Annotated in this window: 48 protein-coding genes; 41 read left to right on the top strand and 7 right to left on the bottom strand. The window is 40.4% G+C overall.

Features of this window, described 5'->3' with window-relative positions; genetic code table 11:
• Nucleotides 1-391 precede the first annotated feature (391 nt).
• The 7 genes from rlmN to spoVM all read left to right on the top strand — a co-directional run bounded on the left by rlmN (nt 392) and on the right by spoVM (nt 6,515).
• Entirely contained in the window at nt 392-1,444 is a 1,053-nt protein-coding gene (gene rlmN / locus BUB71_RS04640; protein WP_175552285.1) for a dual-specificity RNA methyltransferase RlmN, read from the top strand.
• 42 nt (nt 1,445-1,486) lie between these two features.
• Nucleotides 1,487-2,239, top strand: coding sequence for a Stp1/IreP family PP2C-type Ser/Thr phosphatase (locus tag BUB71_RS04635; protein WP_073153047.1), 753 nt, complete (start codon nt 1,487-1,489; stop codon nt 2,237-2,239).
• A 33-nt stretch (nt 2,240-2,272) separates the two neighbouring features.
• A complete protein-coding gene (pknB, locus tag BUB71_RS04630; protein ID WP_245815538.1) occupies nt 2,273-4,015 on the top strand; it encodes a Stk1 family PASTA domain-containing Ser/Thr kinase in 1,743 nt (580 codons plus the stop codon).
• 122 nt (nt 4,016-4,137) lie between these two features.
• Nucleotides 4,138-5,019, top strand: coding sequence for a ribosome small subunit-dependent GTPase A (gene rsgA, locus BUB71_RS04625; protein ID WP_073153039.1), 882 nt, complete (start codon nt 4,138-4,140; stop codon nt 5,017-5,019).
• Nucleotides 5,020-5,021: 2 nt separating this feature from the next.
• Nucleotides 5,022-5,672, top strand: coding sequence for a ribulose-phosphate 3-epimerase (gene rpe, locus BUB71_RS04620; RefSeq protein ID WP_073153036.1), 651 nt, complete (start codon nt 5,022-5,024; stop codon nt 5,670-5,672).
• Nucleotides 5,673-5,681: 9 nt separating this feature from the next.
• Nucleotides 5,682-6,344 carry a thiamine diphosphokinase gene (locus tag BUB71_RS04615; protein WP_073153032.1) on the top strand — a complete coding sequence of 221 codons (663 nt, stop codon included), beginning with the start codon at nt 5,682-5,684 and terminating at the stop codon, nt 6,342-6,344.
• Nucleotides 6,345-6,410: 66 nt separating this feature from the next.
• Nucleotides 6,411-6,515 carry a stage V sporulation protein SpoVM gene (gene spoVM, locus BUB71_RS20335; RefSeq protein WP_073153028.1) on the top strand — a complete coding sequence of 35 codons (105 nt, stop codon included), beginning with the start codon at nt 6,411-6,413 and terminating at the stop codon, nt 6,513-6,515.
• 80 nt (nt 6,516-6,595) lie between these two features.
• Here the strand turns inward: spoVM and rpmB are convergent, their stop codons facing one another.
• A complete protein-coding gene (rpmB, locus tag BUB71_RS04605; protein WP_073153025.1) occupies nt 6,596-6,787 on the bottom strand; it encodes a 50S ribosomal protein L28 in 192 nt (63 codons plus the stop codon).
• Between the two features lie 154 nt (nt 6,788-6,941).
• Here rpmB and BUB71_RS04600 point away from each other — a divergent pair, with 154 nt between their 5' ends.
• From BUB71_RS04600 to recG, 4 genes are read left to right on the top strand one after another with little or no spacing between them, the layout of a single operon-like run.
• A complete protein-coding gene (locus tag BUB71_RS04600; protein ID WP_073153022.1) occupies nt 6,942-7,307 on the top strand; it encodes an Asp23/Gls24 family envelope stress response protein in 366 nt (121 codons plus the stop codon).
• Nucleotides 7,308-7,335: 28 nt separating this feature from the next.
• Nucleotides 7,336-8,964 carry a DAK2 domain-containing protein gene (locus tag BUB71_RS04595; RefSeq protein ID WP_073153018.1) on the top strand — a complete coding sequence of 543 codons (1,629 nt, stop codon included), beginning with the start codon at nt 7,336-7,338 and terminating at the stop codon, nt 8,962-8,964.
• 35 nt (nt 8,965-8,999) lie between these two features.
• Nucleotides 9,000-9,872 (top strand): DegV family protein, encoded by an 873-nt coding sequence (locus tag BUB71_RS04590; RefSeq protein ID WP_073153014.1) that lies wholly within the window; start codon nt 9,000-9,002, stop codon nt 9,870-9,872.
• Between the two features lie 3 nt (nt 9,873-9,875).
• Nucleotides 9,876-11,924, top strand: coding sequence for an ATP-dependent DNA helicase RecG (gene recG / locus BUB71_RS04585; RefSeq protein WP_073153010.1), 2,049 nt, complete (start codon nt 9,876-9,878; stop codon nt 11,922-11,924).
• A gap of 33 nt (nt 11,925-11,957) precedes the next feature.
• Here recG and BUB71_RS04580 read toward each other — a convergent pair whose 3' ends face one another.
• Together BUB71_RS04580 and BUB71_RS04575 are read right to left on the bottom strand one after the other, a co-directional pair.
• The gene (locus BUB71_RS04580; RefSeq protein ID WP_073153006.1) at nt 11,958-13,349 is read right to left on the bottom strand and encodes an MFS transporter; all 1,392 of its coding nucleotides are present in this window, start codon (nt 13,347-13,349) and stop codon (nt 11,958-11,960) included.
• A 149-nt stretch (nt 13,350-13,498) separates the two neighbouring features.
• Nucleotides 13,499-13,933 (bottom strand): Rrf2 family transcriptional regulator, encoded by a 435-nt coding sequence (locus tag BUB71_RS04575; RefSeq protein ID WP_073153001.1) that lies wholly within the window; start codon nt 13,931-13,933, stop codon nt 13,499-13,501.
• A gap of 45 nt (nt 13,934-13,978) precedes the next feature.
• On the opposite strand from BUB71_RS04575, the gene BUB71_RS19020 reads away from it, so the two are divergent.
• On the top strand, nt 13,979-14,233 hold the full coding sequence (locus BUB71_RS19020) for a hypothetical protein (protein ID WP_139278984.1): 255 nt from the start codon (nt 13,979-13,981) through the stop codon (nt 14,231-14,233).
• 109 nt (nt 14,234-14,342) lie between these two features.
• Here BUB71_RS19020 and BUB71_RS04570 read toward each other — a convergent pair whose 3' ends face one another.
• Entirely contained in the window at nt 14,343-15,098 is a 756-nt protein-coding gene (locus tag BUB71_RS04570) for a MerR family transcriptional regulator (RefSeq protein ID WP_073154068.1), read from the bottom strand.
• Between the two features lie 317 nt (nt 15,099-15,415).
• Between BUB71_RS04570 and BUB71_RS04565 the strand changes: the two genes are divergently transcribed.
• The 3 genes from BUB71_RS04565 (at nt 15,416) to coaD (ending at nt 17,384) form a co-directional block, all read left to right on the top strand.
• Complete coding sequence (locus BUB71_RS04565; protein WP_073152998.1) at nt 15,416-15,721, top strand: hypothetical protein; 306 nt, start codon at nt 15,416-15,418, stop codon at nt 15,719-15,721.
• Between the two features lie 602 nt (nt 15,722-16,323).
• The gene (gene rsmD / locus BUB71_RS04560) at nt 16,324-16,902 is read left to right on the top strand and encodes a 16S rRNA (guanine(966)-N(2))-methyltransferase RsmD (protein ID WP_073152995.1); all 579 of its coding nucleotides are present in this window, start codon (nt 16,324-16,326) and stop codon (nt 16,900-16,902) included.
• 2 nt (nt 16,903-16,904) lie between these two features.
• Nucleotides 16,905-17,384, top strand: coding sequence for a pantetheine-phosphate adenylyltransferase (gene coaD, locus BUB71_RS04555; protein ID WP_073152992.1), 480 nt, complete (start codon nt 16,905-16,907; stop codon nt 17,382-17,384).
• Here the strand turns inward: coaD and ylbJ are convergent.
• Both ylbJ and BUB71_RS04545 read right to left on the bottom strand, forming a co-directional pair.
• Nucleotides 17,344-18,588 (bottom strand): sporulation integral membrane protein YlbJ, encoded by a 1,245-nt coding sequence (gene ylbJ, locus BUB71_RS04550; protein ID WP_073152989.1) that lies wholly within the window; start codon nt 18,586-18,588, stop codon nt 17,344-17,346. The genes coaD and ylbJ overlap by 41 nt on opposite strands.
• A 62-nt stretch (nt 18,589-18,650) precedes the next feature.
• A complete protein-coding gene (locus BUB71_RS04545) occupies nt 18,651-19,271 on the bottom strand; it encodes an HD domain-containing protein (protein WP_073152986.1) in 621 nt (206 codons plus the stop codon).
• A 122-nt stretch (nt 19,272-19,393) separates the two neighbouring features.
• Between BUB71_RS04545 and BUB71_RS04540 the strand changes: the two genes are divergently transcribed.
• The 24 genes from BUB71_RS04540 (at nt 19,394) to BUB71_RS04425 (ending at nt 41,724) form a co-directional block, all read left to right on the top strand.
• Nucleotides 19,394-20,194 carry a patatin-like phospholipase family protein gene (locus tag BUB71_RS04540; RefSeq protein ID WP_073152982.1) on the top strand — a complete coding sequence of 267 codons (801 nt, stop codon included), beginning with the start codon at nt 19,394-19,396 and terminating at the stop codon, nt 20,192-20,194.
• A complete protein-coding gene (locus tag BUB71_RS04535) occupies nt 20,181-21,224 on the top strand; it encodes a SepM family pheromone-processing serine protease (RefSeq protein WP_073152978.1) in 1,044 nt (347 codons plus the stop codon). The genes BUB71_RS04540 and BUB71_RS04535 overlap by 14 nt, the downstream gene beginning before the upstream one ends.
• A gap of 287 nt (nt 21,225-21,511) precedes the next feature.
• On the top strand, nt 21,512-22,018 hold the full coding sequence (locus tag BUB71_RS04530; protein ID WP_073152974.1) for a YceD family protein: 507 nt from the start codon (nt 21,512-21,514) through the stop codon (nt 22,016-22,018).
• Nucleotides 22,019-22,041: 23 nt separating this feature from the next.
• Nucleotides 22,042-22,224: a 50S ribosomal protein L32 gene (gene rpmF / locus BUB71_RS04525; RefSeq protein ID WP_073152970.1), complete on the top strand. Its 183-nt coding sequence runs from the start codon at nt 22,042-22,044 to the stop codon at nt 22,222-22,224.
• A 164-nt stretch (nt 22,225-22,388) separates the two neighbouring features.
• Nucleotides 22,389-22,952 carry a transcription factor FapR gene (fapR, locus tag BUB71_RS04520; RefSeq protein ID WP_073154067.1) on the top strand — a complete coding sequence of 188 codons (564 nt, stop codon included), beginning with the start codon at nt 22,389-22,391 and terminating at the stop codon, nt 22,950-22,952.
• Between the two features lie 22 nt (nt 22,953-22,974).
• Nucleotides 22,975-23,952, top strand: a complete 978-nt coding sequence (gene plsX, locus BUB71_RS04515; RefSeq protein ID WP_073152966.1) for a phosphate acyltransferase PlsX — start codon at nt 22,975-22,977, stop codon at nt 23,950-23,952.
• Nucleotides 23,953-23,969: 17 nt separating this feature from the next.
• Nucleotides 23,970-24,968 carry a beta-ketoacyl-ACP synthase III gene (locus BUB71_RS04510; protein WP_073152963.1) on the top strand — a complete coding sequence of 333 codons (999 nt, stop codon included), beginning with the start codon at nt 23,970-23,972 and terminating at the stop codon, nt 24,966-24,968.
• A gap of 25 nt (nt 24,969-24,993) precedes the next feature.
• Nucleotides 24,994-25,929, top strand: coding sequence for an ACP S-malonyltransferase (gene fabD, locus BUB71_RS04505; RefSeq protein WP_073152959.1), 936 nt, complete (start codon nt 24,994-24,996; stop codon nt 25,927-25,929).
• Between the two features lie 20 nt (nt 25,930-25,949).
• Complete coding sequence (fabG, locus tag BUB71_RS04500; RefSeq protein WP_073152955.1) at nt 25,950-26,693, top strand: 3-oxoacyl-[acyl-carrier-protein] reductase; 744 nt, start codon at nt 25,950-25,952, stop codon at nt 26,691-26,693.
• 64 nt (nt 26,694-26,757) lie between these two features.
• Nucleotides 26,758-27,006 carry an acyl carrier protein gene (acpP, locus tag BUB71_RS04495; protein WP_073152951.1) on the top strand — a complete coding sequence of 83 codons (249 nt, stop codon included), beginning with the start codon at nt 26,758-26,760 and terminating at the stop codon, nt 27,004-27,006.
• Between the two features lie 77 nt (nt 27,007-27,083).
• Nucleotides 27,084-28,325 carry a beta-ketoacyl-ACP synthase II gene (gene fabF / locus BUB71_RS04490; protein ID WP_073152948.1) on the top strand — a complete coding sequence of 414 codons (1,242 nt, stop codon included), beginning with the start codon at nt 27,084-27,086 and terminating at the stop codon, nt 28,323-28,325.
• A gap of 31 nt (nt 28,326-28,356) precedes the next feature.
• Nucleotides 28,357-29,046 (top strand): ribonuclease III, encoded by a 690-nt coding sequence (gene rnc / locus BUB71_RS04485; protein ID WP_073152945.1) that lies wholly within the window; start codon nt 28,357-28,359, stop codon nt 29,044-29,046.
• A 250-nt stretch (nt 29,047-29,296) separates the two neighbouring features.
• Nucleotides 29,297-32,899, top strand: coding sequence for a chromosome segregation protein SMC (gene smc, locus BUB71_RS04480; RefSeq protein WP_073152940.1), 3,603 nt, complete (start codon nt 29,297-29,299; stop codon nt 32,897-32,899).
• A gap of 23 nt (nt 32,900-32,922) precedes the next feature.
• Nucleotides 32,923-33,915: a signal recognition particle-docking protein FtsY gene (gene ftsY, locus BUB71_RS04475; RefSeq protein WP_073152937.1), complete on the top strand. Its 993-nt coding sequence runs from the start codon at nt 32,923-32,925 to the stop codon at nt 33,913-33,915.
• A gap of 94 nt (nt 33,916-34,009) precedes the next feature.
• On the top strand, nt 34,010-34,348 hold the full coding sequence (gene ylxM, locus BUB71_RS04470) for a YlxM family DNA-binding protein (RefSeq protein ID WP_245815523.1): 339 nt from the start codon (nt 34,010-34,012) through the stop codon (nt 34,346-34,348).
• A 12-nt stretch (nt 34,349-34,360) separates the two neighbouring features.
• Nucleotides 34,361-35,707, top strand: coding sequence for a signal recognition particle protein (gene ffh, locus BUB71_RS04465; RefSeq protein WP_073152934.1), 1,347 nt, complete (start codon nt 34,361-34,363; stop codon nt 35,705-35,707).
• Between the two features lie 75 nt (nt 35,708-35,782).
• Nucleotides 35,783-36,058: a 30S ribosomal protein S16 gene (gene rpsP / locus BUB71_RS04460; RefSeq protein ID WP_073152931.1), complete on the top strand. Its 276-nt coding sequence runs from the start codon at nt 35,783-35,785 to the stop codon at nt 36,056-36,058.
• Between the two features lie 15 nt (nt 36,059-36,073).
• Nucleotides 36,074-36,601 carry a ribosome maturation factor RimM gene (gene rimM / locus BUB71_RS04455; protein ID WP_084731090.1) on the top strand — a complete coding sequence of 176 codons (528 nt, stop codon included), beginning with the start codon at nt 36,074-36,076 and terminating at the stop codon, nt 36,599-36,601.
• A gap of 8 nt (nt 36,602-36,609) precedes the next feature.
• Nucleotides 36,610-37,350 (top strand): tRNA (guanosine(37)-N1)-methyltransferase TrmD, encoded by a 741-nt coding sequence (gene trmD, locus BUB71_RS04450; RefSeq protein WP_073154064.1) that lies wholly within the window; start codon nt 36,610-36,612, stop codon nt 37,348-37,350.
• 83 nt (nt 37,351-37,433) lie between these two features.
• Complete coding sequence (gene rplS / locus BUB71_RS04445) at nt 37,434-37,778, top strand: 50S ribosomal protein L19 (protein ID WP_073152927.1); 345 nt, start codon at nt 37,434-37,436, stop codon at nt 37,776-37,778.
• Nucleotides 37,779-37,996: 218 nt separating this feature from the next.
• Entirely contained in the window at nt 37,997-39,088 is a 1,092-nt protein-coding gene (locus BUB71_RS04440; protein WP_073152923.1) for an alpha/beta hydrolase, read from the top strand.
• Between the two features lie 629 nt (nt 39,089-39,717).
• Nucleotides 39,718-40,620 carry a ribosome biogenesis GTPase YlqF gene (ylqF, locus tag BUB71_RS04435; RefSeq protein WP_073152918.1) on the top strand — a complete coding sequence of 301 codons (903 nt, stop codon included), beginning with the start codon at nt 39,718-39,720 and terminating at the stop codon, nt 40,618-40,620.
• Nucleotides 40,577-41,368 (top strand): ribonuclease HII, encoded by a 792-nt coding sequence (locus BUB71_RS04430; protein WP_073152915.1) that lies wholly within the window; start codon nt 40,577-40,579, stop codon nt 41,366-41,368. Before ylqF ends, BUB71_RS04430 begins: the two co-directional genes overlap by 44 nt.
• Nucleotides 41,365-41,724: a YraN family protein gene (locus tag BUB71_RS04425; protein WP_073152911.1), complete on the top strand. Its 360-nt coding sequence runs from the start codon at nt 41,365-41,367 to the stop codon at nt 41,722-41,724. The genes BUB71_RS04430 and BUB71_RS04425 overlap by 4 nt, the downstream gene beginning before the upstream one ends.
• A gap of 26 nt (nt 41,725-41,750) precedes the next feature.
• Here the strand turns inward: BUB71_RS04425 and ilvA are convergent, their stop codons facing one another.
• Nucleotides 41,751-43,022 (bottom strand): threonine ammonia-lyase IlvA, encoded by a 1,272-nt coding sequence (gene ilvA / locus BUB71_RS04420; protein ID WP_073152907.1) that lies wholly within the window; start codon nt 43,020-43,022, stop codon nt 41,751-41,753.
• 354 nt (nt 43,023-43,376) lie between these two features.
• Here ilvA and BUB71_RS04415 point away from each other — a divergent pair, with 354 nt between their 5' ends.
• Together BUB71_RS04415 and BUB71_RS04410 are read left to right on the top strand one after the other, a co-directional pair.
• A complete protein-coding gene (locus BUB71_RS04415; protein ID WP_073152903.1) occupies nt 43,377-53,108 on the top strand; it encodes a non-ribosomal peptide synthetase in 9,732 nt (3,243 codons plus the stop codon).
• Nucleotides 53,109-53,112: 4 nt separating this feature from the next.
• Nucleotides 53,113-57,671, top strand: a 4,559-nt coding sequence (locus BUB71_RS04410; protein ID WP_139278982.1) for a non-ribosomal peptide synthetase, incomplete at its 3' end; no start/stop codon positions are given.

The raw sequence follows: 57,671 nt of genomic DNA, 5'->3' as shown, positions 1-57,671 counted from the left end.
CAGTTTGAAACTCACAGCTAAATTTCATAATCAATAAAAGGATGAATATAGTTAATTTGAACTACTACCACCAATTCAAATAGATGATACCATTCTGATAAAAACCAAGTATTCCCACATGAGATGCCGAATCACTCCTTATCCATCTCCTGCTTATAGAAGTGGGCGTACTCTTGAAAAATTTGCATCGAGTTTCGTTTGTTAAAACAACCAATGCTCTACATTCTGTTCAAGGTTTCTTCTTTTCATTGTAATCTAAGACTGATATAATATAAAAAGTTTTTATGGGGATTAAATTATAAGTCTCTTTATTTATTTGTTAGTGGGAATTTTGTGTAAGCTATCTAATCGCTAATTTGAGAGTTCTTGTAGAGACTAGGTGACGATTGTAATGAAAAAATTGGCATATGATTTACTATTTCATGAATGGGAAGAATGGCTACAGAAAGAAAATCAACCAGTTTGGCGAGCAAAACAATTAATGGATTGGCTTTATCAAAAGCAAGTGAAATCGTTTGCCGAAATGACCAACCTTTCAAAAGAATTAAGAGGAAAATTGGATGAACAATTCGAAATCCAGTCTCTTGATACCATAACAATTCAAAAATCAACAGATGGAACGATAAAATTTTTATTTTCCCTTCATGACGGGCATGCGATTGAGACTGTGATCATGCGTCATGACTATGGGAATAGCGTTTGTGTTACTACGCAAGTAGGTTGCCGGATTGGCTGTACCTTTTGTGCCTCTACTTTGGGAGGTTTGAAGCGTAATTTGACAGCAGGGGAAATTACGGCGCAAGTAGTCATGGCAGCGCGATATTTAACAAAGCAAAATCAGCGAGTTCGCTCGATTGTGATAATGGGGATTGGTGAACCATTTGAAAATTATGATCAGACCATTCGCTTTTTGCGTACAATGATTGATCCACATGGTCTACAGATTGGTCAGCGTCATATTACTGTCTCTACAAGTGGTATAGTTCCCAATATCTATCGCTTTACAGATGAAAATTGGCAAATTGGGTTGGCAATTTCTCTCCATGCGCCTAATCAGAAATTGCGCCGTCAGTTAATGCCAGTCAGCAGAAGATATCCATTGTCAGAGCTTTTGAAAGCCTGTCATTATTACGTGGAACAAACCAGCCGAAGGCTGACTTTTGAATATGCATTGATCAATGAAAAAAATGATCATCAAGAACATGCACATGAACTGGGTCAGCTCTTACAAGGGTTTAAATGTTTGGTCAATTTAATACCCGTTAACTATGTACCAGAGAGAGGATATACACGTACCCCGCGAAACCGTATTTTTACATTTAAACGGATCCTCGAATCCTACCATGTTCAAACGACAATTCGTCGTGAACACGGACATGATATCGATGCTGCATGTGGACAACTTCGGTCAAAACATGCGCAGCAACAAGGATTATCAGTGTAGGTTTGATGAGACATTGAGTGAGAAAGGAAAGGGGTGACCGAAATGAAAATGGTACAAAGATCACATGTGGGGAAAGTACGGGATCACAACGAAGATTGTGTCGGTCTCTACCAAGCAAATGGTGGAGTCGTAATCGGTGTGGTTGCGGACGGTTTAGGCGGGCATAATGCTGGAGAAATCGCCAGTCAAGAAACTGTGCAAATTATGAAAGAAAATCTCGGTAGTTTACCCCCAGGTCTTTCCACACAAAGTAAGATTGATGAGCTTTCTACAGCTATTGAGAAAGCAAATAAACGAGTCTATGATTTAGCGAATAAAAATGGTAAATTGCAGGGAATGGGCTGTACTGTTGTAACAGTGATCGCAGAAGAAGACTTACTTGTAATCGCACATGTTGGCGATAGTCGAGCATATTTATTGCATAAAGGTGGTCTTTATCAGCTTACGGAAGATCATTCATTCGTCAACATTTTGAGAAAGCATGGTCAGATTACTGAAGAAGAGGCTCGAAATCATCCAAAAAGAAATATGATCGTAAGGGCAGTTGGAACAAATGAAAGCGTAGAGGTTGACTTGATTGATACTCCCTGGAGAGAAGGAGATATCATGTTACTATGTTCTGATGGGCTGACATCAATGGTAAGTGATCGAGAGATAGGACTTGTTTTGACTTCTTCCCAGCTAAATATGGAAGAGAAAGCAGATCGTCTCATTGATTTGGCTTTGGATGCTGGGGGTGCAGATAATATCTCCTTGATTCTTCTAGAACATGTACAAAGGTCAACCAAATCTTAACTATGTCTGAGGAGGAGCGAGGTGACCATGCAGATGGAAGGGAAGAAACTCGGGGGACGTTATGAAATACTTGGCCGTATTGGCGGTGGTGGAATGGCAGTTGTCTATAAAGCGATTGACAGATTGCTAAATCGTCCAGTAGCGATCAAAGTATTAAGTGATTCCCTCAGTAATGATTCTGAGTTTGTTCGAAGGTTTGATCGCGAAGCCCAGGCAGCTGCAAGTTTGTCACATCAAAATATTGTTAACGTATATGATGTAGGTCGAGAAGGATACACCCATTACATAGTAATGGAACTCGTAGAGGGTTCTACATTGAAGCAACATATTTTGGAAAATGGGCCCCTTTCGATGGAAGAAGCAGGGGATATCGCGGCACAGATTTGTGATGGTTTAGCTCATGCTCATGAGAACCAAATCGTGCATCGTGATATTAAACCACATAATATCTTGCTCGGTCGTAATGGTCGAGTAAAAGTGACTGACTTTGGAATTGCGCGTGCTGCTAGTTCGTCTACAATTACACAAACAGGATCAGTCATGGGGTCTGTTCATTATTTTTCACCGGAACAGGCTCGTGGTGGAGTCGTTGGGGAAAAATCAGATATTTATTCATTAGGTGTTGTTCTGTATGAAATGTTAACAGGTGAGCTTCCTTTTGATGGTGATGCTGCGATTAGTATTGCCTTAAAACATCTACAAGATCCAGTACCCGATCCACGAGAATTTAATCCTTCAATTAGTGAAAATATGGTAAAAATCGTCATAAGAGCGATGGAAAAAGATGCTGGGATGCGTTATACATCTGTTAAAGCTATGATGCAAGATATACGCTATGCAGCTTCTCTAGATTCAGGTTGGAGTAAACAACATCAACCAAAACAAGAGTTTTTTCAAACGATTCCTCTCTCACTTGATGATGACACAGAGGCAGAGCAAGCAGTTGATGTTGCTGAAAAACAATACCCAGATTTTAAATCACCACTTCGTAATAGCGAGCGGAGAAAAGCATCAAAGAATCGAGTAAAATCGGACCAATCTTCTTCGAGTAAGATTGGTGATCAGACAATGTTGAACCTTGAACGTTTACGTAGCGTACCAAGTGACCAAGATAAAACTTTTTTAGAACGTACCATCACTTATCTCGATAATTTTCAAGCGAAGCTACCTTGGTGGCAAAAGTTTTTATTTGGTCTACTAACAATCGCAATCATTGGCGGTTTATCTGTTTGGGGATTAACCACGATATGGAATTTGCTCACACCTAGCAGCGATGATCAAACGAGTGGAAATCAAACTCAACAGGAACAGCAAAAAGAATCAACAATGATTGATCTGGAAAATATGAAAGAAGAAGAAGCAAAAAAATGGTTAGCTGGAAAAGGAATTAGTGATAGTAATATATCTGTCACATATAAAAAAAAAGACGGGTATAAAAATGGGGTCGTCTATAGCCAAGAACCGGCAAAGGGAGAATCTCTAACATCCGATACCCAGGTGAAGCTTTACGTTAATATTTCCAATGAACAAACACAAGTTGAAAACTTTATTGGTATGTGGCAGTCAAGGGTTGAACAGAAAAAGGCTGAATTGGCTGATAAATATACGATTGATGTAAGCAATAGTCGGTGTTGGACGAGTAATACCATTGAGCGAGGCAAAATCATGGCACAGTATCCACAACCGGGGTCCCCCATTGAAAAAGGTGGGACCGTAAAGTTGTGGATCAGTGTTGGCTCTTCAGGCAACTGCCAAACCCCTCCTCCGTCTTCGTAAAAATGCTTGAATTGAAAGATTGAATGTGATGTATTGATGGTCGGTTTGAATGAAAAAGAAACTGGATTGAAGCAAAGGAGGTGCACTCCTGTTACTCTCAAAAATTGAGTAGCAGGTCTTTTATGCCCAATGGTCAAATAATAAAGGCAATCAGTGGCTTTTACTACGTACAAACTAAGGCAGGAGAGGTAATTCAATGCCGTGCACGTGGTATTTTTAAATTTAAAAAGAAACAAAAATCGCTGCTTGTTGGTGATTGGGTGCAGTTTGATGTGACGGGGTTGAATGAGGGCGTGATTACCTTTGTTCAACCCCGTCAGACTGAACTGCTACGACCGCCAATTGCCAATGTTGATCAAGCCGTTGTGGTATGTTCATTGGTGCAGCCTGATTTTAGTCCAATGCCCCTCGATCGTTTATTGGTACAAACAGAGCATGCCGGATTAGAAACTGTAATCTGTTTGACAAAGCGTGATTTGATTCATGATCTAAGTATAATTGATGAGATAAAAGAGATTTATGGTCATGCAGGCTATATGATGATCATCACCAGTATAGAAACAGGAGAAGGAGTGGAGGAGCTTCGAGAGCAACTCAGAGGTCATACAACTGTCTTTGCAGGTCAATCAGGTGTTGGAAAGTCATCATTGTTAAATGTGCTGATCCCTGAACTGCAACTTGAAACAGGAAGGGTAAGTCATCGTTTAGGTAGAGGACGCCATACGACTCGCCAAGTTGAGCTGCTTTCCCTCCCTGCTGGTGGTCAAGTTGCAGATACACCAGGATTTAGTCAATTGCAGTTTCAATTTCCAATCGATGAGCTTGTTTATGCATTTCCTGAGTTTCTCCAGTATGTCAAGTATTGCAAGTATCGAGGTTGTACACATACACAAGAAGATGGCTGTGAATTAAGAGAAGCTGTGTCAAACGGCTTCATCCATCAATTAAGATATCAGCACTATCTACAATTTGCTGAAGAGATTCATAAACAAAGGAGATATTAAAAATGTCTATTAAGATCGCCCCCTCAATATTAGCAGCAGATTTTGCAAATTTGCAACAAGAGGTGAAGAGTGTAGAAGAAGCAGGTGCGGATTGGATTCATGTTGATGTGATGGACGGTCACTTTGTACCGAATATATCCTTTGGAGCTTTAGTAGTCGATGCCATTCGCCCTCATACAAAACTACCTCTCGATGTTCATCTAATGATCGAAGAACCGGATCGTTATATTACTGACTTTGTCAAAAGTGGTGCCGATTTGATTTCCGTACATCAAGAAGCATGTCCTCATTTGCATCGAACCATTTATCATATTAAAGATCAAGGCGTTCAGGCAGGTGTTGTTTTAAATCCAGCCACACCAATCTCATCGATAGAGCCGGTTTTAAGCGATGTTGATTTTATATTATTAATGACGGTAAATCCAGGTTTTGGTGGTCAGTCATTTATTGAACAGGTCATTCCAAAAGTGGGTGCATTACGCTCCATGCTTGATGAGAAAGGTCTACAACATGTTGAGATCGAAATCGATGGTGGAATCAACGAGCAGACGGCATCATTGGTGACGAAGCAAGGAGCGACCATTTTAGTTGCTGGATCAGCAATCTTTGGACAAGCGGATCGAAAACAGGTTATTTCAGAACTAAGAAGGTAGGCGGTCTTCATGAAGAAACGGATTGTGATCGTAGCAGGCGGAGAATTGAGTTCAATCGATGTAAAAAGAATACAATCCGATGATAAGATTATTGCTGTTGATGGTGGAGCAGAGAGTCTGCTACAAGAAGGGATCATACCAACTGAAGTAGTAGGCGATTTCGACACCCTTAGTCTAACTGATCAGCAGAAATTAAAGGAACTAGAGGTATCGATGGTAATCTTGCCAAGTGAAAAAGATATGAGTGATACCCAATATGCAATTGAAATTGCCTGCGATCAATCAGATGAGCTGTTATTACTTGGATTATGGGGTGGTCCAAGGATCGATCATGCTTTGGCTAACTTATATTTATTAGAAATGGTTGCAGCGCGGGGTTGTCATGCCATCATGTATCACAATCATAATCGAATTCAATTATGTCAAGGTCCAACAAAACTTACATTTCTTCGTAATCAATTTCACTATTTATCTTTAATTCCGATTTCCCCTGAATTAAAAGGTGTTACGAATCAGGGTTTAAAATATCCATTAAAAGATGCAACGCTTTATCGATCTGATAGTCGTGGAATTTCAAATGAATGGGTGGATGATGTAGCTGGGGTAGAATGGACATCTGGCACATGTTTGATTATTGAAAGCGCAGGAGACCAAAAAAATTCTGTTAGATGATAAATTTTCTTCTTTGTTCTAGGTACACTTGAAACTCTATAGAATATAGATAAGTGAGGGGTTTATATGAATGAAGGGGGAATTGAGGTGAAGTTCTACACCATCAAGCTTCCAAGGTTCCTCGGCGGGATGGTAAAGGTCTTGATCGGTATGTTTGGAAAAAAAGAATAATACATGAAGAAAAGGCACTGCTTAATTAGTAGTGCTTTTTCAATTTTTTGGGATATTTTCAGTCAAAAACCCGCTGCAACTTAGGCGCGGGTTACTTTTCCTGATTTCAAAGCTTTTGCGCTTACATAGACGCGCTTTGGCTTCCCATTCTCATCGATAATCCGTACTTTTTGAACATTAACGCCCCATTTTCTACGGGTTTTACGGTGAGAGTGGCTCACATTGTTTCCAGACATCGCTTTTTTGCCGGTGACATAACAACGACGTGCCATGTTGTCCACCTCCAATCAAAATCCGTTTACACTTAGACACCCGTGCATTATAGCATAAAGAATCGATCATTGTCTAGGATCGCTTTGCTTTCTTTCTAGGAACTGTTAGTGTACAATGATTTCAATCAATCACCTCAACTGAGGAGGGTATTTCATGAGCGTTGAAATTATGAATGATTTAGGACAAGTAGAGGTTACAACAGAGGTGATTTCCACAATCGCTGGTGTTGCTGCAATGGATTGTTATGGATTAGTAGGTATGGCATCCAGAAGTCAGTTGAAAGATGGAATTACAGAGCTATTGCGACGAGAAAATTTTAGCAAGGGAATTGAAGTAAAGGTAGACGAAGGGGATGTCCAAGTCGATCTGTATATCATTGTCGGTTATGGAACAAAAATTTCAGAAGTAGCCAGTAATGTTCAATCAAAAGTGAAATATACACTTGAACAAATGACAGGTCTCAATGTGAAAGAGATTAATATTTTTGTTCAGGGAGTGCGATTGTTAAAAGGAGATTAAATGTATAGGGGGCAAAGGGGGGAGAAAAATGGAGCAGATCAATGCAGCTCAATTTATGCAAATGATGCAAGCAGGTGCTCATAATCTAGAAAAAAAAGCCCAAACAGTAAATGCATTAAATGTTTTTCCAGTTCCCGATGGAGATACAGGAACCAATATGAGCCTAACGATTCAAGCTGGTGTCCAAGAAATGTTACGAAGTAAGGCTGATTCGGTTGGCGATTTGGCTGTAGCTCTTTCCAAAGGGCTTTTAATGGGGGCACGGGGCAATTCGGGGGTTATCTTATCCCAATTGTTTAGAGGCTTTTCGAAAGCCATTTCTACAGAAACATCAGTGAGTACAAAACAGTTTGCCCTTGCATTGCAAAAAGGGATAGAAACTGCTTATCAAGCGGTGATGAAGCCTGTGGAAGGTACTGTGTTAACCGTTGCCCGCATGGCTGCTGAAGCTGCTTCAATGCAAATGTGGAAAAAACAGTCTCTTGAAGAGATGATGGAGACTGTTTATCAAGCTGCAAATGTCGCACTTGCCAAGACACCAGATCTGTTACCTGTATTAAAAGAGACTGGTGTAGTAGATGCTGGAGGACAAGGGTTAGTTTATATTTATCAAGGAATGTTAAGTGCATTAAAAGGGAATTATCAATTGGAGCAAGAAGAATTCTTTGGCGAACCAGATGAATTTATTCATGAATCTCATCAGGAGAAAATTGATCCTCAAACAATTGAATACGGTTACTGCACAGAATTTTTAATTGATTTGCATACCACAAGGAGACCTACTACGCTTTTTGATGAGCCAAAATTCCGCCAAGAATTGCAATCATTTGGTGATTCTTTGCTTGTTGTAGCTGATGAGCAATGGGTAAAAGTTCATATTCATGCAGAACATCCTGGTGATGTTTTAAATTACGCGATGAAATATGGTGACCTAACCCGAATGAAGATTGATAATATGCGCAAGCAGCATGAAAAAATTACTCATCCACCAACGCCGAGCAAGGGACGAGGATTTCTCACTGTTACAACTGGACAAGGTATTGCAAAGGTATTCCAAAGCATCGGAGTCGATCTTGTAGTTGAAGGTGGACAGTCGATGAATCCGAGTGCAGATGAGTTAACCAAAGCAGTAAAACAAATCGGTAAAGAGGAAGTTGTCATACTGCCTAATAACAAAAATATTATTATGACAGCTGAGCAAGTAAAACATTTAACAGATATAAACATTATTGTGCTTAAAACCAAAACCATTCCACAAGGATTAGCAGCTATGCTTGCCTATCGTTCTGACGAAGATTGGGAAGTAAATCAAAAACAAATGAAAGAAGCAATCCAGCGTGTACGTTCAGGTGAGGTAACATATGCAATCCGTGATACAAGCATTGGTGAATTATCGATTCATAAGGGCGATTATCTTGGCATTGCCGATGGAACGATTCGTCATGTTGGGCAAGATATTTATCGAACGGCAGAGGCTTTACTTGGGGAAATGGTTGATGAGGATGCAGAAATGATCACAATCTTCTATGGCGAAGATTTACAATCAACAGAAGTAGTCCAGTGGGGAAAACGATTGGAAGAACAATTTCCAGATCAAGAGATTGAACTTCATGCAGGAAATCAGCCGCTTTATTATTTTGTGATTGCTGTTGAGTAAAACAGCAATCTTGTTTTATGGGAGTTGTTGAGATAATGGAGAAAATAGTTCGGATATTAACCGATAGCACTGCTGATATACCTCAAGAAATCGTCAATGAATTAGGAATTTGGGTCGTCCCTCTAAAGGTACAAATCGACGGTAATCGCTATTTAGACGGAGTAGATATAAATACACAAGAATTTTACCAAAAAATTGAGCAAATTGATCATATCGCTACCACATCACAGCCCTCACCAAATGATTTTATGCAATCATTTGAAGCAATGATTGAACAAGGGACAAAGGAGATTTTGTCGATCCATGTCTCTTCTGTGTTAAGTGGTACTTATCAATCAGCAACATTAGCTGCGCAAATGGTTCAAGAAAAGTATAAGGATATAAAGATTAAAACATTAGATTCCCAAAGTGTTACATTTGCAATGGGACAAATGGTAATCAATGCTGCACGTGCAGCCAAAGAAGGAAAATCGACTGATGAATGTGTGCAAATAGCGAACCAAACAAAGAAAAATCTACGTGTGTACGCTTATGTAGATACATTAGAATATTTACAAAAAGGAGGGCGGATTGGCAAAGCTTCCAAACTGATTGGATCATTACTAAATATTAAACCGATTATCTCTTTAAACGAAGAAGGAACTGTGATCCCAATTGATCGTGTGAGAGGGCGTAAAAAGGCAGCAAGGCGAATTTTTTCTCTTTTATCTGATGAGTTTCCTCCAAAAAGTCGTGTTCAGATTGGAATCCTGTCTGGCATACGCAGAGAAGAAGGAGAAGAATGGCTTCGTATACTAAAAGAGCAGTATCAAGTTGAAGATCATGTGATCACAAATTTTGGTCCCACTGTCTCTTCTCATCTTGGACCATATGCGACAGGCGTTGTAATCGTATTGCTGGAGGATTAAATCATGAGTCAACTTGAAAAAATGCAACTGAGGGAACTGCCAGAAATAACAAATCGACAGATTGAACAGTTACAACAACTTCAAATTAACTCGATTTGGGATTTGCTCACTTACTTTCCGTTTCGATATGAAGATATGCGTCTCTCTGACTTATCACAGGCAGTTGAAGATGAAAAAGTAGCCATTCAAGGGATGATTGTAGGACAACCTAGTCTTCGTTGGTTAGGTAAAAAGAAGTCGCGATTAGTTGCGCGATGTCAAGTAGATGGGTTAACTGTTCAGCTTGTTTGGTTTAATCAACATTTCTTAAAAGACAAATTAACAGATGGAAAAGAAATAGCTGTTGCAGGTCGATGGGATCGAGAAAGGTTACAGATAACAGTTTCCCGAACACTTCTTTCCAAAGCAGAACAAGAGAAGTTTTTAGGGCAATTTGAACCGATCTATTCCTTGAGTCAAAGTATTAAGATGAAAACGATTCGAAAGTTAGTCTATCAAGCATTTGTACATTTTGGACGTGAGATTGAAGAGATTTTACCGGCAGAGATTTGTGTACAATATCACTTCCTTTCTCGAGCTAAAGCCATGTATCTGCTTCATTTCCCGCGGAGCCGAGAGGAGCTTTATCAAGCACGCCGTCGAATGATCTATGAAGAGCTTTTTCTTTATGAATGCAAAATCTTCTGGTTAAAAGAAACAAACCAGCAGCAATTAAAGGGAATTCAACATCAGATTCCAATGAAACAAATAGATCATTTAACAGAAAGCTTGCCCTTCCCTTTGACAAAAGCTCAGAAACGTGTCATGGAGGAGATTATATCGGATCTGCGTGCTAATACACCAATGAATCGGTTATTACAGGGAGATGTAGGTTCAGGAAAAACTGTGATTGCTGCAATTGCCCTCTATGCTGTGTGGTTGAGTGGCTATCAAGGTGCTTTGATGGTACCAACAGAAATTTTAGCTGAACAACATGCTAAATCATTGCGACAGATGTTAGAGACACATGGTTTAAAAGTGGTATCTCTGGTTGGTGGCATGCGTACCAAAGAGAGACGAACTGTGCTTGAGCAGATTGAAATCGGTTTAGCAGATGTTGTTGTGGGAACTCATGCATTAATCCAAGAAAGTGTTGCTTTTAAGAAATTAGGATTAGTCATTACCGATGAACAACATCGATTTGGGGTAAAACAGCGAACAGCACTACGTGAAAAGGGCTTTCTACCAGATGTCCTTTGTATGACGGCTACGCCAATCCCAAGAACATTAGCGATCACTTATTTTGGTGAGATGGAAGTTTCTATCATTGATGAGATGCCTGCAGGCCGTCAACCGATTGAGACACATTGGGTGAAGAAAGATCATTGGTCAAAGGTACTCACCTTTATCAAAAAAGAATGTAAAACAGGAAGACAAGCTTATGTGATTTGCCCATTGATTGAGGAGTCAGAGAAGATTGATTTGCAAAATGCTCAAGATGTATATGAACAATTGGTAACACAGTTAGCTCCATTGCGAGTAGGCTTACTTCATGGGCGAATGCATGCAGTTGAGAAAGAAGAGGTAATGGAAGCATTTGCAAAAAATGAGTTGCAAGTTTTAGTATCAACAACTGTTGTAGAAGTGGGGGTAAATGTACCAAATGCAACAGCGATGGTAATCTACGATGCAGATCGTTTTGGGCTCTCTCAGTTACATCAATTGCGTGGACGTGTTGGGCGTGGTTCACATGCATCTACATGTATCTTAATCGCTGATCCTAAGACCGAGACAGGGGTTGGACGGATGAAGATTATGACAGAGACCAATGATGGTTTTGTGATTTCGGAAGAAGATTTAAGCTTACGTGGACCAGGAGACTTCTTAGGTGTGAAACAGAGTGGGCTACCTGAGTTTAAAATTGCTGATTTAACGATGGATCAACAAATTTTGGAATATGCACGTGCCGATGCTGCAAAGTGGGTTGCAAATGTAGAAAATGCAGATGCGAGTGACCAGTCATTAAAAAGGCTTTTAGCATCTTTAAAAACAAAAGCACAGCATCTCGATTAAACAAAAAGGCTAGGGATTTTACCCTAGCCTTTATTATATCGATTCATTTGATAGTTCTGTCTTGGAATCTCTACCAAACGTGAAGTAATAGAGTAGAGTCGCAACGAGAATGACAAAGACAAAGATCAAAAGCAAATTACTATATTGGTAGGCAGAAGTATGGGTGACGAGCGGATGTAACTCAACTTTTAGCAACGGAGATTCTAAGGCTTTTGAAACAAGCGCTGTTCCAATTGCACCAGAGATAAAGGAAGTAAGATTGTAAAAGCCCATTCCTACGCCCACTTGCTCTTTGGGAAGAATATTCGTCACACTTTCGATCAAAGCTGTTTGAAGGAAAGAGAAACCAATATAGAGAAGGATCAAAGCCATTCCAATATACCATACCCAGAGACCGAAGAGTGAAGATTGTAATAACAGGCTTAGGGTTATGAATCCTAGACCCAGATAAACAACAAAATGACTTCCCTTTTTCACAGTCATATTTCCCGCAACTGTTCCAAAAATAACAGCACTAAAAGCACCTGGAAACATGATTAATCCTATCGATGATGACTCTAAATGATAGAGACCATTAAACATTAATGGGAGCAAAAACATGATGCCCATCACTGTGCTAAAGACCAGAAAACCAATCATAATCCCGCTACGGTACAGTGGGTTAGAGAACAATTGGGGGTCAACAAACGGTTCATCAACTCGGTGAATATGAATAATAAACCAGATGAGCGAGAGTATTGTTCCAATCAAATAGAACCAATTTTCTTCGGTTACAAATAAGATAAGTGTTGAAACAATAATTGCCATTAAGAGTGTGCCTAGTATGTCAAGCCGTCCTTCTTTCGTCTCTTCATGGGGTAACAGACGGTTTAAAAATGGGAGTGCTACAAGTGAAAATACAGGAATCATAAATAAGTATGACCAATGAAAACTGCCGGAGATATACCCTCCTAATACAGGACCTACACCAATTGCAAATGAAACGGTTGAGGTGATCCATCCAAATAATTTTCCACGCTCGTCTTTGGTAAAGTACCTTGCAACAATCACCATGACAAGTGCAGGGATGGCAGAAGCTCCTGCTCCTTGAATCGCTCTTGAGAAGAGGACAATTGGATAAGTGTCGTTAAAGATAAAACCAATCAGTGACGAAGCACTATAACTAATAATTCCGATAGATATCAATCTTTTGACACTAAACATATCAGAAAGTTTACCAAATATTACTGAGCCCATACCGAAAAAGATAATGAAGATAGTAATAATCCAACTCACTTGTGATGGATGTAGTTGAAACTGTTTGGCTATATTGGGCGTAGACACATTAAAAACAGTTTCATTTAATACAGCAAAAAAGATGACGTAAATAATCCAAGGTACAATTCGTTTAATCTCTGAAGAAGTTTGTGTAGTGGTTTGAGACACAGAAAAAAATCCTTTCTATTATTCATTTTTGAAATGTATGCTTCTAGTCCTCAAATGCAGTAATAGGGATTATATAAGAATATACGTTCTTTGTCAAACGTTTGTTTGTTATAACCGATTTAGTTATAACTAAGGCAAAAAATTAGCTCTTATTGAGCTAAAGAGTGAAATGATTGATCTAACAGTTGCTGTAAAGATATTTGTGCCAAATATTGTTCCATCATTTGTTGAGCTTCATTTAAAGTCTCACAGATGTTAGCTGAAAGTGAAGATGTAATTTGACACGAAGAATTAGACTCATCGCGAATGTTAAAGAGTTCACCATCATGATCAACTACTTCAACTGCCTTATATATATCGAGTAGTGTGATCTGATCAGTAGATTTTAGTAGAGAAGCACCCCCCACACCTGCGCGTACCTGTACAAGTTTTGCCTTTTTCAGCATAGCAATGATCTTTCTAATCACAACTGGGTTTGTCTGAAGTTGCTTTGCCAAATAATCTCCTGTACAAAGAGTTGGCTGAATAGCAATTAATGCCAAGATATGGATTCCCATCGGGAAACGGCAACTAAGTTTTTTCACCAAGTTCACCTCTTGTTGTAACCATATTAGTTCTAACGAGGAGGTTTGTCAACTGTATTTCATATTAAAAAGACTTCTGCTTATTCAGCAGAAGTCGCAGCTTGTAGACAAAGTAAAAGTTCCGTCAATCTTTCACGCTTCGCCTCCATTTCAGGCTGCGAAGAAGTCTTCAAGGCGCCTCGACTACTTGCTCAGGGCGGTATCAACTCGGCTAACGCCTCAAACAGTACTACCGCCTATTCTTCGCTTCATAGTCGAGGCTATGTAGCACCTGAAAGTCGCTCCGCAGCGAAATATTAACTTCACGATTTCTCCTTCTTCTACCCAATTGTACGACAACGTCTTTTTAGCATATAGGTTTTTCATTAGTCTGAGACTTCTGCTTATTCAGCAGAAGTCGCTAGGTTAATTATTTTTGTTGGGTTTCGGCATAAGAAATTGCTGCAACATGAAGATAATAAGCAAGACCGGGTTGTTGTGATTCAAGCATCTCACGATGAAAATCATCTTCAATAAAGAACCTTGTTTGTTGCAAGTAGTCAGAAGGTTTTATTTGGTGTCCATGCGTATTTAGATAATGTAAATGCTGTTTGACAATTGCTTGCACTTGATCATCATTTGCCGTGAGCTTATTTTGAAGGGCAGCTATCATTTTTGATGTAAAGCGTTGTGCCTCGATGGCCGCTTCATTCATTTCCTCGATTTGAATAGAATTCTCTTTTAATAGATCATATTGATATGCTTGAGTGAGATGTTCGTTTTGTTCTTGTAATGCCTCTTCCCATTCTGCTTCAGACGAAAAACCACGAAAAAGATTTGATTGGTCCATATGTTCTCCTTTCACAGTAGAATGGATCGATTCGTCGATTGTGTTAATTAATTGATGAAGTTTTTGGATTCGTTTTAGAAATAACTTCTTTTGTTGTTTTAATATCGATATCCGATCCAAGTTACTGTCTAATATTTTGTGAATCATTTTTAAGGGGAAATCAAGCTCACGAAAGAAAAGGATTCCTTGCAAACGTTCTAATTCTTTTTGTCCATATAGTCGATAGCCAGCTTCTGTTACTTGGGCGGGCAAAAGTAGCCCAATTTTATGATAGTGATGGAGTGTTTTGATCGAAACGTCTGCGAGTTTTGACATTTCCTTTACAGTTAGCAGCATCATTTGCATCCCCCTTGTGATAAATGCTAAATCCTCCTCTAAGGTCAGAGTCAACATTTCAAAAGCAAAAATATATGAATGAAATTTCGATTATGAATCGTATCAGACTAGGCGGAATGCCAGTAAGCATAACATGAAAGTGTTTTAGTCTGTCTATATGTATCGATATTGAGGATGTGATCAATTGGAGAGAGCAAAATAAATAGACATGCATGGTCCTACGTGGATTTTAAACGAGCAGATTTGTTTCTTTCCAAACGAACCTCCTTTTAGGGATTGTGCATATATTACCAAGAGACGTCAAGGAGGTTCAAAAAATGAGTCGTAAGTATTATCAACAATTAGCTGAACGTGTGAATCAACGGATTGGACGTCGGGCGCTAACAGCAGAAAAGATCGAATCGATCATCAATAGAGCTCGGCGAATACGTGCTCGTCATGGCGTACGAGCTTTATGGAACTATGCCTCAGGCTTACCATACGAATTATTTACAGAAAGGGAGATCAATTTACTACGACAATCACCCGAATGGCATGCAGTATCGTATGAGTTGATCGATGTCTTGATTCAAAAAGGAGTGATTACTCCTTGGGAGGCACAGTTTATGAAACAATATATTTAAAATAAGTGACCGTTTGCCATAGAGCAAGCGGTCATTTGGTTCATTATGTATGGGTACTTAAATCTAATTCTTTTCGAAGGAGTCGGATCGTTTGAACAGTAAATCTCCAAGACTATTACAGTAGGCTTCTAAAACATTTGAAAATCACCTTGCTCTTGTCAAGTCTTAGGGCTTGTATTGGGGACATTCGTCAATTCTTTGCCAATTTCACAACAAATATGAGATGGATTGAAAGATCAGAAAAGATGAGACATAGTCAGGCTGCGAGAGGGGTAAAATCTCTCTCTCCCCATAGATAAAGCTAGGGTTTTCTCTCTCGCCAGATATAAAAAAGAGCTCGCGTTATTACGCGAGCCAAATCTGTATCTTCCGAACGATCAATGATGAAAGATACGAAATGGGAGAGGAGAAACCGGAGGAAGAACTTATTGGGGAAATGTAAGTCTTCTCCGCGTTAAACCGCCATCCCGTTGATGGCGTTACCATCATCTTTTCCATTTAAACCATTTTTATACATTTTGTTGTGATTCTTAATTCTCTTTTCTCACTCTTTTGCTTTGTGTTAGGATTAGTGATAGCGAAAATCGATTGTAGGGAAAAGGATGACCAAAATGCGTGTAATTTCTGGTGAGTGTAAAGGGACGCGTTTACAGATGGTACCTGGAAGCCATGTTCGTCCCACGATTGACCGTGTAAAAGAATCATTGTTTGATCTGATCGGTCAACGTTTTTCGGGTGGAGAAGTGCTGGATTTGTTTGCTGGTACTGGTGGATTGGGAATTGAAGCGCTAAGCCGCGGAATGGACCGCGCCTTTTTTGTGGATCAATCGAACGTGAGCATTCATACAATACGAGAGAATTTGTCTAGAACCCGGTTAACAAAACAAGCAGATATCTTTCGAGGTGATGCCCGGACGGCATGTCGTTTGCTTGAGAAACAAAAAAGAAAATTTGATTTGATTTTTCTAGATCCACCCTATCAACGTCCCATCTTGCTTCCAATTATGAAGGAATTAACAAAGCGAAATCTGCTGAAAATAGATGGAATGGCAGTAATAGAAAGTCCACATACAGTTGATTTACCTGAAGAGATCGATTCATGGGTACTTCGAAAGCAAAGAAGTTATGGAAATACAATGATCACGATTTACGACTGTTGCCAGGATGTCAAGGGGGAGTAGATGTGAGAGTAGCAGTATATCCAGGAAGTTTTGATCCAATTACATTAGGTCATCTCGATATCATTCAACGCGGATTAAAAGTGTTCGATAAGATTATTGTTGCTGTCTTAGTTAATTCAAGTAAAACACCTCTATTTTCGATAGAAGAACGAAAACAAATGATTCGTGAAGCTACAATTGCTTATCCACAAGTAGAAGTGGATAGTTTTCAAGGGTTATTAGTAGACTACGTGCATCGTCGAAATGCACATGTTATTTTACGTGGATTACGAGCGATTTCTGATTTTGAATATGAATTGCAGATCGCATCGACCAATCGAAAATTAAGTGAAGAAATCGAGACTCTTTTTTTGATGACTAATCATCGTCACTCATTTATCAGCTCTGCTATGGTGAAAGAAGTAGCACGTTATGGTGCTGATGTGAGCGAGTTGGTGCCACCTAACGTTGTAGAGGCTCTCCAGCAGAAATTGCAGGTTTAAACAGTTGTTTTGTTCTGATCATCAGCCATATGATCGCGATCCAAGTACAGATATGTTGCCAGATTTCCCAATAATGTGGGAGATGAGTAGTAGTACGTGATAATGAAAAAGTAGAAATGTGAAGTGCAATGGGTTGAAGTGAAGGCTGTAAGATTTTCCATAGTAAAAAAGTGATGATACCTGCAAAAATAGCATGAAGTAATTTTCCTAAGAAATAAGGCCAATATCGAAGATTGGTTCGACTGATGATGCTAGCAATTTGAGCGTGAATGGAAAACCCGTTCCAACCAATAATCATACTAACCGCGACCAGCTTACTGATCAATGGGATTGTCGGTGGAGTATCGCTGATCATTTGTGAACCTAGTGTCATTTCAACAAGCCCAGCAAAGAAAGGTTCAGAGAGAGCTGGGGTTAATTGGACAATAGCAAATATCTTTTCGATTAATAGCGATCCCCATTGTTGAAATTCAAGGAAATGAATCAGATGAATAAATACGGAGAAGACCATAATAAATCCTCCGATCATCAGTAACGTGTGGACAGCAGAGGTTACGGCTTCTCCTAATAATTGGCCAAAATTTCTTCCATCTTGAATCCGCGCACGGTGCATGGCTCGTAATGCTCGTAGAATTAAAAACTCTTTATTTGTAGGAATTGGTGGGGTGGAGGGTGCATCTGTCCGATAAAAACGCATACATATGCCTACCAATATACTACTTATATAATGGGCGATAGCTAACAGCAAACCGATTCTAGGTTCTTCAAAAAAACCAACTGCCACAGCACCAAAGATAAATAGAGGGCTCGCTGTACTTGTAAAAGATAACAAGCGTTCTCCTTCTTCACGGGTCACGAGTTTTTGTTCTCGCAGCCGAGAAGTTAGTTTTGCCCCCATTGGATTTCCAGAGATAAAACCGACTGCCATAACAAAAGCTCCTGCACCAGGAACGCGAAAGATTGGGCGCATTAAAGGCTCTAACAAAATACCAACAAAGTGAACGACGCCAAAGCCGATCATCATTTCCGCGATGACAAAAAAGGGCAACAATGTTGGGAAAATCACATCCCACCAGATCTTTAACCCTCGGAGAGAAGAAGTGAAGGCTTGTTCGGGATATTGGACTAAAATGACGGCCATCATCAGCACAACTAGAGCTAAAAAAACAGATTGTGTTCGGCTGCGAAGCCATTTTAATTGCATGGTTTACTCTCCCCTCATGTCATCAAATCATTGATTACATGTTTACGCAGGAGAGGGACAAATTAGACCGCGAGATCTGGTAGCCCATGTACAAGATATTGCTCGACTCGTTCACATGTAATGATGAAATATTTCATATTATATAACATTTGCTGACTGATCTGATGTTGCGAACCATATCTTGAGACGATATCAGTAATCCGCTGTTCTAATGTAACATGCTCACCATTAGCAGAACGGTGAAGGTCACAATATGTAATCAGTTCAATATAGAGATGATCAATTGGATCAAGATAGGAATGATTTTGTTTATATAGGTTGACAATATCAGGAGATAGTTTCCAAGTTCGTTGAGCCTCCGTATGAAATAGAACACCAGCAATAATTGGTTTTGCAAACGCTTGTTTTTGTGCAAAAATGGCTCCATCAGTAGGATGAAAAGAAGTAATCTTTAGCGATTCACTGTATCCGATATCATGCAGATATGCGGTTTGAATTAATTGCTTCATATGTACAGAAGGAATTGATAATTTTATACATAAATCTTTCATTTCCTCTACTACACCTAAAATATGCTGATATCGAGGTGTATCAGGATGAATATAAGTTGATAGTTGTTCTGCATTTAGTTTTGTAGGAACTGCAGTTGATTTTATGGAAAGGTCCACAAGTGGTTGAGTCATATCATCAATCCTTATCGATATAAAATTTATTAGTCTATTACCCGTTTTTCTGAAAAAGTTATACATTTGAAATGCGAGAAATCATAAATGGCTAATCGCTTGACAGGAGGAGGAGCGGTAGCATGGGCAAAAGACCGAAAATCGGTCTAGCTTTAGGATCTGGTGCAGCAAGAGGGTTAGCACATATTGGCGTGCTAAAAGTTCTAAGTCGTGAAGGTATTCCGATAGATTATTTAGCCGGAAGTAGTATGGGGAGTATAATCGCCGTATTTTATGCAAATAAAATGGATTTAAATATGATGGAGAAATTTTTTGTTCACCTTAAAAGAAAGCACTGGTTAGATTTATCGGTTCCAGGACTTGGCTTTGTAATTGGGGATAAAATTAAAGAAATGGTGCGTCTATTAACACATCGTAAAGAAATCCAGGAACTCTTTGTACCAACTGCTATCGTCGCGACAGATTTGCGATGTGGTGAGCCTGTAATCTTCAGAGATGGCCCCATTTCTGATGCTGTTCGCGCCAGTATTTCGGTGCCAGGAATTTTTGAGCCCGTTATTATAAACGGGCGTGTCTTAGTTGATGGAGGTGTGATTGACCGAGTTCCGGCTTCTGTCGCAAAGGGTATGGGAGCTGATATTGTAGTTGGGGTTGATGTATTACCAGAGATAAATAAGGTGAAAATTAGCAATATCTTTGATGTCATTTTACAATCATTAGGCATTATGGAACGCGAATTATTAAATTACAGAATGCCAACAACAGATATAGTCATTCAACCTGATTGTGCAGATATTAGTCCAACTACATTTGATCAAGCTCAAGAGTGTATTCGTCGTGGAGAAGTAGCAACAGAAGAAAAGATAGAGTTAATCAAACAGCGGATTCGTGATTGGATGGGTGAACAGCATGCGCATATATAGAAGCATTTTTAAACAGGTTTTAATTGGTGTAGTTGCAGCTATTTTGGTGATTGGTTTATTTACTTGGCCCATTCCCTATTATGTGATGGGAGCGGGTTCTGCTGAAGAGATAAAGCCTACCATTTGGGTTGAAGGGAAGACCTCATTAAAAGAAAAAGGTGATTTTTTATTAACAACTGTCTCGGTTAGAGAGGGAACCATTTTTGACTATTTGAGAAGTAAGTTTTCTTCTGAAATGGAGTTAGTAGCGCGTGACAAAATGGTGCTGCAAGGAGAAACAAATCAAGAGTATGAATTAAGGCAAAAAGAGGAGATGATTCAGTCTCAAAATGCGGCAGTTGTTGCTGCATTTCGTCAGGCACATCGCCCTTTGCAAATAAAACAGCAAGGTGTTAAAATCTTAGGCTTTGCTCGAAAGCCAATCTCTGGTTTGCAAGTGGGAGATCAAATTGAACAAATTGATCAACACGCCATCCCAACTGTAACTAAATTGCACGCTTTTTTAGAAAATAAACGAGCTGGTGATCAGATTACTCTTACCATTCGACGAGATGGACAAAAATTAACACGAAAAGTCAAATTGATCTCTCTTTCGTCTAAACAGGTTGGTATTGGCATTGTTCCACGTAATCAAGTATCGGTTCAATCAAAACCAAAAGTCCGAATTACAACAGGAGAAATTGGTGGACCTTCAGCAGGTTTGATGCTATCACTAGAGCTTCTAAATCGACTGGTAGCAGGTGATATGACACATGGATTGCGAATTGCCGGAACCGGGACGATTGATGAAGGAGGTCAGGTAGGTCAGATTGGTGGGATTAAATATAAAATTATGTCAGCAGCCAAAGAGAAAGCAGCTTATTTTTTCTGCCCCAAAGATCAGCAGCCTACAGATGAGAATGAACAACAAGCAAAACAAACCGTGAAAAAACTTGGTTTACCCATTCGCGTCATTCCAGTACGATCATTGCAGGAAGCTGTCGATTATTTGGGTCAATTGACAAGCGCTGGGCACTTGGCTTATACTTAGCCGAGCAGGAAATCCTGTTTATTTTGCAAAATGTGAACGCCATTATGCTGCGATAAAGGTGAGTCAGCTTCGATTAAGGGGAAGTTTGATCCCTCTCGCAAGCATGAACAATCTTTGGTAAAATGGCAATGAGAAAATAATTTATAGGATAAGTAAGACTCGTAAGTCAGCAATGTCTGTGTTTTCGTCATCATAAGTGTGACGGGATATCGCTTGTTTTACAGAGAGATTATGATTTAAGTCATCGATTCGCTAACTGTTTGATGGCGAGTGAAGAGGTGGGGTAAATGCAGATATCATTAGATACGTTTGTGCAGTTGCAAGATCGTCCGCTGACTTTGCGAGATCGACTACTATTACCTGAGTTAAATAATGAGATTCGCAGCTTGGTGCGGATGAAGCCAGTCCATGTTCATGTGGAGATTAGCCGAACAGGTTCTCATCAGTTTCGTCTACAAGTAAGACAGTCAGCTGAAGCTACTTTTGTCTGCTCGCGTTGCTTGGAGGAATTTGATTTACCGATCGAGTTAACCTGGGCAGAAACGTTTACAGATCTACCGGTTGTAGACGCAGAAGGAGTAGAGGTTTACCCAATCGGTGAAGCTCTTCATTTAGAACCATGGGTTCGTGAAGCTTTTCTGCTCCAGATTCCCTTTGTTCCAATCTGTCGGGATACATGTAGAGGGCTCTGTCCAAGCTGTGGCATAAATCGCAATAAGGGGATCTGTCAATGCAATACGGAGCATATTGATCCAAGACTTGCGAAATTACAAGAATTTAAGTTTGATTCCTAGATTTGCTAGAGAGGAGGGGGATTATGGCTGTTCCAAAAAGACGTACTTCAAAAACTCGTAAGCGTAAGCGTCGCACACATTTTAAACTAACTGCACCCAATTTAGTTTCATGTCCTCAATGTAGCAGTAAAAAATTGTCTCACCATGTTTGTCCTGAATGTGGATATTATAAAGGCACTGAAGTTGAAGGCGTAGCAAATAACTAATCGATTTTAACTATCGGCACTCTGTTGAAGTGCCGATAGTTGTCTATGAAGGATCAACAAGCTAAGTGCTTGTCTTTTTTTTCTTTTTTTTGTATACTATCTTAGTACTAGATTCTAATACCTGGTCATAATTGCAGTGAGATGGAGGTGTCTCCCCTGTGCGCATGTCAAAGCAAGAACGACAACGTCAATTGATTTTAGCATTTAAAGAAGACCCTTTTCTCACGGATGAGGAGATGGCAAAACGTTGTTTAGTCAGTGTGCAGACAATTCGATTGGATCGAATGGAATTAGGCATACCTGAATATCGTGAGCGGATCAAGCACATGGCAGAGGGGAATTTTGACCGGGTTCGTTCTCTCTCTCCTGATGAAGTGATTGGAGAGATGATCGATCTTCAATGGGATCGTAGTGGAATCTCCTTATTAGAGATTCGCCAGGAGCATGTTTTTTCTCGTACCAAAATTGCACGTGGACATTATCTTTTTGCTCAGGCTAATTCATTAGCTGTAGCGATTGTTGATGCAGAGATTGCGCTGACACGCTCGGCCAATATTCGTTTTGTTCGCCCGGTTCATCTAGGAGAACGTTGCATTGCTCAAGCAAAAGTGATTGAACAAAAGAGTGCCTCACGATTGCAAATTCAAGTGATGACAAAAGTTAGCGGTGAGATTGTCTTTCAAGGTATATTTGATGTCTATCGATTAGAAGAGAATGAGCGAACATAGGGATAAAGGAGGCTAGCGTGAAATGCGGATCGCGCTTGACGCAAATGGAGGCGACCATGCACCAGCGGCGATTGTAGATGGCGTAGTACAAGCAGCAGAACATTGGGGAGATACAATTTTTATTTTAATTGGACATGATGAAAAGATTGTTCCAAAAAAGTTACATAATCTTGAATTTCGCTATGCTTCAGAGCAAATTGAGCCAGATGATGAGCCTGTAAAAGCGGTGCGAAGAAAAAAGGATTCATCAATGGTGATCGGTTGTCAAATGCTAAAAGCAGGAGAGGCAGATGCTTTTATTAGCGCAGGAAATACGGGTGCGCTCATGGCAGCAGGACTTTTATATACAGGTCGAATCAAGGGGGTTTCCAGGCCGGCACTTGCTCCTATTTTCCCCACAATAGATGGTCGTGAGTTACTTGTCTTAGATGTCGGGGCAAATCCTGATGCGAAAGCTGAGCATCTTTTCCAATATGCAGGAATGGGCAGTATTTATGCTGAAAAAGTGCTTGGATGTCAACAACCAAGGGTCGGATTGCTCAATATCGGGACTGAGGAAGGAAAAGGCAGCCAGTTGACGAAAGAAGCCCATGAATTAATCAGTCAATGCAATGAAATTCATTTTGTTGGAAATACAGAAGCTCGTGAAGTGTTACATGGTCCTTGCGATGTACTTGTATGTGATGGCTTTAGTGGTAATATTTTGCTCAAGAATGCTGAGGGTGTAGCAAAAGCGATACTTGGTCGATTAAAGCAGGAAATATTATCAACTTGGTATACACGTTTCGCGGGGTGGTTATTACGTTCTAAATTGCAACAATTTGCGAAAGAAATGGATTATCAAGAACATGGTGGCGCGCCACTCTTAGGTATTGCAGCTCCTATTATTAAAGCTCATGGATCATCAGATGGCAAAGCCATTTTTCATGCGGTTCGTCAAGCGAGATTATTTGTATCGCGAAATGTAGTCTCATTGATTCAAGATCAGTTTGCCAAATAGAGGCGGGGGGAATAAAAATGAGGTCAGTGGGGATCATTGGAGTCGGAGCATATGTACCTGAGAAAAAACTCACAAATTATGATTTAGAAAAAATGGTGGAAACCAATGATGAATGGATTGTTTCTCGGACTGGTATCAAGGAGCGCCGTATTGCAGCGAAAGAAGAGGCTGCGTCAGATTTGGCAGTAAAGGCGTCTAAGCGAGCCCTAAAACAAGCGGGTATTACCGCGGATCAATTAGATTTAATCATCGTTGCCACTGTAACGCCAGATATGGTTTTTCCAGCAACGGCTTGCCTGGTACAAAATCAGTTGGGTGCAACGAAAGCAGCCACTTTTGATCTTTCAGCAGCTTGTACTGGATTTATTTATGGTATTACAACTGCGACACAGTTTATTAAAACGGGCGTGTACCAACATGCTTTGGTCATTGGTGTTGATTGTCTATCTCGAATTGTTGATTGGGAAGACCGAAATACTTGTATCTTATTTGGAGATGGTGCAGGAGCGGCTGTACTTGGACCTGTTGAAGATGGTTATGGACTTCTCTCATTTGACCTTGGCGGGAATGGAGAAGGTGGAGATCTACTCAAAGTTGAGGCAGGAGGTTCACGTTTACCAGCATCTGAGTTAACGGTTGCCAATAAACAACATATGATCGCTATGAATGGGCGTGAAGTTTTTAAATTTGCTGTTCGTGTCATGAGCAAATCCACTCAAAAAGCTTTGGATCATGCAGGTCTAGAAAAAGAGGATATTGATTTCTTTATTCCACATCAAGCAAATATCCGGATCATTGAGTCGGCAATGAAACGATTTGGATTGCCAAGAGAAAAGGTAGTCGTCAATATTGATAAATATGGTAACATGTCCTCTGCCTCTATCCCGGTTGCTTTAAATGAAGCAATCGAACAAGAGCGAATTAAAAAAGGAGATACATTGGTTCTTTGTGGATTTGGTGGAGGTCTTACATGGGGTTCAACCGTAATAAAATGGTCAATGGATCAAGTGGAGTAACCAATAGAAAGGGATGCATCTGAAGATGGGTAAAGTAGCGTTTATCTTTCCAGGACAAGGTTCACAAAAAATAGGTATGGGTAAAGAGATCGCAGCTACTTCTTCCGCTGCACAGAAAGTTTTTGCAGAGGCTGACGAGGCATTAGGTTTTTCCCTCTCTTCGCTTTGCTTTGAAGGACCTGAGGAGAAACTAACACAGACGGAAATTACTCAACCAGCGATCTTAACGACTAGTGTGGCTCTATTAGAAGCGTTAAAACCATTTGATATTACCCCGGATTTTGTTGCTGGTCATAGTTTAGGTGAATATTCAGCATTGGTGGCGGCTGGTGCACTTACATTTCGTGAGGCAGTAGTAGCCGTTCATGAAAGAGGAAAATGGATGGAAGAGGCAGTTCCTACTGGCATTGGAGCGATGACCGCTATTATGGGGCTTGACCGTGAGATTCTGGATCAAATATGTCGTGATGTGAGTACAACTGAGCAAAGTGTTCAACCGGCTAATTATAATTGCCCAGGACAAATTGTGATATCTGGACATCAAGCAGCAGTTGATCAGGCTGCAAAGTTAGCGAAAGAAGCTGGGGCTCGACGCACCATTTCTTTAACAGTGAGCGGTCCTTTTCATTCTAAACTGATGGAACCAGCTAGTAAGAAATTAAAACAGACTTTAGATCGCGTCAATCTCCAACAGGCATCCATTCCTGTGGTAGCAAATGTGTCTGCTTCTCCGATTCAAGCTGCTGATGAAATCCGAAAGGCTTTGATTGACCAGGTTGCTTCACCTGTATTATGGGAAGATATTGTTCGTTTTCTGTTAGAGCAAGGGGTAGATGAAATGGTTGAAGTGGGGACAGGTAAAGTATTGGCTGGATTAGTCCGGAAAATTGACCGGAATGTAAAAGTATGGAATGTTCAAGACTCAGCATCGCTGCAAAGTTTAGCAGAGTCATTGAAATAAATGAAAGAAGTGTGATATGAATGCTAGAGGGGAAAACAGCGATTGTAACAGGTGGCTCTAGAGGAATAGGACGGGCAATAGCGATCACATTGGCGAGTAAAGGTGCAGATGTAGCGATTTTTTATGCAGGTAACCAAGTAGCTGCTGAAGAAACCGTTCAACAAGTGCAACATTTAGGGCGAAACGCACTTGCTTTTCAAGTGGATGTAACGGATGCGAATGCTGTTGATCAAGGAATAAAAGAAATACATACTGCATGGGGAAAGATCGATATATTGGTCAATAATGCTGGAATTACTCGTGACAATCTCTCACTTCGCATCAAAGAAGAAGATTGGGATTCTGTGATTGATACGAATTTAAAAGGAGTCTTTCTTTGTACGAAGGCCGTTTCACGTTTGATGATGCGGAAAAAAACAGGTCGAATTATTAACATTAGTTCTGTTGTCGGCGTGATGGGTAATGCGGGACAAGCTAATTATAGTGCTGCCAAGGCCGGGATTTTAGGTTTGACAAAATCGATTGCACGAGAATTTGCTGGTCGTGGAATCACAGTTAATGCAGTAGCACCAGGATTTATCCAAACGGATATGACAGAAGCTCTCTCAGAGCAGCAACAACAGGAGATTTTCAAACAGATTCCGTTAGGTTACTTTGGGAAACCCGAAGATGTAGCTGAATTGGTCTCATTTCTTGCCAGTGATGGAGCACGATACATCACAGGGCAAACCATCCATATTGACGGTGGTATGGTAATGAGCTAAGTTCATTCGGCTTTTGTTGTTAGCCTGGTTCCATTTGGATATTCTGAGAGGGAGGTGAATAAAAATGGCAGATACTTTTAATCGTGTCAAAGAACTTATCGTAGAACATCTTGACGTAAAACCAGAAGAAGTAACATTGGAAGCAGGAATCAAAGATGATTTAGGTGCTGATTCCCTCGATGTTGTTGATCTGATTTTAAACCTTGAACAAGAATTTGATCTCGATCAAATCGAGGAAGAGGACTCAGAAAAGATCGTAACTGTTGGGGATATTGTTACTTATATTGAGAAACAAAAACAGGAACAAAAATAATGAGAAGAAAGTCCCGTTGCATTTTGTTACGGGACTTTCATCCCATCAATTATCAAATGTTAGAAAGGTGGTAGCATATGTCTCATCGTGTAGTGATCACGGGTATGGGAGTTATCACTCCAATTGGTAACGATGTAACAACTTTCTGGGAAAACCTTGTAAATGGTAAATCAGGGGTTGGATACGTTACACAATTTGATACTACGGATTACTCTGTAAAAATCGCTGCTGAAGTAAAAGATTTTGATCCAAAGGACTTTATGGATCGAAAAGAGGCAAGAAGGATGGATCGTTATACTCAGTTTGCGATTGCCGCAAGTAAGATGGCGATAGAGGATGCATCATTAAAGATGGACGAGGTTGATGCAACGCGTGTGGGTGTCTATATTGGATCAGGGATTGGTGGACTAGGTACCTTTGAACAGCAGCATAAAACACTGCTTGAAAAAGGACCACGTAGAGTAAGTCCCTTTACCATTCCGATGATGATAGCGAATATGGCTTCTGGACAAGTTTCCATCATGTCTGGAGCAAAAGGACCCAATAGCTCAGCTATTTCGGCTTGTGCGACTGGTACTCATTCAATTGGTGATGCGTTTAAAATCATCCAGCGTGGAGATGCAGATGCGATGATCGCTGGAGGTGCAGAAGCTACCATTTTACCAATGGGCTTTGCAGGTTTTGGCAATGCGCATGCACTTTCTACACGTAATGATGATCCACAAGGAGCAAGTCGACCATTTGATAAAGAGCGAAATGGTTTTGTAATGGGTGAAGGGGCCGGCATTGTAATATTAGAGTCGTTAGAGCATGCCAAAGCACGTGGTGCAAACATTGTTGCGGAAGTTGTAGGCTATGGAATGACTGGTGACGCTTACCACATTACACATCCAGATCCACAAGGAGATGGTGGAACTCGTTGTATGCTAGCCGCGATAAATGATGCTGGATTAGACCCGACTGAAATTGATTATATTAATGCACATGGTACTTCAACAGAGATAAATGATAAGTTTGAAACAATGGCGGTCAAGAAGACATTTGGTGATCATGCATACCGCTTAGCGATTAGCTCTAATAAATCAATGATCGGACATTTACTTGGTGCGGCTGGTGGAGTCGAAGCGATTGCCACAGCATTAACCATTCGTGATGGGGTTATTCCACCAACAATCAACTATGAATTTCCAGATCCAGATTGTGATCTTGATTATGTACCGAATGAAGCAAGAAAAGCAAAAGTGCGAGCAGCTATTTCCAATTCACTTGGATTTGGTGGACATAATGCTACATTGGCACTTCGTGCATTTGAGCAATAATCATTTGGACCAAGGGGATGTGTTGCTAAAAATGGATTTATCTGTATTGGAGCAGGCGCTTGGTTTTAAGCTCAAGGATAAAAAGTTGTTCCAACAAGCTTTTACGCATACCTCTTTTGCGCATGAAAGAAAGAAAGCGGGCTCTTCCGCAGATAATGAACGACTTGAATACTTAGGCGATGCAGTTTTGGAACTAGTTGTTTCAGAGTATTTATTTCATCGTTACCCTGAGATGAGCGAGGGAGAATTAACACGCACAAGAGCGCGTATTGTCTGTGAGCCCTCTCTTGCTTCTTTTGCTCAAGAGTTAAAATTAGGTGACTTTATGCATTTGGGCAAAGGTGAAGAGTTAACGGGTGGACGTACGCGTCCTTCCTTGCTTGCCGATGTTTTTGAGGCATTTATTGGTGCGTTGTTTTTAGATCAAGGTTTGGATCAAGTGAAAAGCTTCTTGTATAACGTTGTTTTCGCCAAAGTAACTGATGAATGGCTATCTGAAATGACGGATGCTAAGAGTCAGTTACAAGAATGGGTTCATCAAGAGCGGTTAGGAATATTGGAATATAAAATAGCCGATATACAAGGCCCCGCACACGACCGTCATTTTGTTGCTGAAGTCTATCTAAATCAACGGAAGTTGGGCAAGGGAGCAGGGCGTTCTAAGAAAGAAGCCGAACAACAAGCTGCTGCTCAAGCGATAAAACTAAGAAACAGAAGATAGACAAAAAACAACCCCGTTGACTTGGCGAAAACGAGGTTGTTTTTTGTCTTGGACATGCTTGAACAAATTGAGTGGATGAAAATAAGGCGCATTTCCAGTATGATGTGGAAGTGGGGCTTTTTTGTTGTTATTTTCTAGAGAAAATCGTACAAAATTGCTTACTATATATCTAAACTAGTTTGTGACACATACTAAAATCAAAAATAATCCTTGTATAAAAGTAGGAAGAGAGGGGGCCTAGAAAGTTCCCATGTATTTGAAACGGCTTGAAATGAGTGGATTTAAATCCTTTGCAAATCGAACGGAATTTAAATTTGTACCAGGTATTACAGCAATTGTAGGGCCGAATGGAAGTGGTAAAAGCAATGTTACAGATGGGATCAGATGGGTACTAGGAGAACAAAGTGCGCGTTCATTACGCGGTGCAAAAATGGAAGATGTCATTTTTGCTGGTAGTTCGGATCGAAAGCCGGTCGGTTTTTGCGAGGTATCGATCACTTTTGATAATAGTGAGCAACGATTAGCATATGACTATCCAGAAATAACAGTGACAAGACGTGTGTATCGCTCAGGAGAGAGTGAATATTTGCTAAATAAACAGCCTTGTCGTTTAAAGGATATTAACGAATTGTTTATGGATACGGGAATCGGTAAAGAAGCCTATTCAGTTATTAGCCAAGGGAAAATTGATGATATCCTTAGCACCAAGTCTGAGGATCGTCGGGCAATTTTTGAAGAAGCAGCAGGGATTGTAAAATATAAGACTCGCAAAAAAGATGCACAAAAAAAGCTAGAAATGACAGAACAGAATTTAACTCGCATTCATGATCTGATTCATGAACTTGAGCAGCAAATTGAACCATTGACTGAACAAGCCAAGGTAGCAGAGCAGTATAAGGATTGGAAAAGTGAGCTAAAAAATCATGAGATAGGACTCTATATCTATAAAATACAGCAGCTTCGTCAGGATTGGGAAAAGTCCAAATCCGAAGTTGCAGCATTGTCTGACCGTCAGATGAGTAGCGCAGCAGAATTGGCGCAAAAAGAGGCCTTATTAGCAGAGCTTAAAGAGAAACTACATCAAACAGAACAAGCATGGGAGAATCAACAAGCTGATTTACTAGCTGCAAGCGAAGCAATGGAGCGAGCTGAAGCGAGTCAAAGAGTTTTTGCTGAGCGTGTGATAAGCCAAAAACAGACAAAGGAACATGTATCTGTACAACTTAAACAGCTAAATGATGATTTGGATGAGATTGCTCAAGAGCGCGAGCAGCTTCGTTCACAACTTGTAACCAAACAAACAGAATATACACAAGCACAGCAAAAGTTGCAGGAGATTACTGAGAAACTTGAAAAGCAAACAGAAGCTACAGATGAAGTCGATGATCAATTACGTCATGATATACAAACATTAGAGAATCGACAATCTGTGCTTGAAAATGAGCTGCACCATCTATTTGCACAGAAAAAGATGGATGAAGGGTTAAAAGCGAAGCAAGATCAAGAATTGGAGCGATGGCGAGAAAAAAAGTATGTCTTGCAAGTAAAAAAGGATGAATTAGAACAGCAGCTCACAACATTGGAAGAGGAGCGAAAACGCTTACGAGAACTTGAACAAAAATTACGTGATCAATTACAAGAGCATCTAACAGAAGAACAACAGTTACGTCAAGAAGGGGATTTGTTGCAAAAAAAATTGACTCAGCTTCAATCTCGTTATGAATCATTAAAAGAAATCCAAGAGTCTCGCGAAGGGTTTTTTTATGGTGTGAAAGAGATACTCCGTGCTCGAGATCAAGGTGAATCATCGCTTTCATTGGTATATGGTGCAGTAGCAGAGCTCATTGAGGTTGAACCACGGTTTGAACAGGCAATTGAGATTGCACTTGGAGCTGGATTGCAACACATTATTGTTGCTAACGAAGATACTGGACGAGCGGGCATTCAATATTTAAAAAGGAATCGCTTAGGAAGAGCTACGTTTCTTCCGTTAGATGTAATTCAAGCAAGAACAATTCCAAGGGCAGAGTTTGAAAAAGCATCTACACATCCTGCCTGGGTCGGCATTGCTGCTGATTTAGTTCGATATGATCCAAGTGTTCAAGCTGCTATATATAACCTGTTAGGGAATATCATTATTGCTGAAAATTTAACAGGGGCGCAGCAGTTAGCAAGCCGTCTTCGTTATCGATATCGAATTGTTACTTTAGAAGGTGATGTTGTAAATCCCGGTGGATCAATGGCAGGTGGTAGCCAACAGAAGAGTAAATCAAATATCCTAAGCCGCTCACGTCAATTGGTTGAATTAGAATCAGAGTTACAACAGGGCAAGAAACGAATGTCTGCTTGGAAAGAAAGACTTCAATCTAAGGAGCAATTCGTGCTGCAAATACGACAACAAATGAATGATAATCAGCTTGAGAAAGAGAAACAAAATGAGCAACATCGAGAATTTCTTGCAAAACAACGTGAATATCAGCTTGAGCAAAATCATATCACGGAGCGGTTACAACAATTAATTCATCAACAGCAACAATCAGTAGCACAACAAATAAATTATGAAAATAAGCGAAGTGAACTAGAAAAAGAATATGCGGCTAATGAAGAGGCTTTACAAGAACGATCCCAGCAGCTATCAAAAATTGAACAGCAGCAATCAGAAATTGCCTCGGCTAAAGAAGAGTTTCAAGTAGAACTGGTTGATGCAAAAGTATATGTAGCAGAACTTAGACAAGAGTTAGAACATCATCAGCAAGGCATTGAACGGTTGGAGAGGAACTGGCAACGCACACTGGAGCAGAGACGTGCTTCGGAAAGTCAGTTGCAGGAGACAGAGCAAATCACTTTGGAGTTATCTGAACAACGTGATCAGATCGATCAAGAATTTCAAGCAGCTCAGCAAAAAAAGCAACAGGTCTCTGATCGTGTGCAAGAAATCAGACAATCGCGGGAAGCACAATTAAAAGAACGGGAAGAGCAAGAATATGTGGTTCGGCAGTTAGAACGTCAATTAAAAAAAGAACAAGATTTATCTCATCAACAAGAGGTACGCATGAATCGGCTAGACGTTGAGTTAAACCATTGTTTACAGAAACTAGCCGAAGAATATGAATTAAGCTATGAACGTGCTGCAAGAGAGTATCCAATCCCAGAAGAGCCAAACAAAGTCGAGCGACTTGTTCGTTCTTTAAAGCAACGAATTGCAGCTTTAGGTGAGGTTAATTTAGGTGCGATCGAAGAATATAGTCGATTGCAAGAACGGTTTGATTTTTTACAAACACAAGAAAAAGATTTGCTGGAAGCGAAGCAACGGCTCTATGATATGATCACACAGATTGAGCAAGAGATGGGAGTGCGCTTTTCTGAGGCTTTTACCTCGATTCGAGCAGAATTTCAAGAGGTGTTTGTCCAGATGTTTGGTGGAGGACAAGCTGATCTGCGTTTAACAGAACCAGAAAAATTATTAGAGACAGGAATTGAGATCGTTGCCCAACCCCCAGGTAAACGACTGCAAAATTTATCGCTTCTATCTGGGGGTGAACGGGCTTTAGCGGCAATTGCTTTGCTCTTCGCTGTATTGCGAATCAAGCCTGTTCCATTTTGTGTACTTGATGAAGTGGATGCAGCATTGGATGAAGTAAATCTAAGTCGTTTTACAAGATATATGCAAGAATTTTCTCATCACACGCAATTCATTATCATTACCCATCGTAAGCGAACAATGGAAGGAGCTGATGTCTTGTATGGGATAACGATGCAAGAATCTGGCGTTTCTTCATTGGTTTCCGTGCAAATGGAGGCATTGGTTGCAAGTGAGAAACAGGCGGCTGTAACCAGAGAAACTCAAGCATAATATAAGGGAAGAGGTAGTAAAGCATGGGCTTTTTTAAACGATTAAAAGAAAAAGTATCTCAAACAACTGATCGTGTCACACAAAAATTTATGAATGGTTTAAGTAAGACCAGCTCCTCATTAGTGGGGGCAATGGATCAGCTATTTGCTAGTTATCGTAAAATCGACGAAGATTTCTATGAAGAATTGGAAGAGATTTTAATTAGTGCAGATGTTGGTGTTGCAACAACGATGGAATTGATCGAACGGTTACGCGAAGAAGTAAAAGAACGAAAGATCAAAGAACCTGCTCAATTGCAACCTGTCTTAATCGAATTGTTAGATCAACTGATGAATGGTGAAGATGAAGTAGCCGAACTGGCACAAAATGATACAGGTCTATCAATCTATCTTTTTGTTGGCGTAAATGGAGTAGGGAAAACAACCACGATCGGGAAGCTTGCTTATCGTTTTAAACAGGAAGGAAAGAAAGTTGTCATGGCTGCTGGGGATACGTTTCGAGCAGGTGCCATAGAACAATTAGAAACATGGGGAAAACGGATTGGCGTCGATGTGATCAAACAATCTGCCGGAGCTGATCCGGCGGCTGTGATCTATGATGGAATTCAAGCAGCAAAATCGCGAAAAGCAGATATTTTGCTCTGTGATACCGCGGGTAGGTTGCAAAATAAAGTGAATTTGATGGAAGAATTAAAAAAGGTATATCGGGTAGTGGCAAGAGAGGTGCCTGGGGCTCCACACGAGGTTTTACTCGTTTTAGATGCAACAACAGGGCAAAATGCGCTAATTCAAGCGAAAACTTTTTCGGAGGCTGTACAGGTTTCTGGTATTGTGCTGACCAAATTAGATGGCACAGCTAAGGGTGGCATTGCGATTGCTGTTCGACATGAATGCAAAATTCCTGTGAAATTAATTGGACTGGGTGAGCAGGCTGATGATTTACAAGTATTTGATACAACTCAGTTTCTCCATGCCCTTTTCCCAGAAGTGAAAAATGAAAAAGATATAATGGCATAATCTATTTTAGAGTGACAAGTAAAAAACCTTGACAGGGAATTTTTTGCTGATATAATGTGTACTTGTGAAGTGAAGTGCTGCTAGTGAAAGCGTGATGTTTTTGTTAGAAGAAAAGATTGAACTCAACCAACTCTATGATTTTTATGGTCAGTTGTTAAGACCTAAACAACGTGCCTTATTAGAAATGTATTATCTTGATGATTGGTCTTTGGCTGAAATCGCAGAACATCAAGCTGTTTCGCGACAAGCAATCTTTGAATCTTTAAAGCGAGCGCAGCGGGCACTGATCGAGTTTGAACGGAAATTGCAACTAGTTGAGAAGCATCGTCAAAGATTAGTATTGGTGGAGCAGATTCGGCAACAAGCTCACTTAAATCCTGAGCTAGCTGATAAACTTGAAACATGGCTAAATCAGTTGTTAGCGATTGATTGAGGAGGTGAACTAATGGCATTTGAAGGGTTATCCGAACGGTTGCAAAGTGTGATGCAAAAGCTTCGAGGCAAAGGAAAAGTTACAGAGAATGATGTCAAAGAAGCAATGCGCGAGGTACGTCTGGCTTTATTGGAAGCAGATGTTAACTTTAAAGTAGTCAAACAGTTCGTCTCAAGAGTACGTGAGCGCGCCGTGGGACAGGAAGTACTAAAAAGCTTGACACCAGGTCAACAAGTGATCAAAGTTGTGGACGAAGAGCTGACACGCTTGATGGGTGGAGAGCAAAGTGAATTGGTGCAAGCGAAGCGTCCACCTACCATTGTGATGATGGTAGGCTTGCAAGGAGCTGGGAAAACGACAACAACGGGGAAACTTGCTAACCATTTACTAAAACAGAATCATCGCCCATTATTAGCGGCTGCAGACGTATATCGACCAGCAGCGATTCGGCAGCTTCAAGTCTTGGGTGAGCAATTAAAAGTACCTGTCTTTTCATTAGGCGAAAATGCTGATCCTGTTCAGATCGCCAAACAGGCATTGGTACAAGTAAATGATGAGGATTGCGACTATTTACTTGTCGATACGGCTGGTCGTCTTCATATTGACGAATCGATGATGGATGAGTTGAAACGAATGAAAGAGGTTATTCAGCCTGATGAGATCCTTTTGGTCGTCGATGCGATGACAGGACAAGATGCTGTAAATGTCGCAGAGAATTTTAATCGAGAACTTGGCTTAACAGGTGTAGTCTTAACGAAATTAGATGGAGATACTCGGGGTGGGGCTGCTCTATCCGTAAAAGCTGTAACTGATTGTCCCATTAAGTTTGTGGGGATGGGTGAAAAGATGGATGCTTTGGAGCCATTCTATCCCAAGCGAATGTCTTCCCGCATTCTGGGCATGGGTGATGTGCTGACACTGATTGATCGAGCAAAAGAAGCGATTGATGAAGAGAAGGCAAAAGAATTAGAACGGAAAATGCGTTCACAATCATTTACGTTTGATGATTTCCTTGAACAGTTAGAGCAAGTTCGAAGCATGGGCCCATTAGAAGATATGTTGTCTATGTTGCCAGGAGTCGGAAAGATGAAGGGTTTAAAAAACCTTCAAATCGATGAAAAGCAACTTGGGCGTGTGGAGGCCATTATTCGATCGATGACCCCGGCTGAGAAGCAGAAGCCAGAAATCATTAATGCAAGTCGTCGCAAACGAATTGCATTGGGCAGCGGGGTAGGCGTACCAGAGGTAAATCGATTATTAAAACAGTTTGATGACATGAAGAAGATGATGAAGAAATTTTCTTCCATGACAAAAGGCGGTAAGAAGAAGAAAAAAGGATTTCCATTTCCTTTCTCATAAAGGTTCCTTCCCATCAATATTGAGAAAATGGTGTATCATATTTGATTTGTCCATTCTTTAAAGGAGGTGAAAGTGATGGCGGTTAAAATTCGTTTAAAGCGCATGGGTGCTAAAAAAGCTCCATTTTATCGTGTAGTGGTGGCAGACTCACGCTCTCCACGTGATGGTCGTTTTATCGAGGAGATTGGGTACTACAATCCACTGACAAACCCAGCTCAAGTCAAAATCAATGAAGAAAAAGCATTAAAATGGTTGTCTCAAGGGGCGCAACCTTCTGATACTGTACGAGAATTGCTTCGTAAAGTTGGTGTATTGAAGCAAGTTCATGAAGCAAAATATGGTGCAAAATAATTCGGGTGGGTGAGTATGATGAGTCAGCCTGAGTTTTTGCGTGTCGGACAAATTGTTACCACACATGGTTTACGTGGTGATGTTCGTGTGCGAGTAACGACTGATTATCCAGAATTTCGATTTGCGACCGGAGCTCAATTAATCGCTACTCATCCCAATCAGAAAGAAAATTGCGTACTAACAGTAGAAAAAGGACGACCTCACAAAAATCTCTATTTGGTCAGCTTTTCAACATGGAATCATATTGATGAGGCAAAGTCTTGGATAGGTGGAGAATTAATGATTCCAATTGATGAAGCGATAACTGAGGATCATGAAAATTCTTATTATTATCATGAGCTGATTGGATGCCAAGTAGTGACGACTGACGGAAAGCTGATAGGGGAGATTCGTGAAATTTTGCCCAATCCAGCGAACGATTTATTCGTTGTTCAGCCACAAACGGGTAAAAAAATCTACTTACCCTTTATTGAGGAAATAGTCAAAGAAGTTGACCCTAGCACACGTCAAGTTAAGATTGAGTGGATGGAAGGATTAGACTAATGGCGACAATTCGTTTTGATGTGCTAACCTTATTTCCAGACATGTTTACTGGATTTATCCAAAATAGTATGATACAAAAAGCACATGAAAAGGGATTGATTGAGACTCGAATTATTAACTTCAGAGATTATGCCTTTAACAAACATCGAACCGTTGATGACATCCCTTATGGTGGTGGAGATGGGATGGTGTTAAAACCGGAGCCATTTTTTGAAGCAATTGATGATCTCATCGATCCAAATGAAGAGAAGCCACCAGTTCTACTCATGTCACCACAAGGAGAGCGGTTGACACAGCAAAAAGTAAATCAATTAGCAACCCATTCACGTCTGATACTATTATGTGGTCACTATGCGGGGTTTGATGAACGCATTCATCAATATGTAGCTACAGAAGAGATTTCAATTGGTGATTATGTACTTACGGGTGGGGAACTACCTGCGATGATTATCATGGATAGTGTAAGTCGTCAGATACCAGGGGTATTAGGGAATACCTTATCAGCTCAAAATGATTCTTTTGCTGATGGTCTATTGGAATATCCTCAATATACAAGACCTGCCGAATATAGAGGTTATCAGGTGCCTGAGGTTTTACTATCAGGACACCACCTACGGATCGAAAAATGGCGTCGACAAGAATCTCTTCGTCGCACATGGGAGCGTCGTCCTGAACTATTGGACAAGGTAACCCTAACGGAAGAAGATCGTATATTTTTAAGACAATTAGAAGATCAGCAAGGTGAATGAGACTTTGCTTGTTCTCTAGCTTTTAGTGTGTTAAAATAATGCCGCCATATTGTTGTCGGAAATGGCTAAGAGGAGGTGTAGGTATGCATCCAGTTTTACGTTCTGTCGGTGAAAAGCAGTTGCGCAATGATACCCCTGAATTTCGCCCTGGAGATACTGTCCGTGTTCATACTTTTAATAAAGATGGTAAGCGTGAACGTATTCTAGAAGGTGTTGTTATTCAACGTCGTGGAGGCGGAATTTCAGAAACTTTTACTGTGCGTAAGATTTCTTTTGGAGTGGGTGTGGAGCGTACCTTCCCACTACATTCACCTCGGATTGAAAAAATTGAGGTGATTCGTCGCGGGAAAGTGCGTCGTGCAAAATTGTTTTATCTGCGTAAACTACGTGGTAAAGCTGCACGGATTAAGGAATTACGCCGTAGGTAGTACCAAAACAAGGAATTGGTTTTAGAAGCCAATTCCTTGTTTTTTTAATGAAGTTTATCGATTATATATATATAATATTAATATAAGTATAGATTTTTATTTAAAATAAGTATTTCTTATTCATTAATATTTAGGAGAATTTTTGCAATTATTCACAAAATTAATAGCATGCTTAATAATGACAGTAATATTCGTTTTAGGTAATAGAGGTGATGACGATGAACCTATTGAACCGGAAAAGTTTAATTTATGGAAGTCTTGGTGCTGCTTCAACAGTCGCTAGTTTAAGCACAGGTATTTCACTTTATGCATTAAGGCAATTAATGCATCCTCCTCGTGAGAAAGTCAATATGAAGCCAGAGGATATTGGCTGTCCTGACTATGAGGAGATACGGATCAGGAGTGGATCGATTTCACTAGCAGGTTGGTTTGTTTTTGCAAAAAAGTCGCAACTATTAGATAGAGATAGAGAAAACAAAGGGTTACCTCTTGCGATCCTGTTACATGGCTATCGATGCAACCGTACGAAAGAAGAATCTTTGCCAGCAATGATTCGTTTCTTAACATCAGCAGGGCTCAATGTTCTGTCATACGATGCCAGGGCGCATGGGGAATCTGAAGGGGAATTTTCTACAGTCGGGAATTATGAAGGTAATGATTTATTAAATGTTTATCATTTCACAAAAGAAAGCGGTTTCAATCCAGTTTTGGTCTATGGTGTTTCAATGGGAGCTGCAACTGCTGCTACGCAATTACCAAAAATGAATGATGTTCAATTGGCCGTGCTTGATTCTACTTTTACTGGTTTAAATGACTTGCTGAGCAAAGATTTTGACACTTGGACGCCATTACCAAAGATTCCCTTTACGTATCAAATCGTTGCGTTGACCAAATTAATGAGAAAGATAAGTCCCAGTCACGTTCGACCAATCGACCAAATCAAGCAACAGGGATTTCCTCCAGCTCTGATTTTTCATGGTAAAAACGACCTTAAAATTCCTCCATACCATGGTGAAGCTTTATGGGAGGCTGCCGCAAATGATGCCCGACTTATTTTAGCTGACTCTTTAGATCATGCAAAAGTGTATCGTGGTTATGCAACGACAAATTTAACTGTAGATCGGGAGAAATATGATCAACGAGAATACCCTCGTCGTTACCTAACAGAAATTGGTCAAGCAATGGTCAATTATATTGATTTATATCGTGGGAAAGAAGAAATAATTCAGCAAGCTTTAACAGAAACGCTTGCTGTAGATTGTAACTTTTCACCTATTCAATTGAGTGGAAAAACAAGGGATTCCTATTGACCGATATTAGTGAGAATGATCCGCTACAACTTTGATGTAATTTCGAGTCTCCGCAGATAGATACCGAAGGAGGTGAGTTTCGCCCGACCTCGAAGGTTGACAGAAAGCAGCAGCCCCACATCCTACCCACGCCCGGATCAAAGCGTCACCGAGTACCACGATAACGAGTCGATCATGTGACATTGTCTACAATCCGGAAAGGGGCATTCTATCTGAATTGACCAAGAGTACTCCCGCTTCTATAAGCGGTGAGGTGAACGGTGCATGGTTAGGTATCTCTTTTGTGGGGATGTTTAGAACCACCAATTTTGTTAGAATAGCCCTATCCCTCTGAAAAATAGAGATATGAGGTTGTTGCTGGAAATGTTCAGTAACGTAAAATCTTCAACCACCTGGCTTACCGATGTTGCGAAAACCAAGCGAAAGTAGGGATTTTTCAGAGCAAACTTTGTTTTCACCTCAGGAACTGTGGATTGAGACTACTAAGATAACTGGTCATTAGACTGGTGTTCGTAGGAATCTACCACTTCTACAAGTAGTAGTAGTTCAATTTTTGTCTTAACTGTATAATAGATCTGATCTACCTCAAAATATTTACCTAATCAGGTAATGAAAGGAGGAGCGTTATCTTGAGTATTCAATGGTTTCCTGGACACATGACCAAAGCACGACGACAAGTAGAAGAGAAGTGTAAGTTAGTTGATATTGTTTTTGAGCTGCTTGATGCTCGATTGCCTGATTCGAGTAGAAATCCGATGATCCATGAAATTGTAAAGGATAAACCAAGAATCGTGCTTCTTAATAAAGCTGATTTAGCCGATCAAAAATGGAATGAGCGATGGATTAAAGAATGGAATGAACGGGGAGAAACACCACTTTTAATCGATGCGAAGACTGGCAAGGGAGTCGGACAGATCTCGAATTTAAGTGAAAAGGTATTAGAGACGAAGTTTGCTGCCCGTGCCAAAAAAGGAATTCGTTCACGGCAAATTCGAGCGATGATTCTAGGGATACCGAATGTTGGCAAATCATCATTGATTAATCGATTGGCGAAAAGAACGGCAACACAGACGGGTGATAGACCGGGTGTAACAAAAGCACAGCAATGGATACGCATTGGTAAAAGTATGGAGCTTTTGGATACACCGGGGATATTATGGCCGAAGTTTGAGGATCATTTAGTCGGTTTGCGCTTGGCAGCGAGTGGAGCCATTCGGGAAGAGATCTTGCCAGTTGAAGAAGTCGCTTTATTTGGGATTGAGTTTTTGCAACAGCATTATCCATCTGCGATTCAAATGAGATATCAGTTAGGTGATTTGTCTGCAGAGCCGATAAATCTTTTAGAACAGATTGGACAAAAACGAGGATGTTTACGTCGTGGTGGTGTGATCGATATTGAAAAAGCGGCTGAAATTTTTTTGCAGGACTTACGGGGAGGTCGTTTAGGACGAATTACTTTTGAGCGGCCTGATGAAGAGAGGATGAAAATTGAAGAAGAAAACAATCAACGAATTAAAAACTTGGATCAATGAGCAGGAGAGGCTCTCTAAAGAAGAAATAGCAATGTTGCAGACTGATAATCGTTCAGGTGTGCAAAAGTTACTCCTTTTATACCAGCGACGTATTGAGAAAGAAGTGCAGGAACAAAAACGATTGGCGAAAATGTATACATATGAAAGAGAAAAATTAAATATGGGCTACCGATTAATCGCTGGAATAGATGAGGCGGGACGGGGTCCATTAGCAGGTCCTGTAGTAGCCGCTGCGGTCATTTTACATCCAGATCAATCCATTATAGGTTTAAATGATTCAAAGAAATTAAGTCCTGAACAACGGGAGAAACTTCGAAAAGAGATCGAACAAAGCGCTATTGCCATTGGAGTTGGAATGGTGGATGCTTCAGAGATTGATCGCATCAATATTTTACAAGCAACTTATCAAGCAATGCGTCTTGCCATTCAGGCCTGTTCTCCTCAACCTGAATGTTTATTGGTAGATGCTGTACATATTCCTGCTCTTGAGATCGAGCAAACATCTTTAGTAAAAGGTGATCAATTAAGTCAATCCATTGCTGCAGCTTCAATTATTGCCAAAACTACACGTGATCAGTGGATGTGTGAACAAGCAGCAGAAGCATATCCAAAATATTGTTTTGATCAACATATGGGTTATGGCACACCGTTACATCTAGAATTATTAAAAAAATACGGTCCTTCCCCTATTCATCGATATAGTTTTGCGCCTGTGCGTCAATACGCTCAAAAGGGTACGCCATCATGACGAAACAGAGAAAGGCGATCGGTCGATATGGTGAGACGCTTGCTGCCTCTCACTTAGAGAAACTTGGATACCAAGTGATCGAACGAAATTGGACGTCTCGTTTGGGTGAGCTTGATATTATTGCGATCTCTGATAATCAAGTGATCATCTGTGAAGTTCGTACAACTACACAGACATATTTTGGCTATGGCTTTCAATCCGTTGATCGAAAGAAGCAACAAAAATTGCAACGGCTAGCCCTTCAATATGTGGCGGAGAAGGGATGGTCTCATCTGAATATCCGTATGGATGTCATCTCTGTTTTGCTGGATGGACAACGTAATTTAGTCGATTTGAAGCATATTCAAGGCATATAAAGAAACCTCCCATCTAGGAGGTTTCTTTATATGAATAAGTTGAAGAGATAAGGATCATTGGTGATTTCGATATAATGAATATTCCATTGTTCCATTCGTCTGATCAATGGTTCGTAGTCTTCACGTTGTTTTAACTCAATCCCAACAAGCGCAGGTCCACTTTCCTTATTATTCTTCTTTGTATATTCAAAACGGTTGATATCATCGGTAGGCCCTAAAACATGATCTAAGAATTCACGTAATGCACCGGCGCGTTGGGGAAAACGAACAATAAAGTAATGCTGTAATCCTTCATGAATCATAGAACGTTCTTTGATCTCTTGCATGCGATCAATATCGTTATTGCCCCCACTCACAACACAGACCACATTTTTCCCTTTGATCTCCTCACGGTAATAATCGAGAGCTGCAACTGGTAATGTGCCTGCTGGTTCAACAACGATAGCATTTTGGTTGTAGAGAGAGAGAATTGTACTACACACTTTTCCCTCTGGTACCAGGATTACATCATCCAATACATCACGACAAACTTCGAATGAAAGTTCGCCCACTTGCTGAACAGCAGCTCCATCGACAAATTTGTCAATAGAAGGTAGATTAACGACTTTTCCTTGATCGAGCGAACGTTTCATCGCAGGAGCGCCTGCTGGTTCTACGCCAATAATTTTACATTGAGGTTGAATACTTTTTAGATAAGAACCTACACCTGCTACAAGTCCACCGCCGCCAATGCTCATAAAAACGTAATCAAGTGGCTGGTGGATATCATTTATAATTTCCAGTCCGATTGTTCCTTGACCTGTAATTGTTCGATAATCATCAAAAGGATGTATAAAGGACAGATTTTCTTTTTCGCACAATTCTATCGCTTCGCGATAAGAATCATCAAATGTATCCCCTACAAGAATGACTTCAACATAAGAGCCCCCATAATGTTTTACTTGATTAACTTTTTGCCGAGGGGTCGTTGTTGGCATAAATATTTTTCCGGGAATGCCTATAAAACTACAGGAATAGGCAACTCCTTGTGCATGATTACCAGCGCTCGCACAGACAACACCACGCTGTTGTTCTTCATGTGTTAAACTTTGAATGTTATTGTAAGCACCTCTAATTTTGAACGATCTTACCACTTGCATATCTTCTCGTTTTAGATAGATATTAGCCTCATATTCTTGCGAAAGCACTTCATTTTTTTGAAGTGGTGTTTTTATAATGACATCTTTTAAGGCTTGATTTGCGATGATGATATCTTCGATCTTAACTCTACTCATCACTTTACTCATTGCTCGATTCATTCCCTTTCCCGTATCTTTAATAGTTCATTCTAACATAACTAAATCGAAAAAGAGTCAATTCTTTTTTCGAAGTTGTGTATTGTGAACTAATGGTTTGAACAAGAATAGAGGTTGAAAAAAAAGGCGAAAATTGTATAATCGAAAAGTATGAAAAAAACAATAAAATAAAAAGAAAATAAAAAGAGCAAATCGATTGACTACATCGAATCATCTCTCTTATAATATATTCTAGTTCTCTAAATGTTAATTTATTGAAAACTAACCTATTTGTTGATAATTGTCGAAAATAAGCCAAGAGCGTCTGATAATGTCGAAATAGAAAGAACAAGGAAAAACTTGCAAAGGGGGATCACAGTGGATCATCAAATATCACCATTGTCACATCCTGAAAATATGGTCGAGATCGCTCGTTGGCGAGCTGAAAATGAAGGGGATCGATGTGCTTATACGTTTCTAAGTGATGGAGATCAAGAAACTGAGTCAGTTTCATATAGAGAATTAGATAGAGAAGCTAAAAAAATAGCCGCATGGTTACAGCAATCAGTTGGAAAAGGTGAAGCTGTCCTGTTGTTATTTCATCAAGGATTAGACTTCATCCGAGCATTTTATGGATGTCTATACGCCGGAGTAATTGCTGTACCTGCTTATCCACCAGAAAGGAATAAACGTTTTCGTCGTTTACAAGCAGTTGCGAGTGATGCACAAGCGAAGTTAGCGTTATCCAATACAGCAGTGATGAAGCAATTTGATCTTGCTCAAGGCATGGAACATGACACGTTGAAATTACCTTGGTTCGCAATAGATCAGATTGAGGACACATGGGTAGATCATTGGATCGAAAGATCTATCGAACCGAATTTAGTTACATACCTTCAATATAGCTCTGGTTCAACAGGAAATCCCAAAGGCATACAAGTTACACATCAGAATCTAATTGCAAATTCAGAAATTATCCGTACTCGACTCGAGCATACAAAAGAAGATGTAAGTGTCTCTTGGTTACCCATCTTTCACGATCTTGGGTTAATTGGTTGCGTGATTCAGCCGATGTATGTCGGGTTTCATGGCGTCTCTTTATCGCCATATCAATATGTAGTAGAACCATTTCTTTGGTTAAAGGCGATCCATCGTTATCGCGGTACAACGACTTGCAGTCCTAATTTTGGCTTTGATTTATGTGTTCGCAAAACAACACCTGAGCAACGTGCACAACTAGATTTGAGTTGTTGGAGAGTGGCGGTAAACTGTGCAGAACCGGTACGACAAGAAACCCTAGAGCGATTTACCAAGACTTTTGCTCCATATGGATTTCGCCCACAAGTACATTATCCAATGTATGGAATGGCTGAGACGACTCTTTTTATATCTGGTGGAAAGGTATCTGAAGAGCCGAACACTTTATTTGTCGAAAAAGAGCAATTGGAGCAAGGGAATATTCAGATTACTGGTCTAAGTGAAAATAGTCAGTCATTTGTTAGTTGTGGCCCGATTGGAGAGGGTTATGAGCTGAAACTGGTTCACCCACATACATTAGAAGAAGTGGAAGAAAACGAAATTGGCGAAATTTGGGTGAAAGGATTAAGCGTTGCAACTGGTTATTGGAAACGTCCTGAGCAAACTGCTGAAGATTTTCATGCTTATTTGGGGAAAGAAGGTCCTTTTTTACGTACAGGAGATTTAGGATTCATCTATCAAGGCGAGCTTTACTTAACAGGTCGCTTTAAGGATCTAATCATTATTCGCGGTAAAAATCATTATCCACAAGACATTGAGCAAACCGTTGAATCAGTTTCATCGAAGATTCGACCTGGCTGTGGAGCAGCTTTTTCCGTTGAACGTTCTGGTCAAGAAGTATTAGTAGTCGTACAAGAAGTTCGGGATCATATACCAGATGAAGATCTAGACCATATAGCGGAGTCGATTTCTCGACAAGTAGCTGCTGAACATGGAGTTCCTCTTTATGAGTTAGTCCTGCTCGCAGAAAATAGAGTGACGAAGACATCGAGTGGCAAAATTCAAAGGCGAGCGTGTAAAGCTGCATATCTCAATGAAGAGTTAACAGGCATTCGTTATCAAAGGAACTGGAGACACGAGGAGACAAATTGTTCGCGAAAAGAAGAGGTTATTCGCTTTGATCAATTAGATCAAGATCAGTTGCTTTTTTTGATTCAGCAACTATTTGTTCAAATTTTGCCTAATGGTCGGTTTGACCCATCTAAGTCAATACGTGTACAAGGTTGCGACTCCATTCAGGTTTTACAATTAAAGCATTTGCTTGAGCAGCAGTTGCAGATCCGCTTATCTTTTGATCTTTTCTTGTCGGATGATTCAGTAATGAACTTGGTCGAACAAATCCTATTAAACATATCGTCTAAAGATGGACAAGCGATTGCACATGTACCGCAATTAAATCAAAACGCAAATCTATATCCACTCTCAAAGAATCAATCTGCTCTTTGGTACTTACATCAGTTACATCCTGAGAATCGTGCCTATCATTTACCAATTGCTTTTCAGGTGGAAGATGAGCTAGATGAAAAACAGTGGCGAATATCAATTCAACAATTAGTAAATCGCCATCCCGCATTGCGTACGGTGTTTGATGAAGATGTAGAAGGATATCCTTGCCAACGAGTGTTAGCATCACAAGTGGCTAATGCACAAGTAATTCAAATTAATGAGTGGACGGAAGAAATGCTAAAAGCATCTCTTAAAGAGGAGGCTTGGGCTCCATTCGATTTGCAAGAAGGCCCCTTATTTCGTGCTCGATTGTTTAAAGGTTCTGATCAAGCCATCATTCTTTTTGTCCTTCATCATATGATTAGTGATCTTTGGTCAATCGATCTGCTAATAAATGAGTGGGAACTCTTATACTCGCAGAAATACGAATCATTGACTGAGTTGGATTATGGATATGCAGATTATGTTTTTTATGAACAGCATGAAAAAGAGAGTAGGGAAAGAGAGGAAGCGAAGAAATATTGGGCTCAAGAATTAAAAGGTGATTTACCGATACTCTCGCTACCTTTCGATTATGAGCGTCCGAAGCAACAGTCATTTCAAGGGGCTAAAATATATCGATCTCTCGATCAAAATCTACATCAACAAATATATGATTTCTGTAGTCGTCACCAAGTGACACCGTATGTATTCTTTTTAACACTTTATCAAGTGATGCTTTCACATTATGCAGGTCAAGACGATATTTTAGTCGGTTCCCCTGTTTCAGGTCGTGAAATGGTTGAATGGGCAGATTTGGTCGGTTATTTTGTTCAACCGATGGTCATTCGCGGACAGATTGAAAAACAGCTATCATTTTGTAAATTATTCAAACAAATCAAGTCAAAAGTAGATAAAGCTTTCCAGTATCGTCATCTATCTTTAGCTGAAATATTGGAGCAGAAACAGATTGAGCGAAATGAACAACTTTCACCGTTATTTCAGACCATGTTTGTTTTTGAACAAAGCCCTTCATTAGAACGAGCAGTACCTGCTATGGCATTAGGTGTTGATCAAGTTCCCTTTACAGTGGGTGGAATCAATTGCAAAACATATTCAATAGATGAACAGACATCGCAATTTGATCTCAGTTTTCTACTAGCTGATTTAGGCAAGGAGTTTGCATTATGTCTACAATATGATACAAAACTATTCCGCAAACAGACAGCAGATCGCATGTTAGAAAGTTTAATGGTTCTGGTGGAGCTTGTACTTAGGAATCCAGAACAATTAATAGCAGATTGTACAATTATCCCAAAGGATGAACAAAACAGATTATTACAATTAGCAGGATATCAAAATGAAGAAGATATCTGCACCACATTGCCACAACTGTTTGAGATGCAGGTTAAACGAACGCCCCAACATATCGCGCTAAGGTGTGCAGGTGAAGCCTATTCATATCAAGAGTTAAACCGAAGAGCGGATCAGCTCGCATATTATCTGCTAAAGCAAGGCTACAATGCTGATGATTTGATAGGTATATGTTGTGATCGTTCTTGGGAAATGGTAGCCGGAATATTGGCTGTTTTAAAATTAGGTGCTGCTTATGTACCGATTGATCCATCCTATCCCCTGCAACGCATTCGTTATATGATCGATGATGCCAATATAGCTACCACTTTAACGACATCGCGAATTGAGTATCAACAATTGCTTCCAACTGACAGTCCATGTATTGTACTAGATCAAGAATGGGCAGAGCTTAAACAGCAACCAGAAGGACAGTTGGAACCTATGAAAGATGCTCATCGTTTAGCATATATCATCTATACTTCCGGTTCGACAGGAATGCCAAAAGGTGTTGCGATCGAGCATGCTCAGGCTGTGAATTTAGTCGCTTGGGCTCATCAGACTTATACAAAAGACGAGCTAGTGGGCGTGTTATTTTCAACTTCAATCTGTTTTGATTTATCCATCTTTGAACTGTTTGTCCCATTATCAATGGGAGGAACTTCGATCCTAATCAATGATGGTACGCAATTGATCGATTCTGTAGATCGAGAATATGTCACACTTGTGGATGTTGTTCCCTCCGTTGCAATGGAATTACTTCGTACGGAAGCTTTGCCTAAAACAGTGAAAGTGGTCAATCTTGCAGGTGAAACATTATCAAATCGATTGGTGCAGAAACTCTATCAAATTTCGCATATCAAGAAGATTTATAACCTATATGGACCATCCGAATGTACAACCTATTCTACATTCGCATTGACTAAAAAAGGCGCAAACTGTCCACCGAGCATTGGCCGCCCGATTCGCAATACACAGCTTTATATTTTTGATGAATATGGAAATTTGGTGCCCCAAGGAGTAGTAGGAGAATTATATATTGGTGGTTCAGGTGTGACGCGAGGTTATCTAAATTGGGAGGAGTTAACAGCACAGCGATATATTGATCATCCCTCATATGGTCGACTTTACCGAACGGGTGATTTGGTACGCTGGGATTCTAATGGAGAATTACAAATCATTGGAAGGATTGATAATCAAGTAAAGCTGCGCGGCTTCCGTATCGAACTCGGAGAAATTGAAGCAGCAGTCGATCAATTTAAATCGGTGAAAAATGCTGTTGTGATTGTACGAGAGCAACGATTACTTCTTTATTTAGTTTGGGATGATTCGGCTCAGTCATTGACTGAAGATTTAATACAATTTATGAGTGAACGATTACCTAGCTATATGATACCAGATCAAGTTATTGTACTAGAAACCATGCCGCTCACACCAAGTGGGAAGATTAACCGAAAAGCCCTTCCTGATCCGGTCTTTGTCTCGAGTGATGAGGAGAGAAAACTGCCACAAACGCCAGTTGAACAGCGATTATGGGAGATTTGGTCTACATTATTACCAACAAAAGATTTGAGTACTGAAGTTAGCTTTTTTCAGTTGGGTGGTCACTCCTTATTAGCGATGCGTTTGATTGCAGCAATTAAAAAGGAGTTTCAAATTACACTTTCTGTTCGTGATTTATTTCAGTATTCAACGATTACAGCATTAGCAACTCGCTTAACAACGATTAACAAACAAATGAATCGGTCGATACCTGTACGTAGTCAGCGAGAAGAAGCTCCTTTGTCTTATACACAACAACGATTATGGTTTCTTGATCGATTTATGTCAGAAAATCGAGAAGTATATAATGTACCTGCCGCCTTTCAAATCGAAGGGATCAGACTTGAAGCTTCTCTCATGCAGCGGTGTGTTGATCGCTTGATCCAACGTCATGAGATATTACGTACAACATTCATTGAACGCGATGGCATTGGGCAACAAATCATTCATCAAACTTGGCAAGTTCCTATCGATGAAGTTGATCTTCAAGCATTATCAGATGAAGAAAAGCAACATGCTATGATGCAATATATGCAGGAGCAGATTGATACTCCTTTTGCGTTAGAACGGGAAGCATCTATTCGATTTTCATTGATTCGCTTAAATGAGCAAAGTTCTGTCCTATTTTTTGTGGGTCATCATATGGTCATCGATGGCTGGTCTGTTCAGTTGATTATCAATGAATTATCAGAGTATTATGAGACGCTATTAAATGATGCACAAATCGAGCTGGATCATCTGCCCATTCAATTTGCAGATTTTGCTGTTTGGCAACGAACAGAAGCGGCAACCGCTGCACGAAAACCGGCAATTGAGTATTGGCGTAAGCAATTGGCAAATCCACCATCAGCTTTGCAATTACCGTCTGATCGTCCACGCCCACCTGTTCAGACTTATCGTGGTGGTGTGAAAAAGAAGCTTTGTTCAAATGATTTCACAAATCAAATCAAGCGATTTTGCCAGCAAGAGAATGTAACTCTTTTTATGACGTTATTAACGGGATTACAGGCTTTATTATATCGTTATACGGGTCAAAATGATCTTTGCATTGGAAGTCCAGTAGCTGGAAGAGAAAATCACCAAGAGTTAGAACAGTTGGTGGGTTCTTTTATTAATCCTTTAGTATTTCGGACTAAAATTTCGCCTGCAAGTCAATTTCGCCAACTTTTACAACAAGTGAAAGAGACAGCTCTTGCTGCTTATGAACATCAGACTGTACCTTTTGAGCAATTGCTTGAGGAATTAAAAATTACCCGTGATCTCAGTCACACCCCCCTTTTTCAAGTGATGTTGGTTTTACAAAATACACCGATTGTGATGCATCAGCTAAAGGACGGGGAAGTAAGACAGCTTTCTGTTTATGGTCAGACAGCAAAGTATGATGTAACGCTGTTTGTAACCGAGACGGATGCTGGACTTGAGTTGGTATTGGAATATAATCGAGATCTTTTTGATGTTGAGACGATGGATCGTTTTCTTCTTCATTTTGAACAGATCATGCAAATCATGATCAATCAACCAAAGCAGAGAATTGATCGTTGTTCATTGCTTTTAGCTGAGGAAAGAGCATTGATTTCTCAATGGAATCGATCAGAAACAATTGCTGAAATGAGCTATTCATCCATTCATCAATGGATTGAAGCACAAGTAGAAAAGGCTCCAATGCAAATCGCCGTTCGCGACCGACATCATGCTTATACATTTCAGCAGCTTAACGAGCGAGCAAACCGATTAGCACGATATCTACGACAGTTAGGGGTGTGTGAGGAAACATTTGTTGGTATTTGCCTAACACGTTCAGTTGAAATGATTGTTGCAATGTTAGCAGTGTTAAAAGCTGGAGCTGCATATGTTCCTCTTGATCCGCAATACCCAGCAAAACGGATTACCTATATGACGAAGGATGCCGAGTTAAAAGTTGTGCTCACCGAGCAAAGCTGCTTGCAAAATCTACCTTCTGAACTGACATTCGTATGCTTGGAAGATAAAGAGAATTGGCAGACATTACCTAAGGGAAATCTTGACATACCTACTAAGAAAGAACAATTATCCTACTTGATCTATACATCTGGATCAACTGGTAAGCCAAAAGGAGTCATGATCGAACATCGAAATGTATTAGCTTTGATACACTGGGCCCTTTCTACATATGAGAAAAGAGAACTTGCTGGTGTACTTGCATCTACATCGATCTGTTTTGATCTATCTATCTTTGAAATCTTCGTTACACTTTGTGGGGGAGGGATGGTCTGTATTGCTGAGAATGCGCTTGAACTGCCAGATCTTCCATATCGGGAACAGATCACTTTGGTAAATACCGTTCCATCTGCTGCAAGTGAATGGGTAAGACATCAGACATTATCAACATCGATTCGCGTTATAAATTTGGCTGGGGAGCCATTGTCCCAGACATTGGTCGATCAACTATATCAATTCGACCATGTTGAGAAAGTATTCAATCTATATGGCCCGTCTGAAGATACGACATATTCAACTTTTGCTTTGATTGAACGATCTGAACGAAGTAGCCCAGTAATTGGGCGGCCGATTAATCAAACCCAGGTTCATGTGCTTGATCGATTCCTCCAACCTGTTCCACTTGGAGTTGTAGGTGAATGTTATCTTTCCGGTGAAGGGGTTGCTCGAGGGTATTGGAGACGCGAGGATATCACAACAGAGCGATTTGTGACCAATGCAGAAGGAGTTCGCCTTTATCGAACAGGTGATTTAGTAAGATATCGCAATGATGGTCAACTTCAATTTTTGGGTAGAGTTGACTTTCAAACAAAGATACGCGGTTTTCGCATTGAGTGTGGAGAGATTGAAGAGGCATTACGCCGTCATGAATTGGTTCGGGATGCTGTTGTCATAACTGTAGAGGATGAACGAGGAAAAAGACTTGCCGCTTATATGGAATTACAAATGGAAGCGGATCGTGGAGTAACAGATTGGAGAGCTTTTTTAAGAAAATTATTACCCGAATATATGATACCTTCCCATTTCGTAGAATTATCTGCATTTAGGCTTACGCCAAATGGAAAGATCGATCGAAATCAATTACCAAAGCCAGATCAAGTGTTGCAGCATAAAAAGAAACACAGTCATCCAAGAAATCATATTGAAGAAACTTTGAAGAATATTTGGCAGGAAGTCCTACAAGTGGAACAAGTAAGCATACATGATCATTTCTTTGAATTAGGTGGAGATTCGATTTTGATTTTACAGGTAATAGCCAAAGCGAAGGCAGAAGGATTGAAATTAACACCTAAACACTTTTTTGCGGCTCCAACGATAGCTGAGTTAGCTGTATTGGCAAAAGAACACATAGCAGTGCAAGCTGAACAAGGATTAGTTGAAGGTGATTTGTCTCTAACTCCAATCCAAACATGGTTTTTCTCACAACAAATTCCAAACCGACATAACTGGAATCAATCTGTCTGGTTTGAGCTCGATGCAAATGTGACGAGTGAACAAGTAGAGCAGGTGATTCAATTTTTAGTTCAACACCATGATGCGCTTCGACTGCGGTTTTATAAAGAAGATGACAGTTGGAAAGCAAAGTATACATCGGCTGAGGAAGAAGAGCTGATTCAGTTATATGCTGGAGAAGGAGAATGGAAAACAAAACTAAATGAAGTGCAATTGGAATTGGAAGGTCAGTTAAATATAGAGCAAGGTCCACTATTGAAAATCGGCTTGGTTCGATTCGAGAAGCTTCAGAAACAGTATCTGGTCTGGGTCATTCATCATTTGGTAGTCGATGGTGTTTCATGGAGGGTGTTGCTAGAAGATTTTGCAACGCTAAGTGAACAATTATTAATGAATCAAATGATGAAGCTACCTGAAAAATCAAGTTCATTCAAACAATGGTCAACATTATTACGAAGTGATAGCCAGCAAGAGAAAATTGAACAAGAACGTGATTTTTGGCAAAAACAGTTACAAACAGCATCATCTCAAATGGTGGAAAATGCTCAGTTCAATATAGATTCAATGACTGATTCAATCAAATTTTCATGTTCCGAAGCAGAAACAAGTCGGCTTATAACGGAAGTGCCCGTTCGTTTCCGGGCAAAATTGATGGAAATTTTACTCGCTGCTTTGATGCGTGCATATCACAGTTGGTCTAGAGAAGATCATTTATTGGTTCATTTAGAAGGACATGGTCGTGAAACATTAGATGAGAATGTAGATCTTTCTCGGACTGTTGGTTGGTTTACTTCCATTTATCCTTTGCTATTAGGAACAGATGGTCAATATGAGATGGCAACAATATTGCGCTCGATCAAAGAACGATATCGGCAAATCCCTCAAAATGGTATTGGATATGGAATGTTGCGATACCTCAAACAAGACAGCTTACTACAGGAACTTGAGAGATTTCCTGCTCTGATGAGCTTCAATTATCTCGGACGCTTCGACTTGTCCGTCGCAAAGTCTTCTGTTGTAAAAGAGTGGATTCAATTTCTAGGACCCAGTCGCCGTCAAGAGAATGTTCGACCGCATTTGATTGATGTGACAGGTATTCAACTTGGTAACGAATTAAAATGGGAGTTTCTATATAGTCGCAACACTTTCACGAGTGAATCTATCAAACAACTAGGGCAAGCATTTATGGAAGGGTTACGCTGGTTTATCAACCAATCCTCGCCCGACCCAACAAGTTTTAATCCCTCTGATTTTCCGCAAGCAAGGCTGAATCAATCTGAGTTATCGAAAGTGCTAGCGAAAATCAGTCAGAGAAAGGGCTGAATTGATGGTGATGGAAGACCTTCAGGATTTATATGAGTTGACACCTGCCCAGCAAGGGATCCTATTCCATGCACTTTATGAGGAAAATATGGGTGTCTATCTGAATCAGATTTGCTTTACGCTTCGAGGAGAGGTAGACCTACCAGTCTATCAACAAGCTTGGAGAACAGCAATTGACAAGTTTTCGGTTTTACGGACGGCATTTATGTGGGAAGAACTCCAGCAACCTTTGCAAATTGTTTGGCAACGCGCAGACCTTCCTTGGCATGAAGAAGATTGGCGATCCTATTCATCAGCACAGCAAGAGAAGAAATGGCAACAACTGATGCAGGAAGATAGGAGAAGGGGCTTTTCATTGGATCGCCCCCCTTTGATGCGTATATCCATTATTCGAATGGATGAAGAACAGTATCAGGTGTTGTGGACTTTTCACCATTTAATTTTGGATGGTTGGAGCTTTTCCCTACTTTTGCAAGAAACATGTTACTACTATCAACAGCTTCTTCAACAACAGTGTGTTGAAGAGATTCCAGAACAATCATTTCGAGATTATGTAGCTTGGATACAGCAACAGGATCAAGCATCAGCTGAGAGATTTTGGAAAGAACGCTTAGCGACTGTGACGGAACCAACCTTTCTTCCCGTACAACCTAATCGGTATTTGTCTGAATCCCAGCCATCCATGCTTTTTGCTACTTTTGAAGAATGGCTGGATGAGGAATGGACGAAACAGCTAGAAGAAGTAGCCAGACGTCATCAATTAACTCTAAACACATGGATTCAGGGTGCTTGGGCATTATTGTTAAATCGTTATACAAGTCAGGAACAAGTACTATTTGGCACTACTGTTTCAGGTCGTCCTGTCGATTTAGATCGATTTGAATCGATGATTGGCATGTTTATTAACACTTTGCCTTCATTGGTAAGGGTTGAACCAGGTAAGACTGTTCTCGATTGGCTCAAAGAGCTGCAGCAACAGCAAGCCGAAGCAAGAGAATATGAGTATACATCTTTAGTCGATATTCAATCATGGAGCCAACTGCCACAAGGAACATCTATGTTTGAATCGTTAATCGCCTTTGAAAATTATCCACTTGAGCAGTTTCATGCGGGAAATGTTCGAATTGAAGGGCTTTATGCAGTAGAACGAACCAATTTCCCATTTAATTTATTGGTCGTTCCTGGCAGACGGATGTTATTCAAATGGTCATGGGATCGTAGCAAATTTGCTGACTCAGCCATTCGGCGATTAATTAGTCATTTTGTTCATCTTCTACAGCAAATGATCAAAAATCCAACGGGATTGCATTTGGAACAAATCCAGCTATTATATCCAGATGAGTTGAGACAATTTCATGAATGGGATGGAGAAAAGCTACCCTATTCGCAACATTCTATGCTTCATCATTTGATTGAAGAGCAGGTGGATCAGGCCCCTGATCAGATTGCTCTAATCGACCAAGCACACCAGATCACTTATCAAGAATTAGACGAACGAGCAAATCGAGTTGCAGGACAATTGCTATCTTCAGGTGTTCTTCCTGAGGAAAGAGTAGGGATTTGTTTACATCGCTCCATTGATATGGTGGTTGCAATTCTTGGTGTTTTAAAAGCAGGTGCCGCATATGTTCCACTAGATCCTGCATATCCCGAAGAACGTGTTCGGTATATGTTGGAAGATAGTGCAGCTGTTGTGCTATTAACGGAAAAATCACTGCTCAATCGTTTCTCTGACCTTGAATTGGAGCAATACTGCTTAGACGACGAAATGCTTTGGTTAAACATTCCAAGTGTCCGACCCCGCTTAGAATTGAACCCTGAACAGTTAGCCTATATTATTTATACCTCAGGTTCAACGGGTAAGCCAAAAGGCGTGATGATCGAGCACCGAAATGCAGTCTCCTTTATCAGTTGGGCTCATCAGGTCTTTAGCCAACAGGAGCTTGGGGGCGTCTTAGCTGCTACCTCTATCTGTTTTGACCTGTCTGTTTTTGAGTTGTTTGCTCCTTTAAGTTGTGGTGGGAAGGTAATCATTGCTGACGATATCTTACAGCTCCCTCAGTTGAAGGGTCGAGAGTTGGTTACATTACTAAATACTGTTCCTTCAGCGATGGCCGAATTGTTGAGAATGGAAGTGATTCCCCCCCAGGTCATGACGGTAAATTTAGCAGGTGAGCCGCTTCCTACGGATATAGTTCGGCAATTATATGAGCGGGAATCGATTCAGCATGTATACAATCTATATGGACCCTCAGAGGATACAACTTATTCTACCTTCTATTTAGTACCTAAAGGTCGTGAGCTGGCTCCTGCTATTGGTAGATCTATTGCGAATTCAAGCGCATATGTGCTTGATCAGTATCAACAGCTCTTACCCATTGGAGTGCCTGGTGAGCTGTATTTAGGGGGACATGGTGTAGCCCGTGGATATCGGAACCAACCTCAATTAACAAAAGAGAAGTTTATCATTCATTCGGAATTCGGTCGGTTATATCGAACTGGCGATCTTGTGCGTTGGAATGAGGATGGACAACTTGAATTTTTGGGTCGTATCGATCATCAGGTGAAGATTCGCGGGTACCGGATTGAATGTGGTGAGATTGAGGCCTTGCTCAGACAACATGAAGCAATTCACGATGTGGTGGTGGTGGCTCGTAACGATGTTGGTATTGGGCAACAATTAGTCGCTTATCTCACAGGTGAGGATCATTTGGTAGATTGGACTGAGTATCTCCGTCAGTATATACCTGATTATATGGTACCTGCATTTTTTGTTACTTTGGATGAACTACCCTTAACACCAAATGGAAAAGTGGATCGCAAGGCGCTGCCCAAACCTCAACAACAAGGATCTTATTCGCAAGAAGAGTTAACAACGGTGGAACAGTTAATACGTGATATTTGGAAAACAGTTTTGCCCATTTCACCACAAGGGAAACAGAGTCATTTTTTTCAACTTGGTGGTCATTCACTATTAGCAACTCGCGTTGTTGCACGAATGAATGAAGTATTTCAACTAAAGATGCCGCTGCGCGTTCTATTTGAGGCACCCACGATTGAACAATTGGCAATGGCTGTTGAGAGTGAGATGCGTACAGCAGAGAAGACAGCATTACCCACTGTTGAAAGAGTCGATTGTTCAAAACCGATTCCCGCTTCTTTTGCACAGCAGCGAATATGGTTTTTCGAACGTTTTATTCCAGGGACTTCTGTTTACCAAATCCCTTATGCATTGGAGCTAAATGGGAAGCTAGATGTAGCTGTCTTAGCAAGTAGCTGTCAAATGTTGACGAACCGGCATGGGTCTTTACGTACTACATTTGTTGAACAAGATGGTGAGTTGTTCCAGAAAATAAACGAAGAGATCACTTTACCTCTGACGATGACGGATTTGCGTGTAACTTCAGATCCAGAGATCGCTACATTGCAGGCAATCCAGCAAGAAATGGAGCAAGGTTTCTCACTTGAACAAGGTCCACTCTTTCGCTTACATCTGTTTCGGACTGGGGAACAAAGTTGGATTTTCTTTGTATTATTTCACCATATCATTGCTGATGGCTGGTCTTTAAATGTCTTTAAAAAGGAATTATTTTCGATTTATCAAGATCTTCTTGTTGGAAAAGAACCTGCTATACAAGAAGAGGAATGGCAATATACTGATTTTGCCGTTTGGCAGAGAAAATTATCAAGTACAGGTGCTTGGCAGCAACAATTGGACTATTGGAAACAGAAGTTAGCAAATACCCCAGTACTTCAATTGCCGCTTGATCATCCGCGTTCTGCTGAGCAGACATTTACTGGAGCTAGCTTTGATTTATCGATACCAAACGCTTGGATTGGGCAACTGGAAAAGCTGGGTCGCACAGAAGGTGCTACGCTATTTATGATTTTATTAGCAGCCTTTCAAGTATTACTTGCTCGTTTGAGTGGTCAAAATCAATTTGCGATTGGTAGCCCCATTGCAAACCGAAGTCAAGTTTGGATGGAGAAGTGTATCGGTTTCTTTGTGAATACACAAGTATACCGCACGAATTTGTCGTTTGATTGGGATTTTCGAGAACTGGTTGCCCAGGTTCGTAAAACTGCTTTAGAAGCATATGAGCATCAAGATGTTCCTTTTGAGCAAATTGTCGATGAACTACAACCTGAACGAAGTTTGACATATTCGCCGCTCTTTCAGGTGATGTTTGCCCTACAAGAGCAAAATCAGTCCTTTGAGTCCATTTCGAACCTAAAAGTAAGCACTTTTTCAATTCCTCAAACAACTGCTAAATTTGATTTATCGTTGATTGTGACTGAAGAAGATGGTGAATGGAGAGGGATCTTTGAATATAATTCAGATTTGTTCACTGTTGAAACAATTGAACGAATGAGTCGTTTGTATCGACAATTATTACAAGAAATTATTCAAAATCCAAATCAATCGATTGGGAAATACTCATTTCTCCAACCATTCGAGCAGAGACAATTACAACAATGGAATCAAACAACGGTCCCCATCTTAGAGTCTAATCTCTTAGCACCATTATGGGATCGTGTTTGTCAGCATCCAGAAGCGGAAGC

This window comes from Seinonella peptonophila (assembly GCF_900129355.1).
Classification (GTDB): domain Bacteria; phylum Bacillota; class Bacilli; order Thermoactinomycetales; family Thermoactinomycetaceae; genus Seinonella; species Seinonella peptonophila.
The sequence above is the reverse complement of the archived record's forward strand: the minus strand, read 5'-3'. Positions and strand labels throughout refer to the sequence as shown.

Excerpts from the sequence above, each read along its gene's own strand:
- BUB71_RS04425 (WP_073152911.1), top strand. The coding sequence starts at position 41,365 with ATGACGAAACAGAGAAAGGCGATCGGTCGATATGGTGAGACGCTTGCT.
- BUB71_RS04440 (WP_073152923.1), top strand. The coding sequence starts at position 37,997 with ATGAACCTATTGAACCGGAAAAGTTTAATTTATGGAAGTCTTGGTGCT.
- rpmF (WP_073152970.1), top strand. The coding sequence starts at position 22,042 with ATGGCTGTTCCAAAAAGACGTACTTCAAAAACTCGTAAGCGTAAGCGT.
- smc (WP_073152940.1), top strand. The coding sequence starts at position 29,297 with ATGTATTTGAAACGGCTTGAAATGAGTGGATTTAAATCCTTTGCAAAT.
- BUB71_RS04635 (WP_073153047.1), top strand. The coding sequence starts at position 1,487 with ATGAAAATGGTACAAAGATCACATGTGGGGAAAGTACGGGATCACAAC.
- BUB71_RS04545 (WP_073152986.1), bottom strand. The coding sequence starts at position 19,271 with ATGACTCAACCACTTGTGGACCTTTCCATAAAATCAACTGCAGTTCCT.
- recG (WP_073153010.1), top strand. The coding sequence starts at position 9,876 with ATGAGTCAACTTGAAAAAATGCAACTGAGGGAACTGCCAGAAATAACA.
- rnc (WP_073152945.1), top strand. The coding sequence starts at position 28,357 with ATGGATTTATCTGTATTGGAGCAGGCGCTTGGTTTTAAGCTCAAGGAT.
- ylxM (WP_245815523.1), top strand. The coding sequence starts at position 34,010 with ATGTTTTTGTTAGAAGAAAAGATTGAACTCAACCAACTCTATGATTTT.
- rpe (WP_073153036.1), top strand. The coding sequence starts at position 5,022 with ATGTCTATTAAGATCGCCCCCTCAATATTAGCAGCAGATTTTGCAAAT.
- BUB71_RS04530 (WP_073152974.1), top strand. The coding sequence starts at position 21,512 with ATGCAGATATCATTAGATACGTTTGTGCAGTTGCAAGATCGTCCGCTG.
- pknB (WP_245815538.1), top strand. The coding sequence starts at position 2,273 with ATGGAAGGGAAGAAACTCGGGGGACGTTATGAAATACTTGGCCGTATT.
- fapR (WP_073154067.1), top strand. The coding sequence starts at position 22,389 with ATGTCAAAGCAAGAACGACAACGTCAATTGATTTTAGCATTTAAAGAA.
- BUB71_RS04570 (WP_073154068.1), bottom strand. The coding sequence starts at position 15,098 with ATGCTGCTAACTGTAAAGGAAATGTCAAAACTCGCAGACGTTTCGATC.
- spoVM (WP_073153028.1), top strand. The coding sequence starts at position 6,411 with ATGAATGAAGGGGGAATTGAGGTGAAGTTCTACACCATCAAGCTTCCA.
- BUB71_RS04595 (WP_073153018.1), top strand. The coding sequence starts at position 7,336 with ATGGAGCAGATCAATGCAGCTCAATTTATGCAAATGATGCAAGCAGGT.
- BUB71_RS04535 (WP_073152978.1), top strand. The coding sequence starts at position 20,181 with ATGCGCATATATAGAAGCATTTTTAAACAGGTTTTAATTGGTGTAGTT.
- BUB71_RS04565 (WP_073152998.1), top strand. The coding sequence starts at position 15,416 with ATGAGTCGTAAGTATTATCAACAATTAGCTGAACGTGTGAATCAACGG.
- BUB71_RS04510 (WP_073152963.1), top strand. The coding sequence starts at position 23,970 with ATGAGGTCAGTGGGGATCATTGGAGTCGGAGCATATGTACCTGAGAAA.
- fabD (WP_073152959.1), top strand. The coding sequence starts at position 24,994 with ATGGGTAAAGTAGCGTTTATCTTTCCAGGACAAGGTTCACAAAAAATA.
- plsX (WP_073152966.1), top strand. The coding sequence starts at position 22,975 with ATGCGGATCGCGCTTGACGCAAATGGAGGCGACCATGCACCAGCGGCG.
- ffh (WP_073152934.1), top strand. The coding sequence starts at position 34,361 with ATGGCATTTGAAGGGTTATCCGAACGGTTGCAAAGTGTGATGCAAAAG.
- BUB71_RS04540 (WP_073152982.1), top strand. The coding sequence starts at position 19,394 with ATGGGCAAAAGACCGAAAATCGGTCTAGCTTTAGGATCTGGTGCAGCA.
- BUB71_RS04590 (WP_073153014.1), top strand. The coding sequence starts at position 9,000 with ATGGAGAAAATAGTTCGGATATTAACCGATAGCACTGCTGATATACCT.
- fabF (WP_073152948.1), top strand. The coding sequence starts at position 27,084 with ATGTCTCATCGTGTAGTGATCACGGGTATGGGAGTTATCACTCCAATT.
- rlmN (WP_175552285.1), top strand. The coding sequence starts at position 392 with ATGAAAAAATTGGCATATGATTTACTATTTCATGAATGGGAAGAATGG.
- rpsP (WP_073152931.1), top strand. The coding sequence starts at position 35,783 with ATGGCGGTTAAAATTCGTTTAAAGCGCATGGGTGCTAAAAAAGCTCCA.
- rplS (WP_073152927.1), top strand. The coding sequence starts at position 37,434 with ATGCATCCAGTTTTACGTTCTGTCGGTGAAAAGCAGTTGCGCAATGAT.
- fabG (WP_073152955.1), top strand. The coding sequence starts at position 25,950 with ATGCTAGAGGGGAAAACAGCGATTGTAACAGGTGGCTCTAGAGGAATA.
- rsmD (WP_073152995.1), top strand. The coding sequence starts at position 16,324 with ATGACCAAAATGCGTGTAATTTCTGGTGAGTGTAAAGGGACGCGTTTA.
- rpmB (WP_073153025.1), bottom strand. The coding sequence starts at position 6,787 with ATGGCACGTCGTTGTTATGTCACCGGCAAAAAAGCGATGTCTGGAAAC.
- acpP (WP_073152951.1), top strand. The coding sequence starts at position 26,758 with ATGGCAGATACTTTTAATCGTGTCAAAGAACTTATCGTAGAACATCTT.
- BUB71_RS04600 (WP_073153022.1), top strand. The coding sequence starts at position 6,942 with ATGAGCGTTGAAATTATGAATGATTTAGGACAAGTAGAGGTTACAACA.
- rimM (WP_084731090.1), top strand. The coding sequence starts at position 36,074 with ATGATGAGTCAGCCTGAGTTTTTGCGTGTCGGACAAATTGTTACCACA.
- rsgA (WP_073153039.1), top strand. The coding sequence starts at position 4,138 with ATGCCCAATGGTCAAATAATAAAGGCAATCAGTGGCTTTTACTACGTA.
- BUB71_RS04615 (WP_073153032.1), top strand. The coding sequence starts at position 5,682 with ATGAAGAAACGGATTGTGATCGTAGCAGGCGGAGAATTGAGTTCAATC.
- ilvA (WP_073152907.1), bottom strand. The coding sequence starts at position 43,022 with ATGAATCGAGCAATGAGTAAAGTGATGAGTAGAGTTAAGATCGAAGAT.
- ylbJ (WP_073152989.1), bottom strand. The coding sequence starts at position 18,588 with ATGCAATTAAAATGGCTTCGCAGCCGAACACAATCTGTTTTTTTAGCT.
- ftsY (WP_073152937.1), top strand. The coding sequence starts at position 32,923 with ATGGGCTTTTTTAAACGATTAAAAGAAAAAGTATCTCAAACAACTGAT.